At 72.4% G+C, this 56,814-nt stretch carries 52 protein-coding genes (2 of these 52 only partly in view); 34 read left to right on the forward strand and 18 right to left on the reverse strand.

Features of this window, described 5'->3' with window-relative positions; genetic code table 11:
- Nucleotides 1-85, reverse strand: the start of a protein-coding gene (locus ABZ463_RS11740; RefSeq protein WP_352011342.1) for a DUF2877 domain-containing protein. Its footprint begins 818 nt before the window's first position; 85 of the gene's 903 nt are visible here — the first part of the coding sequence; the start codon lies at nt 83-85; its stop codon lies off the left edge, out of view.
- A 216-nt stretch (nt 86-301) separates the two neighbouring features.
- On the opposite strand from ABZ463_RS11740, the gene ABZ463_RS11745 reads away from it, so the two are divergent.
- Complete coding sequence (locus ABZ463_RS11745; RefSeq protein WP_352011343.1) at nt 302-1,870, forward strand: PucR family transcriptional regulator ligand-binding domain-containing protein; 1,569 nt, start codon at nt 302-304, stop codon at nt 1,868-1,870.
- Between the two features lie 10 nt (nt 1,871-1,880).
- Nucleotides 1,881-2,102, forward strand: coding sequence for an RNA-binding S4 domain-containing protein (locus tag ABZ463_RS11750; RefSeq protein WP_352011344.1), 222 nt, complete (start codon nt 1,881-1,883; stop codon nt 2,100-2,102).
- 3 nt (nt 2,103-2,105) lie between these two features.
- Here ABZ463_RS11750 and ABZ463_RS11755 read toward each other — a convergent pair whose 3' ends face one another.
- Complete coding sequence (locus ABZ463_RS11755; RefSeq protein ID WP_362775573.1) at nt 2,106-4,502, reverse strand: germacradienol/geosmin synthase; 2,397 nt, start codon at nt 4,500-4,502, stop codon at nt 2,106-2,108.
- 284 nt (nt 4,503-4,786) lie between these two features.
- Here ABZ463_RS11755 and ABZ463_RS11760 point away from each other — a divergent pair, with 284 nt between their 5' ends.
- Genes ABZ463_RS11760 through cutA form a run of 4 tightly spaced genes read left to right on the forward strand, consistent with a single transcriptional unit; the run spans nt 4,787 to nt 9,994 of the window.
- Nucleotides 4,787-6,184: a solute carrier family 23 protein gene (locus tag ABZ463_RS11760; RefSeq protein ID WP_352011346.1), complete on the forward strand. Its 1,398-nt coding sequence runs from the start codon at nt 4,787-4,789 to the stop codon at nt 6,182-6,184.
- The gene (locus ABZ463_RS11765; protein WP_362775576.1) at nt 6,181-7,074 is read left to right on the forward strand and encodes an FAD binding domain-containing protein; all 894 of its coding nucleotides are present in this window, start codon (nt 6,181-6,183) and stop codon (nt 7,072-7,074) included. Before ABZ463_RS11760 ends, ABZ463_RS11765 begins: the two co-directional genes overlap by 4 nt.
- Nucleotides 7,075-7,079: 5 nt before the next feature.
- On the forward strand, nt 7,080-7,553 hold the full coding sequence (locus tag ABZ463_RS11770) for a (2Fe-2S)-binding protein (RefSeq protein WP_352011723.1): 474 nt from the start codon (nt 7,080-7,082) through the stop codon (nt 7,551-7,553).
- On the forward strand, nt 7,550-9,994 hold the full coding sequence (cutA, locus tag ABZ463_RS11775; RefSeq protein ID WP_362775578.1) for an aerobic carbon-monoxide dehydrogenase large subunit: 2,445 nt from the start codon (nt 7,550-7,552) through the stop codon (nt 9,992-9,994). Before ABZ463_RS11770 ends, cutA begins: the two co-directional genes overlap by 4 nt.
- Here cutA and cydB read toward each other — a convergent pair.
- The 3 genes from cydB to ABZ463_RS11790 form a co-directional block, all read right to left on the reverse strand.
- Nucleotides 9,952-10,893 carry a cytochrome d ubiquinol oxidase subunit II gene (cydB, locus tag ABZ463_RS11780; protein WP_352011349.1) on the reverse strand — a complete coding sequence of 314 codons (942 nt, stop codon included), beginning with the start codon at nt 10,891-10,893 and terminating at the stop codon, nt 9,952-9,954. The genes cutA and cydB overlap by 43 nt on opposite strands.
- A gap of 12 nt (nt 10,894-10,905) precedes the next feature.
- On the reverse strand, nt 10,906-12,345 hold the full coding sequence (locus ABZ463_RS11785; protein ID WP_352011350.1) for a cytochrome ubiquinol oxidase subunit I: 1,440 nt from the start codon (nt 12,343-12,345) through the stop codon (nt 10,906-10,908).
- 467 nt (nt 12,346-12,812) lie between these two features.
- Entirely contained in the window at nt 12,813-13,688 is an 876-nt protein-coding gene (locus ABZ463_RS11790; RefSeq protein WP_362775581.1) for a polysaccharide deacetylase family protein, read from the reverse strand.
- Between the two features lie 282 nt (nt 13,689-13,970).
- Between ABZ463_RS11790 and ABZ463_RS11795 the strand changes: the two genes are divergently transcribed.
- The 10 genes from ABZ463_RS11795 (at nt 13,971) to ABZ463_RS11840 (ending at nt 23,671) form a co-directional block, all read left to right on the forward strand.
- Complete coding sequence (locus ABZ463_RS11795; RefSeq protein ID WP_362775896.1) at nt 13,971-14,918, forward strand: acyl-CoA desaturase; 948 nt, start codon at nt 13,971-13,973, stop codon at nt 14,916-14,918.
- 17 nt (nt 14,919-14,935) lie between these two features.
- Nucleotides 14,936-15,598, forward strand: coding sequence for a carbon monoxide dehydrogenase subunit G (locus ABZ463_RS11800; RefSeq protein ID WP_362775583.1), 663 nt, complete (start codon nt 14,936-14,938; stop codon nt 15,596-15,598).
- Nucleotides 15,599-15,759: 161 nt separating this feature from the next.
- On the forward strand, nt 15,760-18,543 hold the full coding sequence (locus tag ABZ463_RS11805) for a Na+/H+ antiporter subunit A (protein ID WP_362775585.1): 2,784 nt from the start codon (nt 15,760-15,762) through the stop codon (nt 18,541-18,543).
- Nucleotides 18,540-19,235: a Na(+)/H(+) antiporter subunit C gene (locus ABZ463_RS11810; protein ID WP_352011354.1), complete on the forward strand. Its 696-nt coding sequence runs from the start codon at nt 18,540-18,542 to the stop codon at nt 19,233-19,235. The genes ABZ463_RS11805 and ABZ463_RS11810 overlap by 4 nt, the downstream gene beginning before the upstream one ends.
- Nucleotides 19,235-20,848 (forward strand): Na+/H+ antiporter subunit D, encoded by a 1,614-nt coding sequence (locus ABZ463_RS11815; protein ID WP_362775587.1) that lies wholly within the window; start codon nt 19,235-19,237, stop codon nt 20,846-20,848. Before ABZ463_RS11810 ends, ABZ463_RS11815 begins: the two co-directional genes overlap by 1 nt.
- Nucleotides 20,845-21,396 (forward strand): Na+/H+ antiporter subunit E, encoded by a 552-nt coding sequence (locus ABZ463_RS11820; protein WP_352011356.1) that lies wholly within the window; start codon nt 20,845-20,847, stop codon nt 21,394-21,396. The genes ABZ463_RS11815 and ABZ463_RS11820 overlap by 4 nt, the downstream gene beginning before the upstream one ends.
- Entirely contained in the window at nt 21,393-21,653 is a 261-nt protein-coding gene (locus tag ABZ463_RS11825) for a monovalent cation/H+ antiporter complex subunit F (RefSeq protein WP_352011357.1), read from the forward strand. The genes ABZ463_RS11820 and ABZ463_RS11825 overlap by 4 nt, the downstream gene beginning before the upstream one ends.
- A complete protein-coding gene (gene mnhG / locus ABZ463_RS11830) occupies nt 21,650-21,991 on the forward strand; it encodes a monovalent cation/H(+) antiporter subunit G (protein WP_352011358.1) in 342 nt (113 codons plus the stop codon). Before ABZ463_RS11825 ends, mnhG begins: the two co-directional genes overlap by 4 nt.
- A gap of 53 nt (nt 21,992-22,044) precedes the next feature.
- Nucleotides 22,045-22,947: a hypothetical protein gene (locus ABZ463_RS11835; RefSeq protein WP_362775590.1), complete on the forward strand. Its 903-nt coding sequence runs from the start codon at nt 22,045-22,047 to the stop codon at nt 22,945-22,947.
- A gap of 46 nt (nt 22,948-22,993) precedes the next feature.
- The gene (locus ABZ463_RS11840) at nt 22,994-23,671 is read left to right on the forward strand and encodes a DsbA family oxidoreductase (protein WP_352011360.1); all 678 of its coding nucleotides are present in this window, start codon (nt 22,994-22,996) and stop codon (nt 23,669-23,671) included.
- Nucleotides 23,672-23,714: 43 nt separating this feature from the next.
- Here the strand turns inward: ABZ463_RS11840 and ABZ463_RS11845 are convergent, their stop codons facing one another.
- Entirely contained in the window at nt 23,715-24,344 is a 630-nt protein-coding gene (locus ABZ463_RS11845; RefSeq protein ID WP_352011361.1) for a thymidine kinase, read from the reverse strand.
- 147 nt (nt 24,345-24,491) lie between these two features.
- Here ABZ463_RS11845 and ABZ463_RS11850 point away from each other — a divergent pair, with 147 nt between their 5' ends.
- Nucleotides 24,492-24,950 (forward strand): hypothetical protein, encoded by a 459-nt coding sequence (locus ABZ463_RS11850; RefSeq protein WP_352011362.1) that lies wholly within the window; start codon nt 24,492-24,494, stop codon nt 24,948-24,950.
- Between the two features lie 20 nt (nt 24,951-24,970).
- Here ABZ463_RS11850 and ABZ463_RS11855 read toward each other — a convergent pair whose 3' ends face one another.
- A complete protein-coding gene (locus ABZ463_RS11855; RefSeq protein ID WP_352011363.1) occupies nt 24,971-25,363 on the reverse strand; it encodes a signal peptidase I in 393 nt (130 codons plus the stop codon).
- A gap of 60 nt (nt 25,364-25,423) precedes the next feature.
- On the opposite strand from ABZ463_RS11855, the gene ABZ463_RS11860 reads away from it, so the two are divergent.
- On the forward strand, nt 25,424-26,077 hold the full coding sequence (locus ABZ463_RS11860) for a histidine phosphatase family protein (protein WP_352011364.1): 654 nt from the start codon (nt 25,424-25,426) through the stop codon (nt 26,075-26,077).
- Between the two features lie 98 nt (nt 26,078-26,175).
- The gene (locus ABZ463_RS11865; RefSeq protein ID WP_362775593.1) at nt 26,176-28,302 is read left to right on the forward strand and encodes a hypothetical protein; all 2,127 of its coding nucleotides are present in this window, start codon (nt 26,176-26,178) and stop codon (nt 28,300-28,302) included.
- Here ABZ463_RS11865 and ABZ463_RS11870 read toward each other — a convergent pair.
- Nucleotides 28,287-28,889, reverse strand: coding sequence for an AAA family ATPase (locus ABZ463_RS11870; protein ID WP_352011366.1), 603 nt, complete (start codon nt 28,887-28,889; stop codon nt 28,287-28,289). The two genes, ABZ463_RS11865 and ABZ463_RS11870, sit on opposite strands and share 16 nt — an antisense overlap.
- 155 nt (nt 28,890-29,044) lie before the next feature.
- On the opposite strand from ABZ463_RS11870, the gene ABZ463_RS11875 reads away from it, so the two are divergent.
- Both ABZ463_RS11875 and ABZ463_RS11880 read left to right on the forward strand, forming a co-directional pair.
- Complete coding sequence (locus ABZ463_RS11875; RefSeq protein ID WP_362775595.1) at nt 29,045-30,202, forward strand: CoA transferase; 1,158 nt, start codon at nt 29,045-29,047, stop codon at nt 30,200-30,202.
- 49 nt (nt 30,203-30,251) lie between these two features.
- Nucleotides 30,252-31,760: a carboxyl transferase domain-containing protein gene (locus tag ABZ463_RS11880; protein WP_362775898.1), complete on the forward strand. Its 1,509-nt coding sequence runs from the start codon at nt 30,252-30,254 to the stop codon at nt 31,758-31,760.
- A gap of 10 nt (nt 31,761-31,770) precedes the next feature.
- On the opposite strand, the gene ABZ463_RS11885 is transcribed toward ABZ463_RS11880, so the two are convergent.
- The 4 genes from ABZ463_RS11885 to ABZ463_RS11900 are packed head-to-tail and all read right to left on the reverse strand — an operon-like array spanning nt 31,771 to nt 34,471.
- On the reverse strand, nt 31,771-32,202 hold the full coding sequence (locus tag ABZ463_RS11885; protein WP_352011368.1) for a hypothetical protein: 432 nt from the start codon (nt 32,200-32,202) through the stop codon (nt 31,771-31,773).
- Nucleotides 32,199-32,630, reverse strand: a complete 432-nt coding sequence (locus tag ABZ463_RS11890) for a hypothetical protein (RefSeq protein ID WP_362775598.1) — start codon at nt 32,628-32,630, stop codon at nt 32,199-32,201. The genes ABZ463_RS11885 and ABZ463_RS11890 overlap by 4 nt, the downstream gene beginning before the upstream one ends.
- Before the next feature lie 39 nt (nt 32,631-32,669).
- Nucleotides 32,670-33,488, reverse strand: coding sequence for a carbon-nitrogen hydrolase family protein (locus ABZ463_RS11895; protein ID WP_352011370.1), 819 nt, complete (start codon nt 33,486-33,488; stop codon nt 32,670-32,672).
- On the reverse strand, nt 33,485-34,471 hold the full coding sequence (locus ABZ463_RS11900; RefSeq protein WP_362775600.1) for a DUF418 domain-containing protein: 987 nt from the start codon (nt 34,469-34,471) through the stop codon (nt 33,485-33,487). The genes ABZ463_RS11895 and ABZ463_RS11900 overlap by 4 nt, the downstream gene beginning before the upstream one ends.
- Before the next feature lie 112 nt (nt 34,472-34,583).
- On the opposite strand from ABZ463_RS11900, the gene ABZ463_RS11905 reads away from it, so the two are divergent.
- A complete protein-coding gene (locus ABZ463_RS11905) occupies nt 34,584-35,753 on the forward strand; it encodes a pyridoxal phosphate-dependent aminotransferase (RefSeq protein ID WP_352011372.1) in 1,170 nt (389 codons plus the stop codon).
- Nucleotides 35,754-35,762: 9 nt separating this feature from the next.
- On the opposite strand, the gene ABZ463_RS11910 is transcribed toward ABZ463_RS11905, so the two are convergent.
- Entirely contained in the window at nt 35,763-36,707 is a 945-nt protein-coding gene (locus tag ABZ463_RS11910; RefSeq protein WP_352011373.1) for a LysR substrate-binding domain-containing protein, read from the reverse strand.
- Nucleotides 36,708-36,803: 96 nt separating this feature from the next.
- Between ABZ463_RS11910 and ABZ463_RS11915 the strand changes: the two genes are divergently transcribed.
- Entirely contained in the window at nt 36,804-37,358 is a 555-nt protein-coding gene (locus ABZ463_RS11915; protein ID WP_352011374.1) for a peroxiredoxin, read from the forward strand.
- Nucleotides 37,358-37,894 (forward strand): carboxymuconolactone decarboxylase family protein, encoded by a 537-nt coding sequence (locus ABZ463_RS11920; RefSeq protein ID WP_352011375.1) that lies wholly within the window; start codon nt 37,358-37,360, stop codon nt 37,892-37,894. Before ABZ463_RS11915 ends, ABZ463_RS11920 begins: the two co-directional genes overlap by 1 nt.
- A 66-nt stretch (nt 37,895-37,960) precedes the next feature.
- On the opposite strand, the gene ABZ463_RS11925 is transcribed toward ABZ463_RS11920, so the two are convergent.
- Nucleotides 37,961-39,532 carry an MDR family MFS transporter gene (locus ABZ463_RS11925; protein WP_362775900.1) on the reverse strand — a complete coding sequence of 524 codons (1,572 nt, stop codon included), beginning with the start codon at nt 39,530-39,532 and terminating at the stop codon, nt 37,961-37,963.
- Nucleotides 39,533-39,612: 80 nt separating this feature from the next.
- Between ABZ463_RS11925 and ABZ463_RS11930 the strand changes: the two genes are divergently transcribed.
- Nucleotides 39,613-40,182 carry a TetR family transcriptional regulator gene (locus ABZ463_RS11930; RefSeq protein ID WP_352011377.1) on the forward strand — a complete coding sequence of 190 codons (570 nt, stop codon included), beginning with the start codon at nt 39,613-39,615 and terminating at the stop codon, nt 40,180-40,182.
- Here the strand turns inward: ABZ463_RS11930 and ABZ463_RS11935 are convergent.
- Nucleotides 40,174-41,103: a cation diffusion facilitator family transporter gene (locus ABZ463_RS11935; RefSeq protein ID WP_352011378.1), complete on the reverse strand. Its 930-nt coding sequence runs from the start codon at nt 41,101-41,103 to the stop codon at nt 40,174-40,176. The genes ABZ463_RS11930 and ABZ463_RS11935 overlap by 9 nt on opposite strands.
- A 290-nt stretch (nt 41,104-41,393) precedes the next feature.
- On the opposite strand from ABZ463_RS11935, the gene ABZ463_RS11940 reads away from it, so the two are divergent.
- Entirely contained in the window at nt 41,394-42,119 is a 726-nt protein-coding gene (locus tag ABZ463_RS11940; RefSeq protein ID WP_352011379.1) for an alpha/beta fold hydrolase, read from the forward strand.
- Nucleotides 42,120-42,458: 339 nt separating this feature from the next.
- On the opposite strand, the gene ABZ463_RS11945 is transcribed toward ABZ463_RS11940, so the two are convergent.
- The 3 genes from ABZ463_RS11945 to ABZ463_RS11955 form a co-directional block, all read right to left on the reverse strand.
- Nucleotides 42,459-43,349: a glycoside hydrolase family 16 protein gene (locus ABZ463_RS11945; RefSeq protein WP_352011380.1), complete on the reverse strand. Its 891-nt coding sequence runs from the start codon at nt 43,347-43,349 to the stop codon at nt 42,459-42,461.
- Nucleotides 43,346-45,385, reverse strand: coding sequence for an acyltransferase family protein (locus ABZ463_RS11950; protein ID WP_352011381.1), 2,040 nt, complete (start codon nt 45,383-45,385; stop codon nt 43,346-43,348). The genes ABZ463_RS11945 and ABZ463_RS11950 overlap by 4 nt, the downstream gene beginning before the upstream one ends.
- Nucleotides 45,386-45,485: 100 nt before the next feature.
- Nucleotides 45,486-46,865, reverse strand: coding sequence for a glycosyltransferase (locus tag ABZ463_RS11955; RefSeq protein WP_352011382.1), 1,380 nt, complete (start codon nt 46,863-46,865; stop codon nt 45,486-45,488).
- Nucleotides 46,866-47,552: 687 nt separating this feature from the next.
- Here ABZ463_RS11955 and ABZ463_RS11960 point away from each other — a divergent pair.
- The 8 genes from ABZ463_RS11960 to aroC all read left to right on the forward strand — a co-directional run.
- Nucleotides 47,553-48,644, forward strand: a complete 1,092-nt coding sequence (locus tag ABZ463_RS11960; protein ID WP_362775606.1) for a ring-opening amidohydrolase — start codon at nt 47,553-47,555, stop codon at nt 48,642-48,644.
- A gap of 51 nt (nt 48,645-48,695) precedes the next feature.
- A complete protein-coding gene (locus ABZ463_RS11965) occupies nt 48,696-50,222 on the forward strand; it encodes a serine/threonine-protein kinase (protein WP_352011384.1) in 1,527 nt (508 codons plus the stop codon).
- A gap of 4 nt (nt 50,223-50,226) precedes the next feature.
- A complete protein-coding gene (locus ABZ463_RS11970; protein ID WP_362775608.1) occupies nt 50,227-53,052 on the forward strand; it encodes a BTAD domain-containing putative transcriptional regulator in 2,826 nt (941 codons plus the stop codon).
- 79 nt (nt 53,053-53,131) lie between these two features.
- Nucleotides 53,132-53,758: a hypothetical protein gene (locus ABZ463_RS11975; RefSeq protein WP_352011386.1), complete on the forward strand. Its 627-nt coding sequence runs from the start codon at nt 53,132-53,134 to the stop codon at nt 53,756-53,758.
- Complete coding sequence (locus ABZ463_RS11980; protein WP_362775611.1) at nt 53,742-54,314, forward strand: OmpA family protein; 573 nt, start codon at nt 53,742-53,744, stop codon at nt 54,312-54,314. Before ABZ463_RS11975 ends, ABZ463_RS11980 begins: the two co-directional genes overlap by 17 nt.
- A 50-nt stretch (nt 54,315-54,364) precedes the next feature.
- Entirely contained in the window at nt 54,365-54,973 is a 609-nt protein-coding gene (locus ABZ463_RS11985; protein ID WP_352011388.1) for an SseB family protein, read from the forward strand.
- A gap of 59 nt (nt 54,974-55,032) precedes the next feature.
- A complete protein-coding gene (locus ABZ463_RS11990) occupies nt 55,033-55,773 on the forward strand; it encodes an A24 family peptidase (RefSeq protein ID WP_362775613.1) in 741 nt (246 codons plus the stop codon).
- Between the two features lie 68 nt (nt 55,774-55,841).
- Nucleotides 55,842-56,814 carry the 5' portion of a chorismate synthase gene (aroC, locus tag ABZ463_RS11995; RefSeq protein WP_352011390.1) on the forward strand. The gene runs 206 nt beyond the window's last position, so 973 of the gene's 1,179 nt are visible here — the first part of the coding sequence; the start codon lies at nt 55,842-55,844; its stop codon lies off the right edge, out of view.

A 56,814-nucleotide genomic window follows, 5' to 3' on the forward strand; every position in this document is an offset into this window, starting at 1 on the left:
CGGCCGCGCCCGTCGCGTGCGCCCGTACATGTCCTGGCTGGACGCCCCGGCTCCGCCGGGCCCTCGGACGCGCTCCGACGGTCATGAGCCCTCGCCTGCCTTTCACCGTGCCGTGCTGTGCCGTGCTTGTGCCGCGGTCGTGTCGTCACCGTGTCGCGCGGCTGTGACCGGCCAGGACGCCCCCGTTCCACTGAGCCGACGGTAGAACGCCCGGCGAGCTCGCCGTACGGAGAAAGGTGCCAACAGAAACCCCAAAGGTTGGTTCTTCCTGACAGACGGCCTTATCGGTGACAATCACGTCATGGAACCTCCTGTACGGCTGGCGAGCACCGGAACCATCACCCACGGCGTGGCCGTAGGCGAGGTACTGGGCGCCTCGACACTCGCCGGGGCCAGGCTGCTGGCCGGAGGGCGCGGCCTCGGCAGGATCGTGCAGCGGCTCAACGTCATGGAGGTTCCCGACATCCTCGCCTGGGTGAAGCCGAACGAGTTGCTGCTCACCACCGGCTACCCGCTGCGCAACACCCCGCAGTCACTCGACCGGCTGGTCAGCGACCTGGACGAACGCGGCCTGGCCGCGCTGGGCATCAAACTCGGCCGCTATCTGGACCGGCTGCCCGAGGAGATGGTCGAACAGGCCGACCGGCTCGGGTTCCCGCTCATCCAGCTCCCCGAGGACGTCGGCTTCGACGACATCCTCAACCAGGTCCTCACCGACATCCTCAACCGGCAGGCCGCGGCGCTGGCCAGGGCGGAGGAGGCGCACCGGGCGCTGGTCCAGGTCGTGCTCGCGGGCGGCGGGCTGGGCGAGGTGACCGAGGAGGTGGCCGGGCTGCTCGGCGCCGCCGTCGCCGTACTGGACGGGGCGGGGCAGGTGCTGGCCGCGGCGGGGCCCGCCGAGCAGGTGGCCGGGCTGCGCGCGTCGGGAGCGCGGGACCGGGGGGAACACCTTTTCGTCCCCGTCGTCGCGGGCGGCCACCACCACGGGCGGATCGTCGCCTGCGCCCCGCCGAGGCCGGGGGAGAACGACATCGGCATCCTGGAGCGCGCGGCCACCGTGGCCGCGCTCGTGATCACCAGGCAGGAGGCGGTGAACGCCGTCGAGAGCAAGTACCGCGCCGACTTCCTGCGCGACGTGCTCACCGGCAGGGCGGGCAGCGCCGAACGGGTCGCCGCGCGGGCCAAGGCCTTCGGCTGGGACCTGCGGCGCCCGGTGACCGTCCTGGTCGCCGAACTCGACCCGGACGGCGACGAACGCGTCGCCCAGGACAGGCTGGTCACCTGCTGGACCAGCGCGATGCGCCGTCACGACGGGCACGGCGCGGTCGCGGGCTTCTCCCACGAGGTCGTCGCGGTCGTGGACGCCGCCGTGGACACCACCCGCCTGGCCAGGGACGCCGTCGCCGCGTTCGCCGAGTGCCTGCCCGCGACCTTCTCGACCGGCGCGAGCCGGACGGCCGCCGGGATCGAGGTCCTGCCGGAGGCGTACGGCCAGGCCGTGAAGGCCGCCAGGGTCGGCCGCCAGCTCCACGGTCCCGGCGCGGTCGCCCACTTCGACCAGCTGGGGGTCTACCGGCTGCTCTCCCTGGTCAGCGACACCGAGGAACTGCACGCCTTCGTCCGTGAGACCCTCGGCCCGCTCGCCTCCGACACCGACGCCGACAACGGCGACCTGCGCAGGACCCTGCAGGTGCTGCTGGAGACCAACCTCAACGTCGCGGAGACGGCCAGGCGGCTGCACTTCCACTACAACACCCTGCGCTACCGGATCGGCAAGCTGGAACGGATGCTGGGCGACTTCACCGAGGACGCCCATCTGCGGCTGAACCTGACCCTGGCCCTGCACGTCCTGCGGATGCGGGGCATCTAGACTCACGGGCGTGGACGAGACCTTTGAGCTGGAAACCGACTACATCCCGTTGTGCGACCTGCTGAAGTACTGCGCCGTGACCGACACGGGCGGCCAGGCCAAGCACTTCATCGCCGAGGGCAACGTGACGGTCGACGGGCGGGTCGAGCTCCGCAAGACCTGCAAGATCCGCGCCGGACAGGTCGTCGCCGGGGACGGCTTCGAGATCCACGTGGTCGCCCCCGGCGGCTGACCGTCACGCCGGGCCGCTCCCCGAGGGGGACGGCACGGAGACCGGGGAGAGCCTGGCCGCGGACGTGCCGAGCCCGGAGGGCCTCCTGAACGCGGCGACCCCCGCCGGGGCCGGGGCCGCCGGAGCCGGTGCGGGGGAGGAGGGCACGTCGCGCGCGGCGGCGGGGCGCAGGCGCAGCGCCGAGGTGCCCGGCCCCGAGGGCAGGAACCGGGAGACCACCGTCGCGGGCACCACCGCGGACACGGAGCCGTGGTGGTGGCGGCGCAGCTCGGCCTCGGTGTACCGCGCGCACCTGCGGTGCCACTCCAGGATTCCCGACATCCACTCCTTGAGGCCGTCGGCGTGCCGGGTGAGGACGCCGCGGACCTCGTCGCCGAGGCCGAACTCCTCGAACATCGCGGGCAGGTCCTCCTCGACGATGTGCTGGAACTGCCGCATCCGCGCCGTCATCAGGTCCGCCACGACGTCCCTGGCGGTCAGCCGGTCCACCTGGAGGAAGTTCTCCACGACCAGCACCATGTTGTGGACCTCACCCTCGAACTCGACCTCCTTCTGGTAGGAGAACAGGTCGTTGGTGAAGGTCGCGTAGTCCTGGGCGGCGGTGTCCAGCTCACGCATCACCCTGGTGTGGTACAGCTCGGCGGGCACCAGGTCGTAGTGCGCGAGCTTGGCCAGGCTCATCGTCAGGCCGGAGCCGAACGTGTCGCGGCGCATCTCGACGTAGTCGACGGGGTCGGGGACCCGGTTGCCCGTCTGGTTGCCCAGCTCCCACAGCCAGCTGCTGGTCATCGCCTCGATCGCCGCGCGGAAGTCACGCCTGGCGGCCTCGTTCATCGGCGCGGCCGTACGGTGCCACAGGTCGGCCAGGCCCCGTTCGAGCGGGTTGAGCGGCTCGGGGACCGCGCCCAGGTCGATCGGCATGAACAGGCCGAGCCGCTCGTCGCAGAGCTTGGCCGCGGCCAGGTCACGGGAGGCGCCGAAGACCACGGGGTAGTAGTCGTCGCCGTAGGTGCCCCAGGACAGCCAGTCGGACGACAGGTTGAGCTGTTCGAGACTCGCGTCGGCGTGGATCATCGAGGCGCAGTGCGCCAGGTCGAAGAGCAGGAAACGCCGCTCGTCCCAGACGCCGCCGGCCTCGACTCCGGGGATCGCGTCGAACAGGCCGACCCGGCGCGCCCAGCCGACCGAGTCGCGGCGGGCGGCGTCCAGGTGGGGGCTGATGCGGACGGGATAGGGCATGTGGAAGTCGGGCAGCGGCAGGTGCCCGACCGGCTCGAAGGGCCGGTGGGACTGCTGGCGCGTCCTGCGGGCCAGGCCCGGCGTCAGCGCCGCGGTCGGCAGCCGCGCGGCCGAGGTACCCAGACCGAGCGGCCCCCTGGAGACGCCGGGGGAGGTGACGGCCCCCTCGTTCATGTAGCGGCTCGACCTGGCGTGCCACTCGTGGCCGCCCGACTGCCAGTCCTGCAGGCCCTTGACGTACAGGCCGACCGCGACCTGCTCGTCCGGGGGCAGGGCGTGTTCGGCCAGCAGTGCCGGGATCTCGGCGAGCGCGGTGTCCTCGAACTGCAGCAGCCGTGAGGTCAGCAGTTCGTTGACCAGTTCGGCGGCCTCCTGGGTCGGGCAGTCGAGGAAGCGCTCGAAGACCAGGACCGCGTTGGAGTTCTCCCCCTCCTCGCGGACCTCGCGCTGGTAGGAGAACAGGTCGTTGCGCAGGTGCACGGCGTCGGAGAAGGTGTCGCACAGCACGTGCAGCGGCCTGGTCCCGGCCAGGACGTCGGGGATCTCGGCGCCGACGGCGTACTCGACGAGGTTGGCCGACCAGGGTGCCCCGCCGACCCTGCGCCGCATCTGGATGTACTCGATGGGGTTGGCGATCCTGCCCTGGTCGATGTTGTGCAGCTCCCACATCGACTCGATCATCAGGTTGTGCGTGCTGGTGATGAACCGCCGCCGCCACCCGGCCGACATCGAGGGGATCGTCCGCCTCCACAGGTCCTTCAGCCCGGCCTCCGCGGGGTTCCCCGGCTCGGGCGGCTCCTGGCCGTCCACGGTCATGAACAGTTCGAGCCGGTCGAGGTGCGCCTTGGCGCCGCGCAGGTCACGCGAGTGCTTGAAGTGCTCAAGGAAGTGGTCGTCGAAGAAGAACACCCAGACGTACCAGTCGGTGATCAGGTCCAGGGCGGGGCCGTCGCAGTCGGGGTGGGTGTAGGCGCACATCAGCGCGTAGTCCATCTTCGCCAGCGCCTGCTCGTCCCAGACAAGACCGCCACCGGGCTTGGGGGAGTCGAGCATGCCCATCTCGCGGGCCCAGGCGTTGCTGTGCGCGCGGGCACGTTCCAGATGCGGATTGAGCCTGGCGGGGTGCGGGATGTAGAAGCCGGGCAGCGTGAAAGCCTGCATGGGGGCGCGCCTACTCTTCTCTGGGGCCGATCAGGACGGTTCACTCAAAGTCGCGAAAGCGCCACTCACCGTACTGCATCACATGGTCGTACCGGGAGTTCTCTGACCAATCTCTCCAACCTCCCCATGATCACACAGCTGGGTTTCGCACGTGGTGCCTACGGGAAACCCTCCGTAGACCCTCGCCCGTCCGTGGCGCGGGCCGCGACGACGGCATGGGAGTTCGCCGGAGGGAAGCCTGCGGGGCGGCCGCCGACCGACGGCCCGGTGAGAGGTGGGGCTTGATGGTTGCGGGGTGGACCAAACACGGGGACGGCAGGACCCTCGCACCCGGTGAGGTCGTCAAACCGGACGAGCGGATGTCCTGGCCGCGCATGGTCGGCTTCGGCGCGCAGCACGTCGTGGCGATGTTCGGCGCGACGTTCGTCTTCCCGCTGGTCATGGGCCTCGACCCCAACATCGCCATCATGTTCTCCGGCGTCGCGACGATCATGTTCCTGCTCGTCGTGAACGGCAGGATCCCCAGCTACCTCGGCACCAGCGCCTCCTTCGTCGGCGGGGTGCTCGCCATCAGGTCCCTGTACGGCGGGGACACGCCCGCGGCCGACGCGGTCGTCACCGGCGCCGTCCTCGTCGTCGGGCTGGTGCTGGCCCTGGTCGGCCTCGCCGTACATCGGCTGGGCGTGCAGGTCATCAACCGGGTCTTCCCGCCGGTCGTCACCGGCGCGGTCGTCATGCTGATCGGCTTCGGGCTGGCCTACGTGGTCGCCGACGTCTACTGGCCGCAGGACCAGTGGATCGCGCTGGTCACGATGACCGCGACCTTCCTGTTCCTCGTGGTCCTGCGGGGGTTCGCCGGCCGGATCGCCATCCTGCTCGGCCTGGTCCTCGGCTTCGCGCTGTCCTGGGCGGCCGACCGGGTCCTCGGGGACGTCACCGCCTACAACGCGGTGACCCAGCGGATCGACACCCATCCCAGGGTGAACCTCTCCGCGGTCGCCGACGCCGCCTGGGTCGGGTGGCCGGACACGCACCTGCCGGACATCAGGGTCTCCGCCGTGCTGCTGGTGCTGCCCGCGGTGATCGCGCTCGTCGCGGAGAACGTCGGCCACGTCAAGGCCGTCGGTGAGATGACCCGCACCGACGTGGACCCCTACCTGGGCAGGGCCATCGCGGCGGACGGCCTGGCCACCGCCGTCGCCAGCGCCTTCGGCGGCTCCCCGACGACCACCTACGCGGAGAACATCGGCGTCATGGCCGCGACCAGGGTCTACTCGACGGCCGCGTACTACATCGCGGCCCTCATCGCGATCCTGTTCGGTCTGTGCCCCAAGTTCGGCGCGCTGGTCGCGGCGACCCCGGGCGGTGTGCTCGGCGGCATCACGGTGATCCTCTACGGCATGATCGGCCTGCTCGGCGCGAAGATCTGGGTGGAGAACCGCGTCGACTTCTCCGACCCGGTCAACATGGTGCCGATCGGGGCGGGGATCATCCTCGCCATCGGCCCGGTCAGGCACACCTTCGGCTCGGCCTTCACCCTTGAGGGCATCGCGCTGGGCACCGTCGTGGTCGTCGGCGGCTACCACCTGTTGCGGGTGCTGCGACGCGGAGAGCGGGAGGGCGGGGGAGCGGCAGGCGGCCAGGACAGCGGAGGAACGGGCGAGGGAAGGGCGGCCGGGTGAAGCCTCCCCCGTTCGACTACCACGCCCCCCGTTCCCTCGGCGAGGCGCTGGAGATCCTCGCCGCCGCCGGACAGGAGGGCAAGGTCCTCGCCGGGGGACAGAGCCTGATCCCGATGCTGAACATGCGCCTGACGCATCCCCGGCACATCGTGGACGTCAACGGGCTCACCGAACTGGCCACCGTGGAGGCCGGGCCCGGCGGCGTCCTGGTCGGCGCGCTGGCCAGGCACGCCCAGGTCGAACACTCCGAGCAGGTCGCCGCCGTACAGCCCCTGCTGCGCAGGGCGCTCAGGCTGGTCGCCCACCCGGTGATCCGCAACCGGGGGACCGTGGTCGGCAGCCTGGCGCACGCCGACCCCGCCGCCGAACTGCCCGCCGTGCTGGCCCTGCTCGGCGGTTCGGTACGGCTGGCGAGCGCGGGCGCGACCAGGGAGGTCCCCGCGGGCGCCTTCTTCACCGGTCCCCTCGAATCGGCGCTGCGGCCGGGAGAACTGGCCGTCTCGGCGCTGTTCCCCGCCCTGGCGCCGCGTTCGGGCACGGCCTTCCACGAGGTGGCCAGGCGGCACGGCGACTACGCGGTGGCCGGGGTGGCCGCGCTGGTCGTCCTGGACGAGGACCTGCGGGTCGTCACGGCCAGGGCGGCGTGCGTGAGCGCCGGGCCGGTCCCGGTGGTCGTGGACGTCTCCGGGGCCTGCGGCCACCGCCCGTGGGGGTCGGCCGACTGGCGGGGCGCGGCGGCGGCCGTACGGGACGGGACGGAACCGGAGGCCGACATCCACGCGAGCGCGGACTACCGGCGGCACCTGCTGGGGGTGCTGGCCGAACGGGCGCTGACAGAGGCGGCCCGGCAGGCGGCGCAGGAAGTGGAGCGGAAGGCGGCGCGCGGGTGAGGGACATCGCGATCACCCTGACGGTCAACGGGGTCGTACGGCGGGTCACGGTGCCGGGGCGGCGGCTGCTGTCGGACTGCCTGCGGCACGACCTCGGGCTGACCGGCACACACGTCGGGTGCGAGCACGGCGTCTGCGGCTGCTGCACGGTGCTGTTCGACGGGCGGCCGGTGCGCTCGTGCCTGATGTTCGCGGCGAGCGCGGACGGGCACGAGGTGACGACCGTGGAGGGGCTCGCGGAGCCGGACGGCACGCTCTCCCCGGTGCAGCGGGCCTTCGCCGAGTGCCACGGCCTGCAGTGCGGGTTCTGCACGCCGGGGTTCCTGTGCACGGTCACCGCCCTGCTGCGCGACAACCCGGCGCCGGGTGAGGAGGAGGTCGTCGAGGGGCTCTCCGGCAACCTGTGCCGGTGCACCGGCTACCAGAACATCGTCAGAGCGGTCCACCGGGCCGCCGAGATCCTGGCGGAGGAGCGGTGACGACACGGCTGTTCGGGGAGCCGGTACGGCGCAGGGAGGACCCCAGGCTGCTGACCGGCGGGGGCCGCTACCTGGACGACATCGGCAAGGGCGCCTTCGAGGCGGCGTTCGTCAGGTCCCCGCACGCGCACGCCGTGATCCGCGACATAGACGTCTCGGCGGCGATCGACGTCGAGGGGCTGGTGGCGATCTACACCTGGGAGGACCTGCCCGCCCGGCTGGCCGAGCCGCTGCCGCTGCTGATCCCGCACCCGGCGCTGACCCACGGCCGCACCGCCCACCCGCTGGCGCGGGACGTCGTCAGGCACGTCGGCGAGCCCGTCGTGATGGTCGTCGCCCGCGACCGCTACCTCGCCGAGGACGTCTGCGCGCTGATCGAGGTCGACTACGAGCCGCTCACGCCGGTCGTCGGCATCGAGCGGGCGCGGCGCGCCGAGACGCTGGTCCACCGGGACGTGCCGGGCAACGTCGGCGCCCACCTGGTCCAGGAGGTGCGCTCGGCGACCGGACTGGGCGCCCGGGAGGCGATCGAGGCGGCGCCGTACCGGCTGGAGTTCGGCCTGGACATCGAGCGCAGCGCCGCCACGCCCCTTGAGGGGCGCGGGGTGCACGCCCGCTGGGACGCCGGGGACCGGTCGCTGCGGGTGCATTCGAGCACCCAGACCTCCACCAGCGTCAGGATGGCGATCGCCGCCAAGCTCGGCCTGCCGCTGCCCCAGGTCGAGGTCGTCGCCCCGGACGTGGGCGGCGGGTTCGGCGTCAAGATCGTGCACCCCTGGCCGGAGGAGGTGCTCGTCCCGTGGGCCGCCATGCTGCTCGGCCACGAGGTCAGGTGGACCGAGGACAGGCGTGAGCACTTCGTCTCCTCGGCGCACGAGCGCGCCCAGGCGCACCACGTCCGGGTCGGCTTCGACGACCGGGGACGGGTGCTCGGGCTCGACGTGACGATCCTGCACGACCACGGCGCCTACACGCCGTACGGGATCATCGTGCCGATCATCACCTCGACCCAGCTTCCCGGCCCCTACAGGCTGGGCGCCTACCGGGTGGAGTTCTCCTCCCTCTACACCAACACCGTGCAGGTCACGCCGTACCGGGGGGCGGGGCGCCCGCAGGCGGTCTTCTGCATGGAACGGACGATGGACCGCATCGCCCGGCACCTGGGCCTGGACCGTACGGCGGTGCGCGAGGCCAACTTCATCCAGCCGGAGGAGTTCCCCTACGACCAGGGCCTGACCTTCCAGGACGGCCGTCCGCTGATCTACGACAGCGGCGACTACCCGGCGTCGCTGCGCATGCTCAAGGAACTCGTCGGCTGGGACGACTTCCCCGCGCTGAGGGAACGGGCCGCGGGACAGGGACGCAGGCTCGGCATCGGCATCGGCTGCTACGTGGAGGGCACCGGGGTCGGGCCGTACGAGGGGGGTCACGTCCAGATCACCTCCGACGGCCGGGTGCACGTCTCGACCGGCCTCACCTCACAGGGCCAGGGCCACGAGACGGTGTTCGCCCAGATCACCGCCTCCGAGCTCGGCGTGCCGATCGAACGGGTCAGCGTGGTCACCGGCGACACCCGCAGGTTCGGCTACGCGGTCGGCACGTTCGCCTCGCGGGCGGCGGTGATGAGCGGCAACGCCATCGCCCTGGCCTGCGGGAAGGTCAGGGAGAAGGCGCTGCGGATCGCCTCGGACGCCCTGGAGGCCGACCCCGGCGACCTGGAGATCGTCGACGGGGTGGTGCGGGTCGTCGGCTCGCCGGGCGCGGGCCTGCCGCTGGCCACGGTCGCGGTGCTGTCCAACCCGCTGCGCTACGCCTTCGACGCGGAGGCGGGCCGGGCGACCCAGTTCGCGGGCACCCCGTCCCCGGACAGGCCGCCGGTCGCCGAGGGGGACGAGCCGGGGCTTGAGGGCCGTGGCTACTACTCGCCGATCCGCTCGACCTTCGCCTCCGGCATGCACGCGGCGATCGTGGAGACCGACCCGCTGACCGCGGAGATCCGCATCCTGCGCTACGCCGTCGTCCACGACTGCGGCAACCTGATCAACCCGATGATCGTCGAGGGGCAGATCCACGGCGGGGTCGCCCAGGGCGTCGGCGGCGCGCTGTACGAGCGGATGGTCTACGACGAGCACGGCCAGTTGCTGAACGCCTCGTTCATGGACTTCCTGATGCCGTACGCGACCGAGGTCCCCCACGTGGAGACCGCCCACCTGCGGACGCCGTCGCCGTTGAACCCGCTCGGCGTCAAGGGGGCGGGGGAGGCGGGGGTCATCCCGGTCTCCGCGGTGATCGCCTCCGCCGTCGAGGACGCGGAGGGCATCAGGATCGACCGGATGCCCATCTCCCCGTCGGAGCTGTTCGACCTGCGCCGCTCGGCTTCCCCTGACCGGCGGACCGGTCAGACCGGCTCGGCGACCAGCCTCTTGCGGAACACCCAGTAGGACCAGGCCTGGTAGCCGAGCACGAAGGGCAGCGCGGCCAGGCCGATCCAGGTCAGCATGCCCAGCGTGTACGGCCCGGAGGCCGCCCCGGCGACGGTGAGGCCGGGCAGCGGGGCGGGCCACAGGGCGCCGAACAGGGCGACGCCGCCCAGCGCGAGCGAGGAGGCGGTCGCGGTGAACGCCCAGCCCTCCCTGCCCCGCCAGACCAGCGCGACCCCGGCGGCCAGGGCCGCCATCGCGGTCAGCGCGCAGGCCCACAGCCACGGCGCGGCGGTCCAGTCGGCCACGGCCGTACGGGCCGCGGGGATGCCGGACAGGGCGACGACCGCGGCGGGCACCGCGACCGCGGAGACCGCCATCGCGGTACGTCGGGCCCTGGCCCGTACGGCTCCGGTCGTCTTGAGGGCGACGAAGACCGCGCCGTGCAGCGCGCAGACCGACAGCGAGAACACCCCGCCGACCAGCGCCGCCAGGGCGCTGCCGTGCAGCAGGTCGGCGAAGACGGCGCCCCACAGGAAGGCGGTCAGCCCGCTGCCGACCATGACGCCCAGGTCGCACCAGGCGCGGTCGGAGGCGTGCTGGACCTTGCCCCGCCACTCAAGGCCGACACCGCGCACGATGAGCCCCGCCAGGATCAGCGTGAGCGGCAGGTAGAACGTGCTGAGCATCCCGGCGTACCAGGCGGGGAAGGCGGCGAACATCGCGCCGACCGCGGTGATCAGCCAGACCTCGTTGCCGTCCCAGACGGGGCCGATCGTGCCGAGCACCTGCTTGCGCTCCGCCTCGTTCCTGGAGAGCACCGGGGCGAGCAGCCCGACTCCGAAGTCGAACCCCTCAAGGACGAAGTAGCCGGTCCACAGGAACGCGATGATCGCGAACCAGAAGGTGGTGAGTTCCATGATCTTGACGCCTCAGTACATCAGGGTCGGCTGGAGTTCGGCGGTCGCGTTCCCGCCCACACCGGAGGGCACGTCCGGCCGGCGCGCGGGGACGGGTTCGGGACCCGCCTTGACGTGCCGGACGATCAGTACGGCCTCGGCCAGCGCGAGCGCGCCGTACAGGGCGGTGAACAGGGCGAGGGAGACGGCGACCTGGCCGAGCCCGACGCCGGGGGAGACGCTGGCGGCGGTGAGCAGCTCACCCTGGACGGTCCACGGCTGGCGGCCGATCTCGCTGAGCAGCCAGCCCGCGATGATCGCGAGGGTCGGCAGCGGCAGGGCGAGCAGGAACGCGCGGGCCAGCCACGAGGGCACCGCGCGCGGCGGACCCTCCCCGCGGCGTCCGCGGCGGCGCCCCCGGGTCAGCCACAGGCCGAGTACGGCCAGGCCGACCGTGGTCATCCCGAAGACGATCATCACGCGGAAGGACCAGAAGACCACCGGCAGGTTGGGGCGGTAGTCGGCCGGGCCGAACCGCTCGGTGAAGCGCTTCTGCAGGTCCTCGGTGCCCTGCACCACGGCCTGCGGGTCGTTGGTCGCCAGGAAGCTGAGCAGCATGGGCACCTCGACGCCGGGCACCGGGGAGAAGGGCGCCCCGGCGGTGTCGTGCCTGAGCCCCTCGGCGGCGGCGAGCTTCATCGGCTGCTGCTCGTACATCAGCTTGGCGGAGGTGTCGCCGCTGACCGCGACGACGGCTCCCGCGATCGCCGTCATGACCAGGGCCGCCCGCACCGGGGTCCGCCACATGTCCGCGCCACGCCGTACGGGCCTGGTGCGGTCGGGGTCGCGCCGTTCCCGCAGGATGCGGTATCCGCACACGGCCAGCACGAAACCGCCCGCCACCACGAACGACGCCGCCACCACGTGGGGCACCTGGGCGGTCGCGGTCGGGTTGGTCAGCACCGCCCACAGGTCCGTCATGCGGGCCTTGCCGTCGACGACCTCGTAGCCGACCGGGTGCTTCATCCAGGCGTTCGCGGCGAGGATGAAGTAGGCCGACAGGTTGGAGCCGATCACCGCGGCCCAGATGGTCGCCAGGTGGACCCGCTTGGGGAGCCGGTCCCAGCCGAAGATCCACAGGCCGAGGAAGGTCGACTCAAGGAAGAAGGCGAGCAGCGCCTCAAGGGCGAGCGGCGCGCCGAAGACGTCTCCCACGAAGACCGAGTACTCGCTCCAGTTCATCCCGAACTGGAACTCCTGCACGATGCCGGTGACCACGCCCATCGCGAAGTTGATCAGGAACAACTTCCCGAAGAACTTCGTCAACCTCAGGTAGTGCTCCTTGCCGGTACGGTGCCAGGCGGTCTGCAACCCGGCCACGAAGACGCCGAGGCCGATCGTCAGAGGTACGAAAAGAAAGTGATAAACGGTGGTGACCCCGAACTGCCACCGTGCCAGGTCTAGTGCGTCCATCTTCCCCTCGCGGGCTGGAGCTCTACAACTCGTAGTTCTACTACTAGTAGTACTACAAGGTGTAGAGCATTGAGAGGGGTTGGCGCCGCGAGCACATGCGATCTCTGTCACATGGCCGGTGGGAGACCGCACATCTCCTCCGGACCAAGATCGTCCCCTCCGGCTCGCGGCGCCTGCTTTCCCCGTGCCACCGGGGCTCCGGGCCCCGGTCGTCCCGGCGGGCGAGGTGCGCGCCCCACCCGCCGGGGAGGGCTCGCGGGTCACCAGGTCCCGCGAGCACACGACCATCGTCGGTCACGTGACCCCCACGGGTCGTCAGCCGCCGGAATGACTCCGGCGTACGCCGGGCGGCGGACCCGCCTCCTCACCGAGACCGGGACGATCCTCCCCGCGCGGATGACCGGGACCTGTTCCGCGGGCCGTCGGCCGGGCGGCCGCGGTGGGCGTGAAGGTCCGCGGAACAGGCCCTAACGCAGCGCCGCCTTCAGGTAGGCGTCCAGGTTGCCGAGCTCGAAGCCCCTGCGTTCGATCTTGTCGACCAGGATGCGGAAGTCCCGCGACAGGTTGGGTCTGAAGTGCATCAGCAGGACGTCTCCCGGGCGCAGCTTCTTGTCCGGCACCTGGTAGGCGATCTTCCCGCCGGGCTGCACGGTCGCGGTCCACAGCAGCAGGGCGTCGACGCCGCAGGACTTGGCGGCCTTACGGGTCAGGGAGTTCTGGTTGCCGAACGGCGGGCGCAGGAGCGTGGGCCTCCTGCCCGTCTGCCTGCGGATCACCGTGGAGGCGCCGCAGATCTCGGCCCGCTGTCCCGCGTAGCCCAGCGTGGGCAGGTTCGGGTGGGTCAGGGTGTGGTTCTCGATCGGCGCCCCCGCGTCGCGCAGGTCGCGCATGTAGCCCCACTTGCCCGCGCCGAGGAACCTGCCGCCCTGGGCGGTCGGGTCGGTCGTGCCCCTGGCCTCGACGGCGTCGCGGGTGACGAAGGCCGTGATCGGGATCCGCCGGTCGCGGACCCGCGCGAGGAAGCCGGGGTCCTGCTCCCAGCCGTCGTCGATGGTGAGGAAGACCACCTTCCTGGTGGTCGGGATCGAGCTGATCACCGGCGGCAGCCCGTCGGCGGGCCGGGGGATCCTGCCGACCTCCCCGGGTCTGGGCAGCACGCCGGGCGGGCCCTGCGGGCGGGCCGGGGCCGTGGTGGGGGTCGTCCTCGCGGAGGGTTCCCCGGCGGCCCGCCCGCCCGTGCCCGGCCTCGCGTCGCCGCCGGTCCCCGCCGCGCACCCCGCGCTCGCCGCCAGGGCCGTGAACACGGCCGCCGTCCTGATCGCCCACGACGTCCCCGAAGTCATGGGGCACCATCCTGCCAGTAACAGAAGCCTCAATTGGCTGGTAAACCCCTGATCTCCCTGCGAAACCCCTCATAACCGGTGTATCAGGGGTGGGGCCAGCACTACCACGATCCGGGGTGGCGGCGGGGGTCCGCGCCCCCGGCCGCTGCCGCGATCCTGTGGCGGGTGCCACCCCGGCACTCCACGGATATAGGGGGAAGTGTGACCGAAACGACCATGCTCAGGAGCGCCAGGGGCAGCGACTTCGCGCGCCTGTCGCGTCGCGTCACGGAGGCGGGGCTGATGAATCCACGGCCGGGTCACTACGTCCTGCGCCTGGGGATCGTCGGCGGCCTCTACGTCGCGGGCTGGGCGGCCTTCCTCACGGTCGGCGACTCCTGGTACCAGCTCCTCGTCGCGCTCTTCCTCGCCGTGGTGTTCGCCCAGGTCGCGCTGGTCGCCCACGACCTGGCCCACCGGCAGGTCCTGCGCGCCAGAAGCGCCGCGGAGGCCGCCGGTCTGGTCGCGGGCAACCTGGCGATCGGCATGAGTTACGGCTGGTGGATGGACAAGCACACCCGCCACCACGCCAACCCCAACCACGCCGACCACGACCCCGACGTCGCCCCGGACGCCCTGGTCTGGTCGAGGGAGCAGGCGGTCGAGAGCCGGGGACTGGCCAGGCTCATCGGCGGGTGGCAGGCCTACCTGTTCTTCCCGCTGCTCACCCTGGAGGGGTTCAACCTGCACGTTTCGAGCTTCAGGGCGCTGGCCCGCCCCAGCCTGCGGCGCAGGGGGCTTGAGGCGGCGCTGCTGGCCGTACACGTCGTGGCCTATCTCGGCGCGCTGTTCGCCGTGCTCTCGCCGGGCAGGGCGGTGGCCTTCCTGCTCGTGCACCAGGCGGTCTTCGGCGTCTACCTGGGCTGCACCTTCGCTCCCAACCACAAGGGGATGCCGATGCCGACCGACGAGGACGGGCTCGACTTCCTCAGGAAGCAGGTGCTGACCTCGCGCAACGTACGCGGCGGCCGGGTGGTCGACGTCCTGCTCGGCGGGCTGAACTACCAGATCGAGCACCACCTGTTCCCCGGCATGCCGGCCCCCAACCTGCGTCACGCCCAGCCCATCGTCAGGAGGTACTGCGCGGAACTGGACATCCCCTACCTGGAGTGCGGCCTGATCGAGTCGTACGGCCAGGCCCTGCGGCACCTGCACGAGGCGGGTGAGCCGTTGCGGACGCGGAGGACCTGACGGCCTATCGTGCTGGAGTGAAGGTCGCAGGCAGTGCCGTACTCGGCATCGACAGAGAACGCGTGTGGTCCGCGCTGCAGAACCCGGCCGTGCTCGTACGGACGATCCCCGGCTGCGAGCGCCTTGAGGAGACGGGGCCCGGGGTCTATCGGATGACGGTCACCGCCGGGGTGGCCTCCGTCAAGGGGGTCTACCGGGGGGAGGTGGCCCTGCTCGACCCGCAGGCCCCGCACCGGTTCGTGCTCAGGGCCAGGGGCCAGGGCGCGCCGGGCACCGTGGAGGCGACCGTCGAGGTACGGCTCAGCGAGGTCGAGGACGGCACCCGGGTCGACTACGACGCGGAGGCCGTGGTGGGCGGCATGATCGGCGGCGTCGGCCAGCGGGTGCTCGGCTCGGTGGCGAAGAGGACGGCCGGTGATTTCTTCTCCGCCGTCGAGACCCACCTGTCCGGCACCCCCGTCCCCGCCCCTGAGGCCGTCCCCGCCCTTGGAGTCGTGCCCGAGGAGGTCCATGAGGCCGCGACCGGGGAACCCGCCCGGGTCTTCGAGCGGCCCGCCGTACGGCACCGTGAGAACGGTCCCGCCTGGCCGGTCCTGGCGGCGTTCGGCATGGGGGCGGGGGTCGCGCTCGGCAGCGCCGTGATCGGCTGGCTGCTCGGCCGGACCGGCAGAGGGCGCTGACCCCGGGGCGGGCCGGGGATTGATCAGGGAGCGGTGAAGAGGGGGCGCTTTTCGGGTCAAGGCGCCGGTGCGCCAGGCGAGGAAACATCCGGCTTCTGGGACTTTGGGCTGTGCCGACACGGTGCCGACGCTGTGCCGACCACGACGGTGCCCGGGGGAACATGGAGTCGCTGCTGATCCTGCACGCCGTCGCGGCGATGTGCGCCCCGGCGCTGGCCCGTTGTCTCGGGCGCGGCGCCTTCCCCGTGCTCGCCGTCGCGCCCGCCTGCGGGTTCGCCTACACGCTGTGGATCGCCCTGACGGGCGTCCCCGCCGGGTCGAGCCACACCTGGGCGCCCGCCCTCGGACTCGACCTGGACTTCCGCGCCGACGCGCTCGGCGTGCTCATGATGGCGCTGGTCACCGGGGTCGGCGCGCTGGTGCTGGTCTACTGCGCGCGCTACTTCGAGGCGGGCGAGGAGGGGCTCGGCCGGTTCGGCGGGGTCCTCGTCGCCTTCGCCGGGGCGATGCTCGGCCTGGTCGTCGCCGACAACCTGCTGCTGCTGTACGTGTTCTGGGAGCTGACCACGGTCTTCTCCTACCTGCTGATCGGCCAGGACCCGCGCAGCAGGCAGGCCCGCAGGGCCGCCACCCAGGCGCTGACCGTCACCGCCGCCGGAGGACTGGCCATGCTGGCCGGGATGGTCATCCTCGGCGAGAGCGCGGGCACCTACCGGATCTCGCGGATCGTCGCGGACCCGCCCTCCGGCGCCCTGGTCCCGGCGGCGGTCGTCCTGCTCCTGGCCGGGGCCCTGTCGAAATCGGCGATCTTCCCGTTCAGCATGTGGCTGCCCGCCGCGATGGCGGCCCCGACCCCGGTCTCCGCCTACCTGCACGCCGCCGCGATGGTCAAGGCCGGCGTCTACCTGCTGGCCAGGTTCGGCCCCGCCTTCGGCACGCTGCCCGTCTGGCGGGCGGTCGCCGTACCCCTCGGTCTGCTCACCATGCTGCTGGCCGGGTGGCGGGCGCTGCGCGAGTACGACATCAAACGGCTGCTCGCCTACGGCACGGTCAGCCAGCTCGGCTTCATGACGGCGCTGTTCGGCGCCGGGACCCGGGACACCGCGCTCGCGGGCGTGGCCGTGCTGCTCGGGCACGCCCTGTTCAAGGCGTCGCTGTTCCTGGTCGTCGGCGTCGTCGACCACGCCACCGGCACCCGTGACCTGCGCGAGCTGAACGGCCTGTGGCGTTCGGCGCCGTGGCTGTGCGCGGTGGCGACGGCCGCGACGGTCTCGATGGCCGGGATACCGCCGACGCTGGGGTTCGTCGGCAAGGAGGCGGCCTTCGAGTCGCTGCTGACCGGGCGGACCGCCGACACCGTGGCGCTCGCGGTCGTCGTCGCCGGTTCCATGCTCACCGTCGCCTACAGCGCCAGGTTCCTGTGGGGGACCTTCGGCGGCGGACGCGGCCTCGCGCCGACCCCGGCGAGCCCCGCCGCCGCGGCGACCTTCACCCCGCCCGCGCTGCTGGCCGTACTGGGCGTGGTGCTCGCCCCCCTGGCCTCCTGGTACGGCCGGGCGATGGAGGGCTACACCGGCACCTTTCCCGGCACCGGCCACGTCCACCTCGCGCTGTGGACCGGGGCGCTCACGCCGCTGCTGCTGTCGGCCGCGGCCCTGTGCGGCGGGGCGCTGCTGTTCGCGGCGGGCGGGCTCGTCGAACGGGTGGGACGGGTGCTGCGGCTCGTGGACTCGGGACGGGTCTACTGGGCGCTGATGCGGGGCCTGGAACGTTTCTCCCTGCAGCTGACCGGGGTCACCCAGCGGGGCTCGCTGACCGACTACCTCATCATCGCGTTCGTCTCCGTCGCGGGCATCGGGGTCTTCGCCGCGCTGTACGGCCCCACGCCGGACGTCCACCTCGACGTCGCCTCCTGGACCCGCCCGGAACAACCCCTGGTCGGGGCGCTGCTGGTGGCCGTCGCCGTCCTCGCCCCGCGGATCCGCACGCACATCGTGCTCGCCCTGGTCGCGGGCCTGACCGGGTACGGCACGGCCCTGCTGTTCCTCGTCCACGGCTCACCCGACCTGGCGCTCACCCAGTTCCTCACCGAGACGCTGAGCCTGGTGGTCTTCGTGCTCGTGCTGCGCAGACTCCCGCTCGGCCCCAGGGAGGGCAGGCCCAGGGTGCCCCTCGGCGTACGGCTCGGCCTCGGCGCGGTCAGCGGCGGCGTCGTGACCGTCGCCGGGATGCTGGCCGTCTCCGCCCGCCAGGCGCCCCCCGTCGGGGCGCTGATCCCCGAGGCCGCCCGCAGGGCCGGGGCCTCCAACGCCGTCAGCGCCCTTCTGGTGGACATCCGGGCCTGGGACACCATGGGGGAGAGCTCCGTGCTCGTCGTCCTCACCCTCGGCGTCACCAGCCTGGTCTTCCTGCGCCGTCGCACCTACACGCTGGAACGCCCGTCGGGGGAACCCGGCCCCGAGCGGGGACCGCACTGGCTGGCGGCGACCCTGCCGAAGGGGGAGCGGGCCGCCGTCCTGGAGATCGTGGCCCGGCTGATCTTCCACACCGTGCTGCTCATCTCGGTCTTCCTGCTGTTCACCGGGCACAGCGCGGTCGGGGGCGGCTTCGCGGGCGGCATCGTGGCCGGGCTGGCGCTGGTGGTCCGCTACCTCGCGGGCGGACGCTACGAACTGGCCCTGGCGGTGCCCGCGCACGCCGGGGTGCTGATCGGCTTCGGCCTGCTGCTCTCGACGGTCACCGCCCTCGTCGGGCTGCTGTTCTCCGGGACCCCGCTGACCATGCTCGCGGCCGACGTGCAGGTCCCGCTGGTCGGCACGCTCCACCTGTCGACCGTGCTGCTGTTCGACGTCGGCGTCTACGCCGCGGTCGTCGGCATGGTCCAGGACTTCCTGCGCAGCCTGGGCGGCGAGCTCGACCGGCAGATCGAGGAGGAGGGCCGGTGACCGTCTCGCTGGTGCCGTTCGCCGCCTCGGGCACGATGGTCGCGGCCGGGGTGGCGCTGCTGCTCGAACGCAGCCTGGTGCGCCTGCTCGTGGGCGTCATCCTGCTCGGCAACGGCGTCAACCTGCTGATCGTCCTGACGGGCGGTCCCGCGGGTGAGCCGCCGATCCTCGGCGTCTCCCCCGTCGAGCGGATGGCCGACCCGCTGCCGCAGGCCATGGTCCTCACCTCTCTGGTGATCACCCTGGGCGTCACCGCGTTCCTGCTGGCCATGGTCCACCGCTCCTGGCAGCTCACCGGCGGCGACGAGGTACAGGACGACACCGAGGACCGCAGGGTACGGCTGCGCGCCCGCAGAGGGGAGCTGGCCAGGTCCGTGCTCGCCAGGCGCGAGGCCTACCGGCGCCTGGTCAGGCAGCAGCGGGCCGAGCTGGCCCGCCTCGACGAGGCCAGGCGCGAACGCGAACGCCGTGACGCCGAGGAGGCCTCGAAGGAGGGCGGCGGCGAGCGGGCCGCCAGGCTGCGCGCCGAGTTCGCCCGCAGGGAGCGGGAGCAGGCCGCGCGGGAGCGCAGGATCCGCAGGAGGCTGCGCGAACGGCGCCGCCAGGCGCGCGCCGAGATGCGGGAGGCGATCAGGCAGGACAGGGAACGGCAGGCCAGGGCGCAGGACCCGGAGTTGGAGGGGGACGACTGATGGCGCAGGCGGTGGAGGGGGTGGCACGGGAACTGGTCGCGGTGCCGGTGCTGCTGCCGCTGTTCGCGGCCGGGCTCAAGCTCGCCATCGGCGGCAGGTCGCGCAGGCTCCAGGCGCTCATCAGTGTGGTCACGCTCACCGCGGTGCTCGTGGTCTCGGTGCTCCTGCTGGCCGCGGCCGACGGCGGCGGGCCGCTGGCCACGCACCTCGGCGGCTGGGCCGCCCCGGTCGGCATCGCCCTGGTCGCCGACCGCCTCTCCTCGCTGATGCTGGTGGTCTCCTCGGCGGTGACGCTGTGCGTGATGGTCTACTCGCTGGCGCAGGCCTACGCCGACCAGGAGTACGCCGCCCCACTGGCGATCTTCCACCCGGCCTACCTGATCATGGTGGCGGGTGTCTCCGACGCCTTCCTCTCCGGTGACCTGTTCAACCTCTTCGTCGCCTTCGAGATGCTGCTCAGCGGCTCCTACGTGCTGCTCACCTTCGGCGGGACCGAGTCCCGCATCCGCGCGGGCGCCACCTACGTGGTGATCGGCCTGGCCTCCTCACTGCTGTTCCTGGTCGGGATCGCGGTCTCCTACGGAGCGACGGGCACCGTGTCGATGGCCCAGCTCGCCGAACGGTTCCAGGTGCTGCCCGACTACCTCAAGCTGCTGGTCGAGCTGACGCTCCTGCTGGTCTTCGTGGTCAAGGCCGCGATCTTCCCGATGTCGGCGTGGCTGCCCGACTCCTACCCGACCGCGCCCGCCCCCGCCACGGCCCTGTTCGCCGGGCTGCTCACCAAGGTCGGCATCTACTCCGTCATCAGGCTGGAGGCGCTGCTGTTCCCCGGTGGCCCGGTCAGCGTCCTGCTGATGTGGGCGGCGCTGCTGACGATGCTGGTCGGGATCTTCGGCGCCGTCGCCCAGACCGACATCAAACGGATGCTCTCCTTCACGCTGGTCAGCCACATCGGCTACATGGTCTTCGGGGTCGGGCTCTCGACCGCCGCGGGCATGTCGGGCGCGGTCTTCTACGTCGTCCACCACATCACCGTGCAGACCAGCCTGTTCCTGGTGACCGGGCTGATCGAGCGGCGCGCGGGCACCACCTCCCTGGACGACCTCGGCGGCCTGATGCGGCTGGCTCCGGTCATCGCGGTCCTCTTCTTCGTCCCCGCGATGAACCTGGCCGGCATCCCCCCGATGTCCGGCTTCCTGGGCAAACTCAACCTCGTCCAGGCCGGGATCGCCGCCGGGGGAGCCCTGCCGCTCATCCTCGTGGCGGGCGGCCTGGTGACGAGCCTGCTGACCCTGTACGCCATGTCCACGGCCTGGAGCAAGGCGTTCTGGCGGGCTCCGGCCCCGGGTGCGGCCGACCGGCCGGGAACCGTGCTGGAGAGCGAGGAGACCACGCTCACCAGGGCGCCCGGCACCGAGGGGATCACCGGGCGGGAGATCGTCACCAGCGCCACCATGCCCGCGCCGATGCTGGGCGCGACCACGGCCCTGGTGGTGCTCGGGCTCTCCTACACCGTCCTCGCCGGGCCGCTGTCGGCCCTGACCAGCCGGACGGCCGCGGAACTGCTCGCCCGCGAGCCGTACATCTCGGCGGTCCTGGGGAGCGCGCGGTGAGGGCGACGGGCGGGGCAGGGCGGGTGCCGCGTCTGCTGGGCAGGCCGGTCCCACCGGGTGAGGTGGTCTGGCTGACCGTGGTCTGGCTGCTGCTGTGGGGCGATCCGAGCGTGGGCAACGTGCTCGGCGGCCTGCTGGCCTCCACGGTCATCGTCTGGGCGCTGCCGCTGCCCGTACTCGACTCCGGCGTCAGGATCCACCCGGTCGCGGCGGCCGTCTTCCTGGCCCGCTTCGCGGGCGACCTGGTGATGTCCAGCTTCAGGGTCGCCCTCTGGGCGCTGCGCCTGGGCGTCCAGCCGCCCGTCGAGGTGGTCACCGTACGGCTGCGCACCTCGTCGGAGGTGATGACCGTGCTGGTCACGATCGCCCTGTCGGCGCTTCCCGGCAGCCTGGTCCTTGAGGCGCGCTTCGCGGACAGGCGACTGGTCCTGCACGTGCTCGGGGTCGAGGGGGACGTCCCCGCCACGGTCCAGGCCGACGTGACCCGTCTGGAGGGCGCCATCGTCGCGGCCTTCGGCACCTCACAGGACAGGGAGGAACTGCGGTGACGGCTGTGTACCTGACGGCGCTCGCGTTGCTCGGCTGCGCGGCGGCGCTGACGCTCACCAGGCTGGTGCGCGGCCCGTCCATGCTGGACAGGGCGGTCGCGCTCGACGTGCTCACCGCCGTGGTGATGTGCGGGATCGCGGCGGGGGCGACGGCTCTGGGCGCCTACTCCGCGCTGCCGGTGCTGCTGGTGCTGTCCCTCGTCGGGTTCGTCGGGTCGGTCTCGCTGGCCAGGTTCTTCTCCGGGCGGGTCCGGTGACCCCGCTCGAGGTGGCCGCGGCGGTGTGCGTGCTGCTCGGCGCCGCCTTCGCCCTGGCCGCGGGGGTGGGGATGTTCCGGTTCCACGGAACCCTGTCGCGCATGCATCCGGCGACCAAGCCCCAGGTGCTCGGCCTGCAGCTGGTCCTGCTGGCCATGTGGCTGCGCCACCCCACCTGGGCCGTCGCGGGGACGCTGCTGCTGACCGGGGTGTTCCAGGTGATCACCGCGACCGTCGCCGCCTACATGGTCGGCCGCGCGGCCCACAGGAACGCCTCCTCGGCCGGCGGCGACGGCGACGACGGTACGGCCATCCCCGGCGAGGACGCCGGCCGGTGAGCGACGGCGCGCAACCCTCGCGCGAGGTTGGCTCCCGGCGTAATCTGACGCGTATGCGCGAGGAACGTGCGGAGGACGCCCGAACCGAGGCCAGAAGACTGGTTCGTGACCTTTTCGGAGCAGGACAACCCGACGCCGTGACGCTGCTCGGCGAGGCGCGGGCCGTGCTCGGCGCCGAACGGGCCACGCTCTGCGCGGACCTCGTCAGGGGGGTCGCGCTCACCCGCAGGTCGGCCGAGCTGGCGGCGCTCGCCGCGCTGCTGGTCGGCACCCGGGACCTCGGCGAGGAGTGGTGGTCGCGGTCCAGGGGGGAGAAGCTGCCCTCCCCGGACGAGGTGCTGCGCACCGCGACCGCGATCGACCCGTGGACCGACCTGACCGTGCTGGAGATGCTCGCCGCCTGGATCGCCGACGACGCCGCGGACGAGCAGTGGGGGAGCCCCCTGGCGGCGACCGACCTGAACTCCTGGCAGGCGGAGGACCGGATCGACCTGCCGGGGAACGTACGGCCCGGCGAACGGGTCCTGGTCTCCTTCGACGTCGGCGGCAGGCTCGACGCGGTCGTGGTCGCCCGCGCGGACGACACCCTCGGCTCCAACCTGGACTTCCACTCGCTGCGCTACTCCCGTCCGGCCGAGGCGCAGTGGAGCTGGGGCGTCGCCGCGGGGCTCGGCCCGCACCGGCTCGCCGGTGAGGACCCCGACCCCTACGCGCAGCCGGTCGACCCCGCCGCCGCCGAGATCCTGCGCGCCTGGGCGCTGCGCCACGGGGCGCACACCGAGGACGTCGGCGAGGCCTGGCGGGACAGGGGCGACGTCGTCGCCGCGATCGAGCGGGCCGACTGGATGTGGCGCAGCGGAGAGTGGTTCGGCTGGTGGCGCGCCGCCGCCGCGCTGGCCGAGGGAGACAGGGAACGCCTCGCCGCCCGGCTTGAGGACATCGCCTCGGCCATCTGACCTCGTTTCCGGAATCAGTGGGGCTTCGCCCTGGTTGCAGCCTTCTGTGAAGGTTGAAATCTACTCGGACGTGGTCTGTCCCTGGTGCTACATCGGTCACACCCGCTTCGCCCGCGCCGTCGAGCGCTACCGGGCCACCGGCGGCGAGGTCGAGATCGGGCTACGGCCCTTCCAGCTCGCACCGGACGCCGAGTCCACCGGGTCACCCCTGCTCACCTGGGCCGCGGCCAAGTTCGGCGGCCAGGAACGCGCGCGGCAGATGTTCGCCCACGTGACCCAGGTCGCCGCCCAGGACGGCCTTGAGATGCGCTTCGACCGCGCCGTCCACGCCAACACCCTCGACGCGCACCGGCTCATCCAGATCGCCGACGAGCAGGGCAGGGGAGAGGAGGCGCTGTACCGCCTGTTCGCCGCCCACTTCACCGACGGCCTCGACGTCGGCTCCCGCGAGGTCCTGGCCACGATCGCCACGGACCTGGACGTCAAGGCCGACCTCGACGGCCCCGGCGGGACGGAGCAGGTCCGCCAGGAGCTGTCCAGGGCCCGCTCCCTGGGCGTCTCCTCCGTCCCGCTGTTCCTGTTCGAGGGCCAGTTCGCGGTCTCCGGCGCCCAGCCGGAGGACACGCTGCTCGCCGCCCTTGAGGAGGTCGCCGAGCGGACCGGGCAGGCCCCCGGGACGGCGGAGGCCGGCGAGGCCTGCGACGACGGCCACTGCGCGATCTGACGCCCCGCCCTCGCCTGACGTCCGGCCGGGCCCCGGGCGGACGTCAGGCGTCGCCGAGATCGCCCGCGCGGTAGTGGCGGCGGCAGAGCACCTGGTAGCGGATCGGCGCCTCACCCGTGTCGCCGATGACGACCTGTTCCCCGGTGCGCACCAGCCTGCCCCCGACCACGCGGGCGTTCAGCCTGCCGGGCCTGCCGCACCAGCACAGCACCTCGACCTGCAGCCGGTTGATCTCGTCGGCCAGCTCGAACAGGCGCTGGGCGGCGGGGAACATCTGCGACCGGAAGTCCGAGGCCAGGCCGAAGGCGTAGACGTCGATGCCGAAGTCGTCGGTGAGGTCGGCCAGCTGCTCGATCTGCTCCACCGTGTAGAAGCACGCCTCGTCGCAGATCACGTAGTCGACGCGCCGCTGCCCGCGCACCAGCTCGACCAGGTCGAGGCCGTCGACCACCTCGACGGCCTCGCTGCCCAGGCCGATCCTGCTGGTCACCCTGGCGTCGCCGGAACGGTCGTGCTTGGTCAGCACCAGACCGTGCCTGCCCTGACGCCGATGGTTGTAGTTCATCTGCAGGGCCAGTGTGGACTTGCCGCAGTCCATCGGGCCGAAGTAGAAGCGGAGCACGCCGTCCCTGGTTCCGGTGGGGACGGCGGAGAGCGCGGACGGTTCGGTCACAGGCGGCCAGCCTAGTGGTTCTTCGACGGGGGTTTGGGGCGCGGTACACCGGTAAGGGAGTCAGGTCCCGCGCGACACCTTTCGATTGGCTTGTTCGTGTAAAGCGTGGGAGCCTCGTTGAGGCTCTAACGAGAAGTGGGAGAACCTGTGACGACCACCAAGAACTCCGCTCCGCCCGTCATCAAGTCACCCGCGGTGAACACCTCCGCGGTCCCCCCGACGGCCCCGACGGGCGAGACCGTCGAGATCCCCGTCGCGCTCGCGGCGATGATGACCGAGGACGAGGCCGTGGCCGCCAAGGCCGAGGCGGCCCGCTGGCGCTACGGGTTCTACGTCGTGGTGACGGGCCTTGTCGTCATCCTGGTCGCCTTCGTGGTGATCGCCATGCGCGGCGGCGACTCGACCGCCCCGTTCGCCGGGCTCGTCGGCGTCTCCGGCGCGATCATCGGCGCCTACTTCGGCGTCCAGGTCGGCCAGTCGGGCAAGGACAGGGTCGAGGCCGAGCTGCGCCGTACGAGCGAGATGGCCATCCGGCTCGCGGCCAAGGTGCACGCCCACGACGCGGACTCGGTGATCGGCTCGACCATGGGCCCCCGCCGCCGCTGAACCCGGGTCCGTGCCCGGTGTCAGCTCTGGACGAGCGGCGGGCGCTCCACCGGGGCGACCGCGTAGCCGGGCACGGACGGCCACCTGACCGTCAGCACGACCGACTCCTCCTCGGCGACCCAGGAGTGGTCGACGCCCCTGCCCCACACGACGTAGTCACCCTGGCGTTCGAGCAGGACGCTGCGGCCGGGCAGCTCCACGCGGAAACGGCCGCTGACGAGCACCAGGAGCGCCGTGCGCTCCTCACCCCGCACCCACCGGGCCCGCCGGTCGCCGGGCGGGTGGACTCCCCACTTGATCTCCACGTCCTCGCTGTGCCGCGGGTCCCCGGCCTCCTTGAAGTGCCCCAGGATCCATCCCCGGTCCAGTGCCGCGTCCTCGCCCGCGTTGCCCACGTAAACGCCGTCGTCCATGTGACCGGACGTTAGCAGCCGGGTCTTGCGCGGACGTTCACGGCGAGGTTGGCTGAGGGCATGCCCTCGATGATCACCGCGGTACGTCACGGCCAGAGCGAGTCCAACGTGGCCTACGCCAGGGCGCAGGCGAGCGGGACGGCCGTCGTCCTGACCGGCGCCGACGAGGACGTCCCGCTCACCCCGCTCGGCAGACGGCAGGCGAGCGCCCTCGGCAGGCGCCTGGCGCGGGAGCGGGGGCCCGACGTGGTGTGGTGCTCGCCGTACCGGCGGGCCGTGCAGACCTGGGAACTGGCCGCGGCCGAGCTGAGCGCCGTCCCCGAGGTACGGTTCGACGCCAGGCTCGGCGACCGCCTGATGGGCGAGCTCGCGGGGATGAACCTGGCCGCCATCATGCGGCGCTTCCCCGAGGAGGCGCGGTCACTGCTGCGGGCCGAGTACGGCTACCGCCCTCCCGGCGGGGAGTGTTTCTCCGACGTCGCGGACCGGGTGCGCGCGGTGGTCGGTGACATGCGCGCCGGGTACGCCGGTCGGCGGGTGCTGGTCGTCGCGCACGACGCGGTGGTGCTGATGCTCAAACACGTGATCGAGGGAGTCGCGCTGGACTCGGTCGCCGCGTTCGCGCCGGTCACGAACGCCTCGGTCTCGGTCTGGCGTGGCTCGCGGGCCGAGATCTTCAACGACGACGGGCATCTGAGGGACATATCACTCTGAACCCATTCGTCGATCACCCATTGACGGACGGTCTTTCCTGCGGTCTGCTGCGCTAGTCACGGGTGTCCGGTACCGGCGAGGCTCAGGGAGGCACAGGCATGCGTCCGCGCGCGATGGTGGCGAGTCTCGTGCTGGCCGTGGTCTCGGCGATGGGCCCCAGGCCCGTGCTGCCCGTCCTGGCCCCCGCCCCGCCCTCCGACTCGGTCCCGGCCGCCTCCTCGACGTCCGTGCCGCCGGTCGCCGTTCCCGGGGCGAAGGACGCGGGCTGCGACCCGATCGCGGGTCACGAGTGCCTGCTGCCCTTCCCCAACGACTGGTTCACCGTGAACGCGCGCACCGCGACCGGCCTGCGGGTCGAGTTGTCCGCCGGTGCCATGCCCCGCAACGAGGAGGGCGTCCCCGTCGACCCGGCGTCGTGGAACACCGCCGACGGCTTCTCCCCGGGGTCCATGCTGCTGGCCCACGTGCCGGGCCTCGACCTCGCCAGGACGGGGGCGGCGCCCGTCACCGACATCGGGTGGTCCCTGCGGCGCGACGCCCCCATCGTGATCGTGGACACCGTGACCGGGGAGCGCTGGCCGTACTGGGCGGAGCTCGACGCGGGGGCGACCGACCCGGCCCGGCGGGCGCTGATCGTCAGACCGGCGAGGAACCTCATCGAGGGCCACCGCTACGCCGTCGCGCTGCGCGGCCTGAAGGACGCCTCGGGCGTCCCCCTGCGGGCCCCGGAGACCTTCACCAGGCTCACCGGCGCCGACCTCCCCCTGGGGGACCCGCTCGCCGTACGGCAGCGCGCGCTGCGCAGGACCCTCGCCGACCTCGCGACGGCCGGGGTCGACAGGCGGGGGCTCCACCTCGCCTGGGACTTCACCGTGGCCAGCGGGCGGGGCCTGGCCGGTCCCGTGCTGAGCATGCGCGATGAGGCGCTGCGCGCGCTCAGGGGGGCCGCGCCGCGCTTCACCGTGGAGTCGGTGACCGACCTCACCGAGGCCCAGGACCCCGGCATCGCCCGCGAGGTCACCGGGGAGATCCAGGTCCCGAACTACCTCGACAAGCCCGGCGCGCCGCCGGGGGCGCGCCTCAACCGGGACCAGGACGGCAGGCCGCGCCCGCTCGGCGACACGCTGCGGACGCGCTACCAGTGCGTGATCCCGCGCTCGGCCTTCACCAGACCCGCGACCCCCGCCCTGTACGGCCACGGCCTGCTCGGCAGGGCCGCCGAGGTGCGCTCCCGTGACGTGCGGGAGATGGCCGGGCAGCAGGGCTTCGTCTTCTGCGCCACCGCGTGGATCGGCATGTCGGAGGAGGACGTCCAGCATGTGGCGGGCGTGTTCCGCGACCTGTCCGCGTTCGGCACCGTCCCCGACCGGCTGCAGCAGAGCCTGCTGAACTTCGTCCTCCTCGGCCGCGCCATGGTCGGCAGGGACGGGTTCACCGGCCACCGGGCGTTCAGGGACGAACAGGGCAGGCCGCTGTTCGACCGGCGGGCCGGGCTCGCCTACGACGGCAACAGCCAGGGCGGCATCTCGGGCGGCGCGCTGGTCGCGGTCTCCCCCGACGTGCGCAACGCCGTGCTCGGGGTGACGGGTATGAACTACAGCACCCTGCTCAACCGCAGCACCGCCTTCCAGCCGTTCCAGCGGATCATGGACGAGGCCTACCCCGATCGGCTGACCCAGCAGGTCTGCTTCGCGCTCATGCAGATGCTCTGGGACCGGGCGGAGACCAACGGCTACGCCCAGCACCTGACCGACGACCCGCTGCCCGGCTCACCCAGGCACCGGGTGCTGCTGCACGTCGCCTACGGCGACCACCAGGTCTCCACCGTGACCGCACAGGTCGAGGCGCGCACGATCGGCGCCCGTGTCCACCAGCCCGCCGTCGCCGCGGGCCGCGACCCCGACGTCGCCCCCTACTGGGGGATCAGGGCGCTGCCGCCCCGCCCGTACGCCGGGTCGGCGCTCATCGTCTGGGACAGCGGGGCCGTCACCCCGCCGCGGACCAACACGCCGCCGCTGGGCACCGCCTACGGCAGGGACCCGCACCATGACCCGCGCAACTCCCCGGAGGCCCGCGTGCAGAAGGCCCACTTCCTGCGGGAGGGCGTGGTCGTCGACGTCTGCGGCGGCGCCCCCTGCACGGCGGAACCCGTCTCCGCGGTCCCGGACGCTCTCCCCGTCACGGCTTCAGGGGAGACGCCGGGGACGGTTCACGCGAGGCCCTGACGGACCCGGTCGCGGGGCACCCTGACGAACTCCCCGGGGACCCGGGCCCCGTCGACCAGCAGGTCCGCCCTGGCGCGGGTGTCGTCGGCGGCGAACCACGTCTCCTCGGCCCGCCACCAGCGCCGCCACTGCTCGGCCAGCTGCGCGCCGTCCCTGGCCAGCACCCGGGCCCGGCGGACCTCGGCGGACGCGCACACCCACACCGCGAGGGCGGCCGGGGCCGTACGGCGGGCCGTGCTCACCCCTTCGAGGACCAGCGCGGGCGCGACGGGCACCTCGACCCGCTCCGCGTAACCGCCACCGGCCCAGTCGAAGCGCCGGTAGCCCCCCGGCTCACCCGCGGCGAGCGGGCCGAGCACCTGCTCCTCGACCAGCCGGAACCACTCCCTGGGCACCTCGTCCCACGGCACGGGGAAGTCGTCGCTGGAGACGACCTGCGCCCCGAGCGCCGCGCCGAGACGCCGCGCGAAGGTCGTCTTGCCCGACCCGGCGGGGCCGTCGACCGTGACGAGCCGGACGGGACCGCACGACGGGGGAAGCCGCAGGACCGTGTCCGCGAGCCGCTCGAAGGAGACGATCTCGTCCATTCCTCCATGATGGCCCCCAAGGCGGTCCCAGGCCGGATGGAGGGGCCGGACGGAGGGCTGGGAAGATCTTCGATGGGCGGGGCGGCCGGTGGCGGGGGACACCCCTTTCCCGTCCCGATTCGGCTAGGCTCGGCGACCACCAATGGAGGTTGATCTTGCACGGAGCCCTCGGCGACATCGTCGTACTCGACCTCTCCCGCGCCCTGGCGGGACCGCACGCGGCACAGATGCTCGGTGACCTCGGAGCCCGGGTGATCAAGGTGGAACAGCCGGAGGCGGGCGACGAGTCCCGGAGCTGGGGACCGCCCTTCGTCGGCCCCGGCCACGACATCTCCACCTACTTCCTCGCGGCCAACCGCAACAAACGCTCCATCACCGTGGACATGAAGTCCGCCGAGGGCAGGACCCTCATCGAACGCCTGGTGCGGCAGAGCGACGTCCTGGTCGAGAACTTCCGCACCGGCGTCCTGGACCGCCTCGGGTTCGGCGTCGAGCGGCTGCACGAACTCAACCCCCGTCTCGTCGTGCTGTCGATCACCGGGTTCGGGCACGACGGCCCCGAGGGAGGCAGGCCCGGCTACGACCAGATCGCCCAGGGCGAGGCGGGACTGATGAGCCTGACCGGTCCCTCGCCCGCGGAGCCGTACCGGGTGGGGGCCTCCATCGCCGATCTGCTCGGCGGCATCCACGGCGCCTACGGCGTGGTCGCCGCGCTCTACGAGCGGGAGCGGACCGGGCGGGGCAAGGTCGTGCGGACCTCGCTGCTGGCCGCAGTGACCGGCGTGCACTCCTACCATGGCACGGCCTGGACGGTCGGGGGGCGGGTGCCCGGCGCGGGCGGCAACCACCACGCCTCCATCGCCCCCTACGGCGCCTTCCGCTGCGCCGACGGCATGCTCCAGATCGCGGTGGCCAACGACGCCCAGTGGCGCAAGGTCGCCGACCTGCTCGGCATCGACCCGCTGACCCCGGAGTACGCGACGAACAGGGAACGCTTCGCGCACCGCCCCCGCCTGATCGCCGACATCGAACGGGCCCTGGCCGGGCACGGCCGCGCCCACTGGCTGGCGGCGTTCGCCGGGATCGGGGTGCCCGCCGGGGCGATCAGGACGATCGACGAGGTCTACGCCTGGGAGCAGACACGCTCCCAGGGCCTGGTCGTCGAGGTCGACCACCCGGTCCTGGGCACGATCGAGCTTCCCGGGCCGCCGCTGCGCTTCGACGGCGACCCGCCCATGCGGCACACCGCCCCGCCCGCGCTCGGCGAGCACAACGACGAGGTCCTCGCGTGGCTGGAGGAACGTGAAAGATGACGACCTCTTCCTCGTACCCACCCTGCCGCGCGGGCCGGAGAGCCGGGGTATGAACCTCGTGCGTCCCGATGCCCGCGCGCTGATCGACGCCTTCCTCGACCCCGGGACGTGGCGGTCGTGGGACCGGACGCCCGCCGACCCCGCACCCGAGGGTTCCGGCTACGCGGAGGAGCTGGCCCAGGCCCGCGCCAGGAGCGGCTACGACGAGTCGGTCGTCACCGGGGAGGGGCTGCTCGACGGCCGCAGGGTGGCCTTCGCCGCCTGCGAGTTCTCCTTCCTCGCCGGATCGATCGGGTTCGCCGCCGCCGAACGGCTCACCGCCGCGATCGAGCGGGCGACCGCGGAACGGCTCCCGCTGCTGGCCGCCCCGGCCTCGGGCGGCACCCGGATGCAGGAGGGCGCCCCGGCCTTCGTGCAGATGGTGAAGATCACCGCCGCGGTCGCCGCCCACCGCGCCGCGGGCCTGCCGTACCTGGTCTATCTGCGGCACCCGACCACGGGCGGGGTCTTCGCCTCGTGGGGGTCGCTCGGGCACGTCACCATGGCCGAGCCCGGCGCCCTGATCGGGTTCCTGGGCCCCAGGATCTTCGAGTCGCTGCACGGCTACCCCTTTCCCGAGGGCGTCCAGGTCGCGGAGAACCTCCTGGCCCACGGCCTGCTCGACGCGGTCGTGCCCGCCCCTGAGGCCAGGCGGCTCGCCGTCCGGGCCCTGTCCGTGCTGTGCGCCCCGCGTGAGGTACGGCCCGCAGGGCGGGAGCCGGACGAGCACGTCCCCCCGGTCCAGGCGTGGGACGCCGTCACCCGTTCCCGCAGGGACGACCGCCCCGGCGTGCGTGAGCTGCTCGGGTACGGCGCCCGCGACGTCACCCCGCTCAACGGCAGCGGCGAGGGGGAGGCGGACCCCGGCCTGCTCATCGCGCTGGCCAGGTTCGGTGAGGCCCCGGCCGTCGTGCTCGGCCAGGACCGGGGCCGCAGAAGGGTCACGGCCCCCTTCGGTCCCGCCGGGCTCCGGGTCGCCCGGCGGGGGATGCGCCTGGCCGCGGAACTGGACCTGCCGCTGGTCACGGTGGTCGACACCCCGGGGGCCGCGCTGTCCAAGGCGGCCGAGGAGGGCGGCCTGGCCGCGGAGATCGCCCGCTGCCTGGCCGACCTGGTCACGCTCGGGGCACCGACGGTCTGCCTGCTGCTCGGTGAGGGCGCCGGCGGCGCCGCCCTGGCGCTGCTGCCCGCAGACCGCGTGTTGTGCGCCCAGCACGCCTGGCTGTCCCCGTTGCCGCCGGAGGGCGCCTCGGCGCTGCTGTACCGGAGCGTCGACTTCGCCCCGGAGACCGCCGCCGCGCAACGGGTGAAGTCGACCGACCTGCGGCGCGACGGCATCGTCGACCGGATCATCCCGGAGCTGCCCGACGCCGCCTATGAGCCGGAGGCCTTCTCCCGCAGGGTCGCGCACGCCCTGGAACACGAGATCGCCGGGCTGCTGCGGCCGGCCCCGGCCGACCGGCTCACCGCCCGCCTGGCGCGCTACCGGGCGCTCGGCGGGCGGGCGGACCCGGCCTGAGGCCGGGACGTCACGACTCCGGCTCGGCCGGGGTGAGGGACAGGGGGACGCGCTCGACGCGGATGGAGAAGACCTCGTCACGGGGGACGACGACCTCGTAGGCGCCGTGGTCGACCATCCAGTAGCCGAGCGCCTCGGCCTTCAGCCCGCTGTGACCGGTGTAGGCGATGTGCAGGCTCTCCTCGCCGTTCTCCTCGGAGACGTCGAGGACCAGGCACGGCTCGCCGCCGAACGCCCCGACCGTGCGCACCAGCACCAGCCACTCCAGCTCCTCGCGGGGCACCACGGCCCGCCAGTAGCCGGAGAGACGTTCGAAGCCCTGCCGGGCCTCCTTGGCGAACAGCACGACCTCGGAGTCACCGGGGCCCAGCGCCGCGACGTGGGTCCGCTCGCCGTAGCGCGCCAGGAAACCGGATGCCACCGGTTCGATCACGTCGCTCACGAGGCCCGCCGCCAGGCGAGGCCGTCGTAACGGCCGAACAGGCGCTCTTCGCCGGGTGTCACGTGGATGATCTCGGCTCCCGCTGGGATCGGCACGGGTGTGGTGTGGAACTGCGGCACGACGTGCTCACGCGAGGTGGTGAAGCCGTTGCCCGCGAACGGGGGGACGTCGTTCCAGTCGCCCCCCATGTGCGGGCCGTAGGGGACGGCGTAGGCGTCGACGTCACGGGCGAACCAGCGCATGAGGTACAGCTCCGGGACGGCCGTGGTCAGCTCGGAGCCCTCGAAGCCCAGGTCGAGGCCCGCGAAGAGCTGGGCGGGCGTTGTCAGGCGGGCGCAGTCCTGCACGCGGTAGACATATCCCGATATGACGCTGCGCCTGCCCGCGAGATAGGGCACGAGCAGTCGGGGCGGGATGACCTTCTGCATCTGCGTTCTACGCCCAGGTGGCTCACTCACGGTCGCATTTTACGATCTGCCGACCTGAAGCCGCCGGTGTTCCAAGCAGGGCAGGGCATTCCGGGTGGCAATCGTGACCTGGGGGTCGAGCACGCACGTCCGCACCGCGGGCGCGGGCCCCAGGTCGGTGTGGACGACGCCCATCGGGTCGACGAGCATGCTCCTGCCGATCCCGAAACCGTCGGCGGCCTCGGGGTTCGGCGCCTGCCCGACGGCCGCGACCCAGGTGGTGTTCTCGATCGCGCGGGCCCGCACCAGGGTCGCCCAGTGCTCCTCCTTCATCGGGCCCGACCCCCAGGCGGCGATCACCGCGAACAGGTCGGCCCCCCGGTCGGCCAGCGCCCTGCCCAGCTCGGGGAAACGGACGTCGTAGCAGGTGACCAGGCCGACCCGAAGCCCGGCCAGCTCGACGACCACCGGCTCCTCACCGGGGACGACCAGCTCCGACTCCTTGGCGCCGAAGGAGTCGAACAGGTGGATCTTCCGGTAGGCGGCCAGGAGCGCGCCCGTCTCGTCGAGGGCGACGGCGGTGTTGTACACCCGGCCCCGCCCTGTCTCTCCGGTCCCGGCCTCTCCGGTCTCGAACACCCCGGCGACGACCGCGAGGCCGGACTCCTTGGCGGCCTCGGCGAGCCCGGTGACGAACGGCCCGTCCAGGGGCTCGGCCAGGCCGGTGATCCGCCTGCCGTACCGGGTGAGGGTGGCCTCGGGGAGGATCGCCAGCTCGGCGCCGTCCTCGGCGGCGGAGCGCAGGGCCTCGCGGGCGCGGGACAGGTTGACGGCGGGGTCCTCGGAGACCGGGATCTGGCACAGTGCGATGCGCGTCACGTCCTCGACCCTATCCGGCGGTTGGGCACCCGTTCCAGCCACGTCAGGCATCGCCATCCCCACTCCAGCGGGCCGTAGCGGTGCCCCCGCAGCCACGCCCTGCTGAGGAACACCTGCGCGGCCAGGACGCTGACCGTCAGCGCGACCACCGTGATCCTGGTCGGGTCCGCGGCCAGCAACGGCAGCGCCGCCAGGATGACCAGGGTGCTCGTCAGATAGTTCGTCAGCGCCATCCGGCCGAGCGGCGCCAGGACCGCCAGCAGCGGCCCGCGCGCCCGGGTCCGCAGGAGCAGCAGCAGCCCCGTGCAGTAGGCCGTCGCGGCGGCGAGCCCGGCCGTGGGGTAGAGGCCGCGGAAGTAGAACGTGCGGTCCCCGGCCGTCGTCCTGACCCACAGGTAGCCGAGGACGACGGCCAGCGCCGTACCGGCCACGAAGGCGGGCCCCACCGGCCACCGCGGCGGCCCGTACTCCATCATCGCCATGCCCAGCAGGAACAGACCGGGGATGAGGATGACGCCGCCGCCCTCGCGTACCCCCCACACCGTCACGACGATCCCGAGCAGCAGCACCCCCCGGCGCGGCAGGAACGAGGCGGGCAGCAGCACCAGCGCCCCGAAGATCGCGTACGGCAGGAGCACCTCGCCCGGGTTCACCGTCTGGTGGAGCAGGCCGAGCACCCCGAGCACGGCCAGGCGGCGCAGCAGCACGAGCCTGGGACGGCCGGTGCGCGCGGCGGCCGAATCGAGGAACAGCACAAGGCTCATCCCGAAAAGCACGGAGAAGATTGGATAGAAACGGCTCTGTCCGAGATTCTCCACGACCCAGTCGACGGCACCGCGCTCGGCGCCGGGCACGCGCTCACGAAGGTGCTGCCAGGTGTTGACCAGCATGATCCCGCACACCGCGAACCCGCGTAGCGCGTCCAGCTCGTGGAGCCTTCCGGATGCGGGAGCCGTATGGGTCACAGGAAACAGACGTATCACCGCGCAATCCATCTCGCCTAGACGACCTCTGTCATAAGACGACAAGCCCATACAAATCTAGGTCGTCGGGCTGGCACTCGATCTGTCACGCGCCCCGGTCTACTGTTGCCGTGTGAACGATCCCCTGGTGGCGCGGATGCGCGCGTTCGGCACGACGATCTTCTCCGAGATGTCGGCGCTCGCCGTACGGACCGGTTCGATCAATCTGGGACAGGGCTTTCCCGACACCGACGGGCCCGCCGCGATGCTGGAACGCGCGGCGGCGGCGATCAGGGAGGGGGCCAACCAGTACCCTCCCGGCCCCGGCGTCCCCGACCTGCGCCAGGCCGTCTCCGAGCACCGCAAGGCCTGCTACGGCCTCGACTACGACCCCGACGGCGAGATCCTGGTCACCGTCGGCGCGACCGAGGCGATCGCGGCCTCGATCCTGGCGCTGTGCGAGCCGGGAGACGAGGTGATCGCCTTCGAGCCCTACTACGACTCCTACGCCGCCGCCATCGCCCTGGCCGGGGCCGTGCTGCGCCCGGTCACCCTGCGCCCGGTCGAGGGACGCTTCACCTTCGACCCGGCGGAACTGCGCGCCGCCGTCGGCCCGCGTACCAGGGCGATCCTGGTCAACTCACCGCACAACCCGACGGGGACCGTCCTCACCCGCGCCGAGCTTGAGGAGATCGCCCTGCTGTGCGGGGAGCATGACCTGGTGGCCGTCACCGACGAGGTCTACGAGCACCTCACCTTCGACGGCGTCGAGCACATCCCGCCGGCCACCCTGCCCGGCATGCGCGAGCGCACCGTGATGATCTCCTCGGCGGGCAAGACCTTCTCGGTCACCGGCTGGAAGACGGGCTGGGTGTGCGGGCCGTCCCCGCTCGTGCGCGCCGTGCAGACCGTCAAGCAGTTCCTCACCTTCACCGCCTCGGCCCCCTGGCAGCTGGCCGTCGCCCACGCCCTGCGCCACGAGATGGAGTGGGTCTCCGGGCAGCGCGCGGCCCTGCAGGCCAAGCGCGACCGCCTGACGGCCGGGCTGTCCGCGGCGGGCTTCGAGGTCTACCGCCCCTCGGGCACCTACTTCGTGCAGACCGACATCCGCCCCCTCGGCTTCACCGACGGCCTCACCCTGGCCCGTGAGCTGCCGGACCTGGCGGGCGTGGTGGCCATTCCCACCCAGGTCTTCTACGCCGACCCCGGACGCGGCAGCCACTTCGTCCGCTTCGCCTTCTGCAAGAAGGAGGAGGTCATCGACGAGGCCGTCGCCCGCCTCGGCCGTCTGGCGGGCCGGTGAGCGCGCCGTTCAGCCGACGATCCTGACCGGCAGGCGTCTGGCGCGCAGCGCCGAGCGGACGGCCCTGGCGAGCAGGCCGTACTCGGCGGACCTGGCCGAGCTGGCCCGGTAGGCCAGGCCGATGGTCCTGCCGGGGGCGGGGTCGGCGAAGCGGCGCAGCGCCAGCCGTACCCGCTTGCCCGTCTCGACCGGGACCGCCGACTCGGGCAGCAGCGTCACCCCGAGACCGCCCGCGACGAGCTGGACCAGGGTCGGCAGGCTGGTGGCGTAGGTGGCCGCCGTCGCCCGCGCGCCGACCTCACGGCACACGTCGATGGCCTGTTCGCGCAGGCAGTGGCCCTGGTTGAGCAGCACGATGTCCAACCCCTTGAGCGCCTCGCGGTCCAGCGGCGTGTCATCCCCGGCCATGGGATGGTCGGGGGAGAAGGCGAGCAGGAAGTCCTCCTCGTAGAGGGGCTCCTCGACCAGCCCGGTCACCTCGGTCGGCAGCGCGAGCATCACCATGTCGAGACGGCCCTCACGCACCTCCTCCAGGATGGTCTCGGTCTTGGCCTCGTGCACGGTCAGCTTGAGCCTGGGGAAGCGCCGCGAGAACATCGGCAGCAACGCGGGCAGCACGTAGGGGGCGACCGTGGGGATCACCCCCAGGTGCGCGGGGCCGTTGAACGGCTCCCGGTTCTGGGCGACCTCACCCATGAGGTCCTCGACCGCCTTGAGCACCCGCGCCGCGTGCACCGCGACCCGCTCGCCCGAGGGGGTCAGCAGGACCTTCCTGGTGGTCCGTTCGAGTAACCGGGTGTGCAGGGTCTCCTCAAGGGCGGAGACCGCGCTCGACAGCGCGGGCTGGCTCATCCGCAGCGCGGAGGCCGCCTCCCGGAAGTGCAGATGATCGGCGACCGCGAGGAATGCCCGCAGTTGAGCGAGGGTGGGGGTTGGCTCACTGATAAGGATCACCTGTCAGATTCGTTCGACTGCTCGATTTCTCGAATCAATGCTAGGTGCGGCAGTCTGGGCTCCGACAACGACGTCCCCTGTGAAGGAGAACCGGACTTGCTCACCATCGGTGACCGCTTCCCTGAGTTCGAGCTGACCGCCTGTGTCTCCCTGGACGCGGACAGCGCGTTCGCCCAGATCGACCACAAGTCCTACGAGGGCAAGTGGAAGGTCTACTTCGCGTGGCCCAAGGACTTCACCTTCGTCTGTCCGACCGAGATCGCCGAGTTCGGCCGTCTCGAAGGTGAGTTCGCCGACCGCGACGCCCAGGTCCTGGGCTTCTCGGTCGACTCCGAGTTCGTCCACCACGCCTGGCGCAAGGACCACCCCGACCTGCGTGACCTGCCCTTCCCCATGCTGTCCGACATCAAGCGGGAGCTGTCGTCGGCACTGGGCATCCTCGGCTCCGACGGTGTCGCCCAGCGCGCCACCTTCATCGTCGACCAGAACAACGAGATCCAGTTCGTCATGGTGACCGCCGGTTCGGTCGGCCGCAACGTCAAGGAGGTCCTGCGGGTCCTCGACGCCCTCCAGTCCGACGAGCTGTGCCCCTGCAACTGGAACAAGGGCGAGGCCGGTCTGGACGCGAAGCAGCTGCTGGCCGGCGTCTGATGTCCGTCGACAACCTCAAGGGCGCCCTTCCTGAATACGCCAAGGACGTCAAGCTCAACCTGGGTTCGCTCGTCACGACCTCCTCGCTCGGCGAGCAGCAGCTCTGGGGGACGCTGCTCGCCTGCGCGGCGGCGACGAGGTCCCAGCGCGTGATCGCCGAGATCGCGGCAGAGGCGGCCGACGTCCTGTCCGCCGAGGCGTTCAGGGCGGCCAAGGGCGCCGCCGCGATCATGGCGATGAACAACGTCTACTACCGGTCGATGCACCTGATCGGTGACGAGACCTACGCGACCATGCCCGCCAAGCTCCGTATGACCATCATCGGGAACCCGGGCGTGGACAAGGTCGACTTCGAGCTCTGGTCGCTCGCGGTCTCCGCGATCGGCGGCTGCGGCCGCTGCCTGGAGTCCCACGAGCAGGTGCTGCGCAAGGCGGGGCTGCCCCGCGAGCAGATCCAGGAGGCCATCCGGATCGCCGCGGTCGTCAACGCCGTCGCGGCGGTGCTGGAGTCGGAGGCCGCTCTGGCCACGGTCTGAGACAGCGAAGAAGGGGCGGGTGTGCACCCGCCCCTTCTTTGTGCCTGCCCTTCTTCGTGTCTGGCGTCAGCTCGCGTCGGCGAGGTCGGCCTGCGCCGCGGGCGCCGCGCCCCGCGCCGAGCGCAGCGGGAGTTCCTTGAGCATCAGCGCCGCCAGCGCGGCCAGTACGGCGATCGGCACGCCGACCAGGAAGACCGTGTGGATGGCCCGGGTGAAGGCCTCAAGGATCACTTCGAGCACCGGCGCAGGCAGACGGTGAATCGCGGCGGGGGAGCCGAGGCTGGGCGCCGTGCCACCGGTCAGGGGCAGATGGGCGGCCCTGGCGAGGGAGACCAGCTCGGAGGTGAGCCGGTTGGACAGGATCGCGCCGAACGCGGCCACGCCGACCGCGCCGCCAAGGGAGCGGAAGAACGTCACGCCGGAGGTGGTCGAGGCCATGTCGGCGCGGGTGACGGCGTTCTGCGCGGCCAGGATCAGGATCTGCATGGAGGCGCCAAGTCCGACACCGAGCACCGTGATGTCGACGCCGACGCTCACCAGTGAGCTGTCGACGTGCAGCCGGGAGAGCAGGAACAGCCCGAGGCCGACCAGCAGCATGCCCACGACGGGGAAGGCCTTCCAGCGGCCGGTCCTGGTGACGAAGCGGCCGACGGCGATGGAGGAGGCGAGCAGGCCGAGCACCATGGGCAGCGTCATCAGGCCGGAGGCGGTCGGGCTCATGTTCTTGACGATCTGCAGGTACTGCGGCAGGAACATCAGCGCGCCGAACATCGCGGCGCCGACCAGCAGCGAGGCCAGGCAGGTGAGCACGAAGGTGTGGTTGCGGAACAGGTGCGGGGGCAGGATCGGGTCGGCCGCCCGGCGCTCGGCGACGACGGCCAAGCCGAACAGCACCAGGCTCAGCGCGCCGAGCCCGTAGGTCCAGCCGGAGCTCCAGGCGAACTCCTTGCCGCCGAGTGACAGCAGCAGCATCAGCGCGGTCGTGCCGCCGGTGATGAAGGTCGCGCCCCACCAGTCGACCTTGGCCGCGCGGTGCGACGGCGGCAGGTTGAGCACCCGCTGGATGACGAAGAAGGCGACCACGGCCAGCGGCACACAGATCCAGAACGTCCAGCGCCAGGACATGTTGTCCACGACGAAGCCGCCGAGGAGCGGTCCCGCGACGGTGGAGACGCCGAAGACCGCGCCGATGTAGCCGGAGTAGCGGCCCCGCTCCCTCGGCTCGACCACGTCGCCGAGGATGATCTGCGGCAGTGCCGCCAGGCCGCCCGCGCCGATCCCCTGGACGGCCCTGGCCGCGATGAGCTGGCCCATGTCCTGGGAGAAGCCCGCGGCGACCGAGGAGAGCACGAAGACCAGCAGGGCGGCCTGGAACATGAACTTGCGGCCGTACAGGTCCGACAGCTTGCCCCACAGCGGGGTCGAGGCAGTCATGGTCAGCAGCGTCGCGCTGGCGACCCAGGCGAGCTGGTCCTGACCGCCGAGCGTGCCCACGATCGTTGGGAGCGCGGTCCCCACCACGGACGTCGAGATCATCGACGTCAGCATGGCGAGCATCAGGCCGGCCAGGATCTCCAGCACCTGTCTGTGGGTGAACCTCGGGGCCGCCTCGGCCTGGACCTGTTGTTCGGTCAGCATGGACATCCCCCAATGTATGTACGATACACATGAAGTTAGTAGACGCTTGTTTACCCGTCAAATCTGGAAGGAATGGGAAAGTGGACGAGATACGGCGTCGCGACAGGGAGGGCACAAGGTGCCGCATCCTGGACACCGCCCGCCGTCTGTTCGCCGAACTCGGCTACGACCAGGTGACGATGCGGCTCATCTCCGCCGAGGCGGGGGTCAACATCGCCCTGATCAACCGCTACTTCGGCACGAAGCGGGAACTGTTCGCCGAGGTGCTGGCCGTACGGGGGCGTTTTCCCGGGGTGCTGGACGTCCCGCGTGAGCAGCTGCCCCGGCGCCTGGCCGAGTACGTCGCCGACCTGCTCGGCTCGCGGGAGGAGGGGCCGGTGCTGGCGACGCTCAGCCGTTCGACGGTCTGCCCGGAGATCCACGAGATCGTCAGGGACCGGGTCCGTTCGGCGATCCTGGAGCCGCTGGCCGCGTGCCTGCCCGCCCGGGAGGCCCTCCTCGGGGCGACCGCCGCCACCGCGCTCGTGGCGGGCGCGGGCACGCTGCGCCAGCTCTTCGGGCCGGGCGCGTTCGACGAGGCGGGCAGGGAGGCTGTGGTCGCGCGGTTCACGAAGGTCTTCGAGGCCTGCCTCGGGGAGGCGTCAGGCTGACCTGTCGCGGCCCGCGGCGATCCGGCAGGCGGCGCCCGGGACGTGGTCGACCTGCAGCGTGCTGTGGTCGATGTGGAAGCGCTCGTGCAGCAGGTCGGCCAGCTCGCGGCGGACCCGGTGGCAGTCACCGCCCGGCGCGACGGTCACGTGCGCCGACAGCGCGGACAGCCCGCTGGTCACGGTCCACACGTGCAGGTCGTCGACCCCGGTGACCTCGGTGTGGGCGGCGATGGCCGCGCTCACCTCAGCCGGGGGCGCGCCGGGGGGCGCCGCCTCGAACAGGATGCGCCCGGCCTCGCGCAGCAGGCCGTAGGCGGCCTTGCCCATCAGGGCCGCCACGACCAGGGCGGCGATCGCATCCGCCCTGCCCCAGCCGGTGAGCCAGACGACCGCCCCCGCGACCGCGGTCGCCACGAAGGCGTACATGTCGTTGAGGATGTGCTGGAAGGCGCCCTCGACGTTGAGGCTGCCGCGGTCGGCCCTGGCGATGAGCCAGGCCGCGGCGGCGTTGACCCCGATGCCGACCAGCGCCGTGCCGAGGACCAGCGCCCCCGTCACCTCCGGGGGCTGCAGGAGCCGCCGGACGCCCTCGTAGACGAAGTAGACGACGAGCGCCACGAACGTCAGCCCGTTGATCGCGGCCGAGAGGATCTCGGCGCGTTTCCAGCCGAAGGTGTAGGCGCCGCTGGCGGGACGGGCCGCCATGCTCATCGCCACCAGGGCCAGGGCGATGGAGGCCGCGTCGGTGAGCATGTGTCCCGCGTCCGAGACCAGCGCGATGGAGTTGGCGATGACGCCGACCACGACCTCGGCCGCCATGAAGACCGTCAGCAGAACGAGTGCCGCGACCAGGTAGCGACGGTCGGAGTTCGCCCCGTGGCCGTGCCCGTGTCCATGCCCATGTCCGTGGCCGTGACCCATCCCGAGACCCGCCTCATCAACACTTGAACAGTTGCTCAGACGTTAAGAAAGGTAAGCCTAACGGAACAAGATCTGAAGCGCGGAGGCACCGGCAGGACAGGAAATGCGCGACCCGCACAACACTGGTTCCCCACCCGTCACCCGGGAATCCCCGCACCCCGCACTGTCCGGTGCCGGTCATCTCCGAAACAGCCCAAGTGGCCGTCCCCCTCGCGCCGTCCGCACCCGGGGGGCGATCATGGAGGGACGGCCGCCGCGCCGCCCCAGTCCACAGCACGGAAGGAACCAACATGACCTGGCTGCGTACCCTCAAGCCCAGGCCGAGGGCCACCACGCGGCTGATCTGCTTCGCGCACGCGGGCGGCTCGGTCACCGCCTACCGCGACTGGCCCGACCTGCTCCCCGGATCGGTCGAGCCGTACGGCGTGCAGCTGCCGGGCAGGGCGGACCGGTTCGGCGACCCCATGCCCGCCGACATCCACGAGATCGTCGGCCCCGTCGTCGAGGAGATCCGGCCCCTGATGGACCGGGACGTCGTGCTGTTCGGGCACAGCATGGGCGCGATCGTCGCCTACGAGACCACCAGGGCACTCGAAGCCGGGGGGGACGGCCCCGTCCGGCTGTTCGTCTCGGGAAGCGCCGCCCCGCACGAGCCCAGACGCAGGCGGGAGATCTCCTCCTACGACGACGAGGCCTTTCTGGCCGAGATGACCAAACTCGGCGGGACCGAGCTTGAGATCCTCTCCCACCCGGCGATGAGAGAGGTCGTCTTCCCCTACATCAGGGCCGACTTCCGCCTGGTCGAGGAGTACCGCCACACCCCCGGGCCCGCGCTGCGCACCCCCATCTCCGTCATCGTCGGCGACACCGACCCGGTGGTCACCCCGCTGCAGGCCAAGGAGTGGCAGGCCCGCACGGAGTCCGGCTTCTCCCTGACGATCCTGCCCGGCGGCCACTTCTACCTCCAGCCCCAACGCGCCGCCGTGGTGGCCGAGATCCTACGGAGGATGGGGTAGGGGGTTGTGTCTCTTTGCGCCGCTTGGCGGCGTCGCGGGTTGTGTCTCTTTGCTCCGCCTTCGGCGTCGCGGGCTTGGGCGCTTCGGGTCGGTGCCTTCCCTCGTCTCTCCGTCGCTTCGCTCCTGCGTTCCTCAGTCCAAGCACCGACGCGCCCAAGCTGGGTCTCTTGCTCCGCCTGCGGCGTCGCGGGCTTGGGCGCTTCGGGTCGGTGCTTTCCCTCGTCACTCCGTCGCTTCGCTCCTGCGTTCCTCAGTCCAAGCACCGACGCGCCCAAGCCGAAACCCCTCACACGTGGCACCGGGAAAGCATGAGACGAAACTTCTCGCACTTGGGGGTGTTCATGCCTTGGGGGCGGGTTTGGTCTTCACCGAGACGTAGTCGATGAGCATGGGGCGGCCGGGGACGGTGGCGGGGGTGGGGCCGCCGCCGAAGGCGTTGGGGAGGCCGCCGCCCACGGCGACGTTCAGGATCAGGAAGAAGCCGTGCGCCGTCGCCCTGCCCCAGGTCTGCGGGTCCATCCGGGTGGCGGCGACGGTCAGGACGGGGGCGTCGTCGAGATACCAGCGGATCTCCTTCTCGTCGATCTCCACGGTGTAGCGGTGGAAGCTCCCATGACAGGACGGGCAGGGACGCTCGCCGGAGCCGATACCCGAAGGCTCGCCGCACGGCCCGCCGGGCATCACACCGCAGTGCATGGCGGCCATGACCGAGGGACGGCCGTTGACCGCCTCCATCACGTCGATCTCGCCGATGGCGGGCCAGCCGGTGTAACCGTCGCGCAGCGGGGCGCCCAGCATCCAGAACGCGGGCCAGTAGCCCGCGCCGTCCGCCGGGGTCACCGCCGGGAGCCGGATCCTGGCCTCCACACGCAGCACGCCTCCCGGCGGGGGCCTGAAGTCGGAGCGGGCGGTCTCCACCCGGCCCGACGTCCAGGCCCCCTCGCGCAGCAGCGGGGTGATGGCCAGGTTCCCCGCACCGTCGAGGGAGACGTTCTCCGTCGAGTCGGTCATGGTCTCGATCTCCCCGGTGCCCCACCGGGGGGCGGGGCAGCCGGGATAGCAGGTACCGAGGTCGTGCAGCCACCCCTGGGGAAGCGGGGATCCGGCGGCCCCGGAGAAGTCGTCACGGAAGATCTCGGTCCAGCGTGCCTCCCGGGCCTCCCGGCCGGGCCCCGAGCACCCGGCCAGGAGGACGACAAGGGCGAGGACCACCCGGGTGGCGGGCCTCACAGCACCGTGGGGATCAGGTCGAGGTCCTCAAGGTCCTGCTCGATCCGGGGAGCGAGCCGTACCGCGAGGGTGTCGGTGATGTGCGCGTCGTCGCGGTAGAGCACGATGCCGTCGAGCGCCGCGGGGCAGGTGGCCGAACCGGAGTCCTCCGGGCACAGCAGCGGCGTCACGTCCAGCAGACGGACCCCCGGACGTCCCCCCGCGGTGATCTGCTCGGCCAGCGGATCGGGGCGCAGCCCGGCGGCGCGCGGGAACGCGCAGCCGGAGACGGGACCCCCGGAAAGACAGGCGGGCACGTCCTTGCCGGGCAGCGGCGTGTCACGCAGGTAGACCAGCGAGGCGCCGAGCCGTGACAGCGGGGTGAGGGTCGAGTCCCAGGCGCGGGTCAGCGCGGCCCTGTCGGTGGTGTACGCGTTGAGCGAGGCCAGCAGGATCAGCCGGGGCGGAGCCTCGCTCGCCAGCCGTTTCATCGCGTACTCCCGCCAGGCGTCGCACTCGCGGTACTCCCTGCCCAGCCGGGGGTCGACGACCGTGAGCCGGGGCAGCGGGCAGCCGGGCTTGGTGAGGACCTCCAGGGCCCACCCTCTCCGTACGGCGATGCGCTCGGCCGCGGCGAACCACTGGCCCGCGTGGGAGTCGCCGATGAGGACGACCCTGTCCTTGGAGGAGGTGTCGCCGAACAGGCACGGCGGGCTCGTCGTCGCGGTCAGCGCGATCTCGCAGCCCTGGGACTTGGGGAAGTCGTTCCTGGCCTGCGCGGGTGGCGGGCGCAGCGCCGTACCGGGGGTGTCCGGTGTCTCGGCCGACTGCGCCACGGTGACCGTGGTGGTCGTGGAGCCCTGCACGATCCCGCCGTTGAGCAGGAGCGCGGCGGCGACGGGCACGGCCATCGCGCTGGTGCCCAGGGCCAGGCCGCGCCGGGGCAGCGCCGCCACGACCCGTGACGTCCGCAGCGGCTGTTCGACCAGCCTCAGCGTCAGGGCCGCGGGAAGCGCGCAGGCCAGCACCAGCGCCAGCCGTACCGGCCACGACTGCTCGCCGAACGCGGCCTCGGTGAGGACCAGGACCGGCCAGTGCCACAGGTACCAGGAGAACGACAGCCGCCCCGCCAGCCGGACCGGTGCCCAGGACAGCGCGGCTGAGACCGGCGAGCGGAACACGATGACCGCCGCCGTGCCGAGCGTGGGGACCAGCGCGGCCGTCCCCGGGTACGGCGTCTGCGGGCCGAGCGCCACGATCGACCAGGCGACCGCGGCCGCCCCGGCCAGGCCGAGTGCCCCGGAGACGACCCGCAGGGAGAAGCGCGGGACGTCCCGGTGGCCCTCGCCGCCTCCGGGACGCGCGCCGAGACGCCCGCCGTACGGCGTGAGCAGGGCGGCCAGGGCACCCACGCCGAACTGCCAGGCACGGGAGGGGGAGGACAGGTAGGCGAGCGGGGCGCTGGTGCCCGTCCACCACAGCGCGAGCGCGAACGAGACACCGGTCAGCGCCACGACGGCCACCGCGATCGCGGGCAGGGGACTGCGGCCGAGGCGGCGCGCCACCAGCACGAGCACCAGCAGCAGCGGCGCCCACAGGAGGTAGAACTGCTCCTCGACGGCCAGCGACCAGTAGTGCAGCAGAGGACTCGGGTCCCGCGCGGCGGCCAGGTAGTCGGTCTGGCCCGCGACGAACCGCCAGTTGGCGAGATACAGGGCGGCGGCGACCACGTCACCGGCGACGTCGGTGCCGCGCAGCGGCGGCAGCAGCAGCCAGGCCCCGGCCGTCGTGGCGAGCAGCACGACCCCGGCGGCGGGCAGGATGCGCCTGGCCCTCCTGGCGTAGAAGTCCGCCAGCGAGAAACGGCCCTCGGCCGAGATGTCGCGCAGCAGCAGACCGGTGATCAGGAACCCGGAGATGACGAAGAACACGTCCACCCCGGCGAACCCCCCGGCCATGCCGGGCACGGTCGCGTGGAAGGCGAGCACGGCCAGGACGGCGACCGCCCGGAGCCCCTCGATGTCCGGCCTGAAGCCGAGACGGTAGCGCGGCGTCACGGCAGCAGCGGGGGCAGTACGGCGAGGCCGGAGGCGAGCAGCACGCCGAGCAGTAACAGGACGGTGATGGCCAGGGCCTCTGGCCAGCGCAGACGGTGGTTCAACGGAGAATCCTCCACAGATCACGAATGAGGGGGAGGGCGATGTAGGTGGTGCCGACGGCGAACAGGGTCAGCGCCCAGTACTCACCCCACCCGTAGACGGACGCGCGCAGCGCGATGCCGATCCAGGTGGCGGCCGTGGTGACGGTCAGCCAGACGAAGGCCATGCGGGCGACGGTCGAGACGAGCGTGCTCTTGCCCGCGGCGGCGCCGCTGGGCACCCACGCCGCGGCCTGGTTGCGCACCGCGTGCACGATGGAGATCAGATGACAGTAGGCGTACAGGGTCTGGGCGCGGGTCACCTCGAAGCGCCAGCGGCTCACCGAGACCGCGGGCAGCAGCACCAGCGCCACCCAGAGGGGCCCCACGAACGGGATCATGTGCCACGCCCTGACCTCGTCCGGATAGAAGGCGAGCATGACGAGCCCGGGCAGCGGGACGGCCGCGATGTTGGCGGCGGAGACGAAGTAGCTCAGGAAACCGCTGTAGTAGGACAGCCGTACCCGCCACGACATCGGCGTGCGGTGGAAGTCACGGTCGAACAGCAGGCTCATGCAGCCCATCGCCCACCGGTACTGCTGGGCGATGTAGGAGGCGACGTTGTCGGGGGACAGGCCCTTGGCCAGCAGCACCGGGACGTACTTGGTGCGGTAGCCGTGCTTCATCAGCTCGACGCTGGTGTAGATGTCCTCGCTGTGGTCGATCTTGGGGAAGCCCCCGATCTCCTCAAGCGTCGCGCGCCGGTAGACCACGTTCGTGCCCACGCAGATGGCTCCGCCGTCGGCGTCCCGCGACGGTTGCAGCCACCGGTAGAACATCTCCTGGGCGGCCCCGGCCGTACGCTGCAGCCAGGGCATCTCCTGCGTGGTGTCGAAGTACTGCGGCGACTGGGCCACGGCGATCCTCGGGTCCTCCAGATAGGGGACCAGGTGGGACAGGAAGTCGGGCCTCGGGCAGAAGTCGGCGTCGAAGACCGCGACGACCTCGCCCGAGCTGATCGACAGGCCGTGGTTGAGGTTGCCGGCCTTCTTCAGGTACCCCTGGTCGGGCCGCGCGCTGTACCGGAAGCCGTGCCGTACGGCCAGCTCCTCCACCTCGTCGCGGGCGGCGTCGTCGAGCACCCAGACCGTGACTGGACCGTTCCACCGGAGTGCTCCCACGTGGCGGAAGGTGTTGCGCAGGATCTCCATGGGTTCGCCCCTGGTCGGCAGGAAGACGTCCACGGAGGGCAGGCGGGCGGGCCGCCAGGAACGCACGAGCAGCTCGTGGGACTCCCAGGTGGTCAGCCGCTGACGCTGCCCGTCGACGAACGACATCGTCCATCCACTGAGGTTCAGCAGCAGGGCCACGAAAAACGGCCACAACGCGGGATGACGCATGGAGAATAGGAAAAGAGTCCCTGCGGTTAATGTCAGGGAAAGGGGCACGGACAGAAGCACCCAGCGCTTTTGTGGCCCGAAATACAGTTTCAGCTCGTCGTCGGACGGAGGCTGTGGAAGATATTGATCGGCCTTGTCAGGAGGCGCGTCAAGTAATGCAAGCATGCGGAGAACCCCGTTTTCTCAGCTGCGTGGAGCGGCTCGTTTTCCACCGCTGGATCAACTGTAAACAAAGTTATTGGTGTCGCGTGCGCGGGCAGATGATCTAGCGGGAAACGTGACGTTAACTGAACGTCATTCGGTGCTGTGAAATATCCGTCGATGTTGTGAGAAGTGGCGATATGTCCAAAATCATCGGATGTTTGGATGTGTCGCAGATCACAGGTTTGAAGCGGCCCGCGGGCGGGGCCGTACCGTGCGGGGGCCGGGTGCGCGGACCGCCCCGGGAGAACGATTACCGATCAAGGAGCCCCCGGGCGCCCTCCTCACGGGTGCCCGCCCCCGGACGGGGAAACCGCTCCCCGTGCCGGTGCCCGCCCCGCGCGGTGGGTATCGCAACGGGTGTCGCGACCCCGGGGCCGGTCCGGGCCGGGCCGGGGGTCGCGAGGCCACAGTGAGGCCACAGTGAGGCCACAGCGAGGCCACAGGGAACCCACAGGGAAGCAGCGGGACCGAGAGGTGACAGGGATGCCGGAACCGATTGAAGTGCGCAAGGTGGCGATCGAGAGCGTGACCGACGCCTCCGGGTTGTCCCGGCTCATCGACGACGGGGTGATCGAGGCGCACCGGGTCCTCGCGGTGATCGGCAAGACCGAGGGGAACGGCGGGGTGAACGACTACACCCGCATCCTGGCCGACCGCGCCTTCCGTGAGGTGCTCGCCGAGCGGGGGCATCCGGCGCCCCAGGACGTCCCGCTGGTCTGGTCCGGCGGCACCGACGGCGTGCTCAGCCCGCACGCGACGATCTTCGCGACCACGGCGGACGCCGAACCGAGCCAGGAACCTCGCCTGAGCGTCGGGGTCGCGATGAGCGAGGTCATCCTGCCCGAGGACATCGGCCGCCCCGCGATGGTCGAGAAGGTCGCCGCGGGCGTCAGGAAGGCCATGGAGGCCGCCGGGATCGACGACCCCGCCGACGTCCACTACGTCCAGACCAAGACGCCCCTGCTCACCCTCGCCACCATCAACGACGCCAGGTCCCGGGGCCAGGACGTGGTCGTCGAGGACACCGGGCCCTCGATGGACATCTCCAACTCGACCACCGCCCTCGGCGTCGCGGTCGCGCTCGGCGAGATCGGGACGCCCACGGCCGGGCAGATCCACCGGGACCTGTCGCTGTACTCCTCCGTCGCCTCCTGCTCCTCGGGGGTCGAGCTGGACAGGGCGCAGATCGTCGTCGTCGGCAACGTCAGGGGCATCGGCGGGCGCTACCGGATCGGCCACTCCGTCATGCGGGACGCGCTGGACGCCGACGGCATCTGGGCGGCCATCCGGTCGAGCGGGATCGACCTGCCGGAGCGCCCGCACCCCTCCGACCTGGACGGCAGGCTGGTCAACGTGTTCATGAAGTGCGAGGCGGACCCCTCGGGCAGGGTCAGGGGCAGGCGCAACATCATGCTCGACGACTCCGACGTGCACTGGCACCGCCAGATCAAGGCGACCGTCGGCGGTGTCGCGGCCAGCGTCACCGGCGACCCCGCCGTCTTCGTCTCGGTCGCCGCCGTCCACCAGGGCCCCAGCGGGGGCGGCCCGGTCGCCGCCATCGCCGACCTGGGCTGAGTGCCGGGGCTTTTGTCCCTGGTGTCGGTGTTTGATCGTAAGGTGACTCCGGTGAACGTGATCGGCGGATACGTGCTCAGGCGTGAGCTTGGCCGGGGCGGCATGGGCGTGGTGCACCTCGCCACCACCCCGACCGGCGGCCTGGCCGCGGTGAAGGTGATCCATCCCCGGCTCACCGACGATCCGGCCTTCGTCCGGCGCTTCGAGCGCGAGGTGGCCGCGGCCCGCAGGGTGGCCAGGTTCTGCACCGCCCCCGTCCTGGACGCCGGGATCGACGGGGACGTCGCCTACCTCGTCACCGAGTACGTCAAGGGCCCAAGCCTGGCGCAGGCCGTACGGGAGCAGGGGCCGCTGACCGGCGCCAACCTGGAGGCGCTCGCGGCCGGGATCGCCACCGCGCTCCACGCCATCCACGAGGCCGGGGTGATCCACCGCGACCTCAAGCCGTCGAACGTGCTGCTGTCCCCGCTCGGCCCGCGGGTGATCGACTTCGGCATCGCACGACTCGCCGACGAGGAGAGCCTGGCCAGCCAGGCGATCCTGGGCACGCCCGCGTTCATGGCGCCCGAGCAGGTACGCGGTGAGCCGCCGACCCCCGCGGCCGACGTCTACGCGTGGGGCGGGGTGATCGCGTTCGCGGGCACGGGCCGCCTGCCGTTCGGCGGAGGCTCCCCGCCCGAGGTCCTGTACCGGATCGTCAACGAGGGGCCGAACCTCGACGGCCTCGAAGACCGGATGCGCGCGGTCGTCGAACGGGCCATGGCCAAGGACCCCGCGCGCAGGCCGAGCGCCGGGCGGCTGCTGGGCGAGCTGATCGGCGGCAGCCCGACCCCGGCGACCGCCACCCAGGCCGTAGAACGCTCCTGGACGGTCACCGCTCAGGAGGAGCCCGCCGTCCCTGACGGGCCCGCCGTCGCCGAGCCGGGGAAGAGGGCCCGGCGCCGGTGGCCGTGGGCTCTGGGCGCGGTCGCGCTCGCCACGGCCGTCACCGCAGGCGTGGCCGTCCAGGCCGGTTTCGGCGCCGCGCCCGCCCTGCCCTACCACGCGGACTTCGCCGACTCCTGGGAGGTCGGCGTGACCGAGGGTGGCCGGAGCGAGCGGGACGGCGCCGCCTACCTGCTGACCGCCAACCCCGGGTGGCGGCTGTGGAAGTCGGCCCCCTTCCCGGGCGAACGCGCGCAGGACGTCGTGGTCAGCTCCTCGGCCCGGCTCGAAGCGGGGTCGGGGGAGTTCGGCGTGTGGTGCCGTGGCGACCTGGGCACCGGCGACCGGTACGAGTTCACGGTCGCGGGTTCCGGAGACGCCTCCATCGTCAAACGGCGCGCGGGGCGGGGCGTCGTCCTGGACGGGCCGGTCCGGGTACGGGGAACGGCGGACAGCCGTGTCGTGGCCCGATGCGGTCAACGGGGTACGGCGACCGCCCTGAGCATGTGGGTCGACGACGTCCTGGTCGCCGAGGCCGTCGACACACGCGATCCGTACGGCCCCGGCGCGGCCGGAGTCCACGCGGCGCCGGACACCGGCGCCCCGGTCCGGGTCAGGTTCCGCTCGTTCGACCTCAGCGGGCCGAAGGGCTGAGACGGTGCGGTTCGGCGTGCTGGGGCCGCTGCTGGTCCTCGACGGTGATCGCGACCTGACCCCCGGGCCCGCGAAACACCGCGCGCTGCTGGCCGCCCTGCTGCTGCGGCCCGCGCGGCCGGTGGCCGTCGACCGGCTGGTCGACGAGGTGTGGGACGGACGGCCGCCGGCCTCGGCGGAGGCGGTGCTGCGGGTCTACGTCAGCGCCCTGCGCAAGGTGGTGGAGGGGATTCGCACCGTGCCCGGCGGATACCTCCTCGACGTCGACCCCGACCGGGTGGACGCGCACCGGTTCGAGCGGCTGGTGGCGGAGGCCACGCGAGCCGGGGAGGCGGGCCGGCGGGCCGAGGCGGCAGAGGGACTGCGCGCGGCCCTCGCGCTCTGGCGGGGGCCCGCGCTGGCCGACGTCGAGTCGGACACGCTGCGGCGCGCGCACGCCGTACGGCTTGAGGAACTGCGGCTGACCACGGTCGAGGAGCGGGTCGAACTGGACCTGGCGCTCGGCCGGGGCGCGCGGGTGACCGGGGAACTGCGCGCGCTCGTGGCGGCCTACCCGCTGCGGGAACGGGCGTGGGGGCAGCTCATCACGGCCCTCGGCCAGGCGGGACGCAGGTCGGAGGCGCTGGGCGCCTACCAGGAGGCACGGCGGCTGCTGGTCGGGGAACTCGGCCTCGAACCGGGGGAGGCGCTGCGCGAGGCGCACGAACGCGTGCTCGCGGGCACCTCGACCCGGGCCGGACAGGTGCCGAACGAGACACCGAACGAGACACCGCCGGACATCGCCGACTTCACCGGGCGTGAACGCGTGCTGGACTGGATTCGCCGGTCGGTGCCCGACGCCGCGGGCGCGCCCGTCCACCTGGTGCTGCACGGCCCGGCGGGAGTGGGCAAGTCCGCGGTCGCGGTCCACGCGGCCACCGCGCTCGACTTCCCCGGCGGGCGGCTGCACGCCTCGCTCGGCGGCAGGACGCCGGAGGCGGTGCTTGAGGACCTGCTGCGCTCGCTCGGCTGCCAGGAGACGGCGATCCCCGCAGGCCTGGACGGGCGCGTCCGTCTCTACCGCAGCACGGTGAGCGGACGGCGCCTGCTGGTGGTGCTCGACGACGCGGAGCGGGAGGCCCAGGTACGCCCGCTGCTGCCCACCGGGCCCGGCTGCCTGACGCTGGTGACCAGCCGCTCGCCGCTGCACGGCCTGGAGGCGGCGCGCGCCCGCGAACTCGGCGTGTTCGACCGGGACGAGTCCGTGGCGATGCTGGCCGGGGTGGCCGGGCGGCGTCGCGTCGAGGCGGAGCCACGGGCGGCGGCGCGGATCGCCGAGTTGTGCGGCGGGCTGCCGCTGGCCCTCAGAATCGCCGGGTCCAGGCTGGCCAGGCGTCCCGGCTGGACCCTGGAACACCTGGCGGGACGTCTTGAGGACGAACGCGGACGCCTGGACGAGCTCAGCGCGGGTGACCTGGCCGTGCGCGGCAGCCTGGCGCTGGGCTACCGCGCACTCTCCGAGAGGGAACGCCTGCTGCTGCGCCGTCTCGGCGCGCTGTCGGCCCCCGACTTCGCCCCCTGGGCGGCCTCGGCCGTCCTTGGCGCGCCCGCCGAGGAGACGCTTGAGGCGCTGGCCGGGGCGGGCCTGCTGCAGGCGCGGGGTCTCGACTCGGCAGGTCAGGAGAGGTACGGCTGGCACGACCTGACCAGGCTCTACGCGGCCGAGCGCCTGGCCGCGGAGGAGGGTCCGCCCGCCGGGGTCCTGGCCGCCGCGGCCCCGGAGATCCTCGACCGCGCCCGGCGGGCCAGGACGTTGCTCCTGCCCGCGGAGCCGGGCTCGGGCCTGACCCTGGCCCGTACGGCCGAGCAGGCCGCGGCCGCGGAGACCGCGCTCCTTCGGGAGTCGGCCCGCTGGCTGGCCGCGGAACGGAGGTTCCTGGTCGCGACCGTCGCCGACGCGCGGCGGGCGGGCCTGGACGAGGCGGCCTGGCGGCTGGCCTTCTACCTGACGCCCTTCTTCGAACTGGGCGCGCACCGCGAGGACTGGCGCTCGGCCGTGGAGGAGGGGCTGCGGGCCGTACGGCGCGCGGGGCACCGCAACGGTGAGGCGCTGCTGCTCAGATCCCTGGCCGACCTGCACCGTGTGGAGGGCAGGCTGCCCGAGGCGGCCGAGGCACTGCGGCGGGCGCTCGGGCTCGCGGAGCCGGGGGAGGCGGCCCGCGTCCGGTACCGGCTCGGCCTGGTCCACCTCGCCGGGGAACGGCCGTCTGAGGCGCAGGCGTGTTTCGTGGCGTGCCTGGCCGCCTTCTCCGCGGCGGGCGACCGGCGGGGCAGGGCCGACGCGCTGCGCGCCCTCGGCGGACTGCGCCGGGATCGGGACCTGCTCTCAAGGAGTCTGGAGGCCTACCGCGAGCTGGGCGACCCACGGGGTGAGGCGGCGGTCTCGCTCGACCTCGCCGGGCTTCTCCTGGACACGCGGCGGCTTCGGGAGGCGAACGAACGGGCGGAACACGGCCTCGGCCTGGCCAGGCGGCTGGGGGACCGGCTGCCCGAGGCCGCGGCGCTGACGGTCCTGGCCGGGATCGCCCTGGCGGAGGGCAGGGCGGACGTCGCCGGGCAGAACGCGCGGGAGGCGCTGGAGACCTTCCGCGAGCACGGGGACCGCGCCGGTGCCGCGCGGGCGACGCTCACCCTGGCGGAGGCGTTGCTCGGGCTTGATGAGATTGATGAGGCGTTTGATGGAGTAATGCGAGTTATGGGAGAGTTCGACGCTCTCGGTGACCGGCGAGGCCGCGCCGCGGCGGAAGAGCTCGCCGACGAGGTACGACGCCGCCGTGGCCTGCGCGTATAGCGCGCTATACGCGTCCTGAAGGTGGCCCGCCTACGGTCGGGGCCGACGCGAACCACGACGGGCAAGAGGTGCAAGCACGATGGGAAGAGGGATCACGCCGGCGCTGGCCGCCGCCGTGCTGGCGGCCGTGCTGAGCGGATGCGGGGCGCTCCCCGGGCAGCGGGGCGGCGGCGGTGAGGAGAGGCAGCCGCTCCCCGCCTCCGCGGCCACGACCGGGGCCGCCGGGCAACCCGCGGAGAGGTCTTCGGAACAGCCCTCGGAGCAGCGGGACGTGCCCGTCGAGCAGGACGTCGAACAGGAGAAGGTGATCGCCGCCAGGAAGGTCAAGGCGGGCGGCGCCGACCTGGTCGTACGGATCACCGGCCTCAGGCGGCAGGGCAGGCTGGCCACGCTGACCTGGACGGTCACCAACACGGGCGACGCCAGATGGCAGATGAGCAACGACATGGGGGACACCCCGGGCGGTCTCGGGCTGACCGTCGGGGGGATCAGCCTGGTCGACCCGGTCAACGGCAAGCGCTACACCGTCGCGCGCACCGGCGCCTACCCCAAGGTCACCTGCCTGTGCTCCAGCTACGACGTGTTCACCGAGCCGGACGAGGTGCTGCCGCTGCACGCGGCGTTCGCCGCCCCGCCGCCGGACGTCACGAAGATCAACGTGGACCTCAAGGTGCTGGGCGTGTTCGCCGATGTCCCGATCTCCTGAACGTCTCACGGCCCTGGCGCTCACACTCGTCCTGACGGTGGGACATCCGGCGGCCGCGTGGGCCGACCCCGCCGACCCCGAGGCGGCCACGGCCGGGGTCGAGGAGATCGTCACCCGTGTCGAGGACGTCGTCGCCGAGGTCGAGTCGCTCGACGGCGCGGAGAGCGAGTCGAAACGCGGGGAACAGATCACCGTCGCGCTCACCAGCGACGTGCTGTTCGCCCTCGACAGGGCCGTGCTGACCACCGGGGCGAAGCTGCGCCTGCGGCGGATCGCCGAGCGCGTCCGCGCCGAGTCCGCGGGCAGCGAGGTCAGGATCGAGGGGCACACCGACGACCAGGGGAGCGACGCCTACAACGACGCGCTCTCGCTCAGACGGGCACGGGCCGTGGGGCAGATCCTGCGGGCCGCCCTCGCCGGCACCGGGACGACCCTGCTGGCCAGGGGGTTCGGCGAGTCCAGGCCCAAGGTGCCCAACATCGTCGACGGCGCTCCCGTCGAGGCGAACCGCGCGAGGAACCGGCGGGTCGAGATCGTCTTCGACGCCGCCCGGTGACCCTCCCTCGGCCGAGGACCCGCCGGTCACCGAGGGTAGGCTTCGGGGTCGTGCCGAGCATTCCCCAGCCACTGGTCCCCGGCGACGACGGCTCAGCCGACGCCGCCGTCTCGTCCGCGCTCGCCGCCTTCTCCGCGGGCACGGCCGACGTGGGCGCGGTGATCGCCGCCCTCGGCGGGGCGCGGCTGCTCGTCCCGGTCGTGGCCCTGCTGACGGAGTCCGAGGTCGGCGAGCACGGGCTGCGGCAGGAGAAGGAGAGCGAGATGGCCCTGCCGAAGCTCGTCGGCAAGGACGGCAGGCAGGCGGTGCTCGCCTTCACCGGGACCGGCCCGCTGAAGCTGTGGCGTCCCGACGCCCGCCCCATCCAGGCGACGACCCCGCAGGTCTGCCAGGCGGCGGCGCACGAGGACGCCGCGGCCGTGGTGATCGACGTCGCGGGCCCGGTGCCGTTCGTGATCGAGGGAGCCGTGCTGCAGGCGTTCGCCGCGGTCGGGGCCGGCACCCTCGACCGGCTCGGCTCCGAGACCCCCGGGGTCACCGTGGCCCGAATGGAGGCCCGAACGGAGGCCCGGAAGGAGGCCGGATCCGAGACGGCCGTCCCCCGGCGCCGCCGCCTCGGCTGGCCGCTGGTCGGCAGGTCGTCACGCGGCCGGGACTGACCTTCCCGCGTTAGGGTTCGGGCCGTGGACGAACACGGCCGACCTTCCCCGGGGGCGCGGTGAACCACCTCCTGCCCCTCGTCGCCGCCCTGGCCGGGCTGCCGCTCGGCTTCTGGGCGAGAGACCTGGCCATCCGCCACTCGGTCGGGGAGGAGGCCCTCCTCGGGCACGCCTGCCCGCGCTGCGCCACGGCGGTCGGCGGCGGCCCGGTCGCGTCCCTGAGACTCGCGGCCGGGCGCTGCCCGGGGTGCCGGGCACGGATCGGCCCGCCGCCTCTGGTGGCCGAGGTCCTCACCGCGGTGACGCTGGCCGCCCTCGCGTCGCGGTACCCATGGCCCGAGCTGGCCGCCTACGGGTGGCTCACGGCCGTCACGGTCGCCCTGGTCGCCGTGGACGTCGCCGTCCACCGGCTGCCCGACCGGCTCACCGCCGCCGCCTTCCTGGGCACGGTGGCGCCGCTGACGGCCGCGGCCCTGACACGGGACGGCGCCCCGGACCTGGCCAGGGCGCTGCTCGGCGGCCTGGTCCTGACCGGCCTGTACCTCCTGCTCTTCCTGGTCAACCCGGAGGGCATGGGGCTCGGCGACGTCAAGTTCGCGGCGGCGCTGGGCGTGGCGCTCGGCCGGCTCGGCTGGGACGCCCTGGTCACCGGCGCCTTCCTCGGCTTCCTCGCCGGAGGCCTGTACGGCGGCGCCCTGGTGGCCGCGCGCCGGGCGGGACGCGGCAGTGAGATCCCCTTCGGCCCCTTCATGGCCGCCGGTGCCTTCGCGGTCATCCTCACGGCCCAGGGAATCCGCTGACATGCCGGAGCGTCTCAACCAGTGAGCCTCGGCCATTCCAGTGGGCGGCACATGGAAGACTTGTCACCATGTTGCGCTGGTTGACCGCCGGAGAATCCCACGGCCCCGAGCTCGTCGCGATCCTTGAGGGCCTGCCCGCAGGGGTGGAGGTGACCACGGCCGACATCGACGGGGCACTGGCCAGACGCCGCCTCGGTTACGGCCGTGGCGCCCGGATGAAGTTCGAGCAGGACGTGGTGAACATCGTGGGCGGCGTACGGCACGGCCGCACGCTCGGCAGCCCGGTCGCCATCCGCGTCGGCAACACCGAATGGCCCAAGTGGGAGACCGTCATGGCGGCCGACCCGGTCGATCCCGCGCTGCTGGAGGGGCAGGCGCGCAACGCGCCGCGCTCACGCCCCCGGCCGGGCCACGCCGACCTGGCGGGCATGCAGAAGTACGGCTTCGACGACGCCCGCCCCGTGCTCGACCGGGCCAGCGCCCGCGAGACCGCCGCCAGGGTCGCCCTGGGCCAGGTCGCCCGCGCCTTCCTCAAGCAGGCCCTGGGCGTCGACATCGTCAGCCACGTCGTCTCCATCGGAGGGGCGCAGGCGACGCCGGGCGTCCTGCCCGGCCCCGAGGACATGGCCGCCGTCGACGCCGACCCGGTGCGCTGCGCCGACCCCGAGGGCAGCGCCGCGATGGTCGCCGAGATCGACAAGGCCCACAAGGACGGCGACACCCTCGGCGGGGTCGTCGAGGTCGTCGCCTACGGCCTGCCGCCGGGCCTGGGCAGCTACACCCACTGGGACCGCCGTCTCGACGCCCGCCTGGCCGCCGCGCTGATGGGCATCCAGGCCATCAAGGGCGTCGCCGTCGGCGACGGCTTCGAGACCGCCCGCCGTCCCGGTTCCCGGGCCCACGACGAGATCGAGAACACCTCGGACGGCGTACGCCGCATCACCAACCGCGCGGGCGGCGTCGAGGGCGGCATGACCAACGGCGAGCCGCTGCGGGTCAGCGCCGCCATGAAGCCGATCTCCACCGTGCCCAGGGCACTGG

Source organism: Streptosporangium sp. NPDC020145, assembly GCF_040631275.1.
GTDB lineage: Bacteria > Actinomycetota > Actinomycetes > Streptosporangiales > Streptosporangiaceae > Streptosporangium.

Excerpts from the sequence above, each read along its gene's own strand:
- ABZ463_RS11745 (WP_352011343.1), top strand. The coding sequence starts at position 302 with ATGGAACCTCCTGTACGGCTGGCGAGCACCGGAACCATCACCCACGGC.
- ABZ463_RS11755 (WP_362775573.1), bottom strand. The coding sequence starts at position 4,502 with ATGCAGGCTTTCACGCTGCCCGGCTTCTACATCCCGCACCCCGCCAGG.
- ABZ463_RS11760 (WP_352011346.1), top strand. The coding sequence starts at position 4,787 with ATGGTTGCGGGGTGGACCAAACACGGGGACGGCAGGACCCTCGCACCC.
- cydB (WP_352011349.1), bottom strand. The coding sequence starts at position 10,893 with ATGGAACTCACCACCTTCTGGTTCGCGATCATCGCGTTCCTGTGGACC.
- ABZ463_RS11785 (WP_352011350.1), bottom strand. The coding sequence starts at position 12,345 with ATGGACGCACTAGACCTGGCACGGTGGCAGTTCGGGGTCACCACCGTT.
- ABZ463_RS11790 (WP_362775581.1), bottom strand. The coding sequence starts at position 13,688 with ATGACTTCGGGGACGTCGTGGGCGATCAGGACGGCGGCCGTGTTCACG.
- ABZ463_RS11795 (WP_362775896.1), top strand. The coding sequence starts at position 13,971 with ATGAATCCACGGCCGGGTCACTACGTCCTGCGCCTGGGGATCGTCGGC.
- ABZ463_RS11805 (WP_362775585.1), top strand. The coding sequence starts at position 15,760 with ATGGAGTCGCTGCTGATCCTGCACGCCGTCGCGGCGATGTGCGCCCCG.
- ABZ463_RS11815 (WP_362775587.1), top strand. The coding sequence starts at position 19,235 with ATGGCGCAGGCGGTGGAGGGGGTGGCACGGGAACTGGTCGCGGTGCCG.
- ABZ463_RS11835 (WP_362775590.1), top strand. The coding sequence starts at position 22,045 with ATGCGCGAGGAACGTGCGGAGGACGCCCGAACCGAGGCCAGAAGACTG.
- ABZ463_RS11855 (WP_352011363.1), bottom strand. The coding sequence starts at position 25,363 with ATGGACGACGGCGTTTACGTGGGCAACGCGGGCGAGGACGCGGCACTG.
- ABZ463_RS11860 (WP_352011364.1), top strand. The coding sequence starts at position 25,424 with ATGCCCTCGATGATCACCGCGGTACGTCACGGCCAGAGCGAGTCCAAC.
- ABZ463_RS11865 (WP_362775593.1), top strand. The coding sequence starts at position 26,176 with ATGCGTCCGCGCGCGATGGTGGCGAGTCTCGTGCTGGCCGTGGTCTCG.
- ABZ463_RS11870 (WP_352011366.1), bottom strand. The coding sequence starts at position 28,889 with ATGGACGAGATCGTCTCCTTCGAGCGGCTCGCGGACACGGTCCTGCGG.
- ABZ463_RS11880 (WP_362775898.1), top strand. The coding sequence starts at position 30,252 with ATGAACCTCGTGCGTCCCGATGCCCGCGCGCTGATCGACGCCTTCCTC.
- ABZ463_RS11890 (WP_362775598.1), bottom strand. The coding sequence starts at position 32,630 with ATGCAGAAGGTCATCCCGCCCCGACTGCTCGTGCCCTATCTCGCGGGC.
- ABZ463_RS11920 (WP_352011375.1), top strand. The coding sequence starts at position 37,358 with ATGTCCGTCGACAACCTCAAGGGCGCCCTTCCTGAATACGCCAAGGAC.
- ABZ463_RS11925 (WP_362775900.1), bottom strand. The coding sequence starts at position 39,532 with ATGCTGACCGAACAACAGGTCCAGGCCGAGGCGGCCCCGAGGTTCACC.
- ABZ463_RS11935 (WP_352011378.1), bottom strand. The coding sequence starts at position 41,103 with ATGGGTCACGGCCACGGACATGGGCATGGACACGGGCACGGCCACGGG.
- ABZ463_RS11940 (WP_352011379.1), top strand. The coding sequence starts at position 41,394 with ATGACCTGGCTGCGTACCCTCAAGCCCAGGCCGAGGGCCACCACGCGG.
- ABZ463_RS11955 (WP_352011382.1), bottom strand. The coding sequence starts at position 46,865 with ATGCGTCATCCCGCGTTGTGGCCGTTTTTCGTGGCCCTGCTGCTGAAC.
- ABZ463_RS11960 (WP_362775606.1), top strand. The coding sequence starts at position 47,553 with ATGCCGGAACCGATTGAAGTGCGCAAGGTGGCGATCGAGAGCGTGACC.
- ABZ463_RS11975 (WP_352011386.1), top strand. The coding sequence starts at position 53,132 with ATGGGAAGAGGGATCACGCCGGCGCTGGCCGCCGCCGTGCTGGCGGCC.
- ABZ463_RS11980 (WP_362775611.1), top strand. The coding sequence starts at position 53,742 with ATGTCCCGATCTCCTGAACGTCTCACGGCCCTGGCGCTCACACTCGTC.